This is a genomic window from Vibrio aestuarianus, assembly GCF_012395185.1.
Taxonomy (GTDB): domain Bacteria; phylum Pseudomonadota; class Gammaproteobacteria; order Enterobacterales; family Vibrionaceae; genus Vibrio; species Vibrio aestuarianus.
In genome coordinates this window covers 1-57,671 of sequence record NZ_JAAZTU010000026.1, presented here as the reverse complement: position 1 = coordinate 57,671, position 57,671 = coordinate 1, and the positions used below count along the sequence as shown (strand labels likewise).

Genomic DNA, 57,671 nt, shown 5'->3' with positions numbered 1-57,671 from the left:
AATGCGAACGAAGTAGCGACTGAAAATTAAGTAACGGACTGACTTAATCTCTAAAAGTTAAAGCGGCGATAAATGATTTACGCCGCTTTAACTATTTTTAAAGTGAAGATCAATATGAATAAAACCATGATTTCTACTGCGATTTTGAGTGCGTTAGCACTTGTGTCTTTATCGGGCTGTAGCAGTGAGCCAACTAAGAAAGCAGCATCAACTACAGCCTCGATTGCTGTTGCTGATATTACTCGTGATTATCTACTTACAAGCGATCGTCATCATGTTGTCAATGGCGATCAACTGCAGCAAGCTTCATCGGACCAAGTTGAAGAGCTTAAAAAGCAAATTGAAAATGCGCCTGATGGTACGACTATCGTTATTCCTAGTGGTAGGTATGAAAGTCTAGGCCAAGTTACTATTAAAGCGAAAAACATCACCGTTACGGCACAACAGCCAGGTACAGTATGGTTAACCGGTCTTGTACAATTTGAGCTTAAAGGTAATGACATCACTATCGATGGTCTTGTGTTCACCGAAGGTGGCCCAAATGAGAGATTTGGTGCTGTACGTATGATGGGTGATCGCAACACGCTGAAAAATTCAACCTTTTATTACTTCAACCATGATTACACTTATGAGCCCGATGCGCGTCGTTCTGAATATCCAAAATATCTATGGGTGTCGCTGTGGGGTAAAGAAGGTAAAGTCATCAACAACCGATTCGAAGGCAAGCAAAAGCGAGGCACTTTGATTGGGGTTCAAAAAGATGAACAGCCAGACCACCACTTAATTGCGAATAACATCTTCCTTGATCAAAAGCCAAATCAGTTCAATGAATTCGATATTGAACAAGCAATCCGATATAACGGCAATAGCTGGGAAGCAATTCGAATTGGTGATTCTAAAGCGTCTCAGTTTGATTCTAGCTCTCAATTTATCGATAACTTAATGATTGATATGGATGGTGAACGAGAGCTGATTTCGGTCAAATCTGGCGATAACACGATTGCAGGCAACACTATTTTTGAAAGTACCGCCTTGATTTCCCTAAGACATGGTAAAGGCAATACGGTTGAAGACAACGTTATCTTAGGTAACGGTAAACTATTAACGGGTGGTGTGCGCATTTATGATGAAGATCATGTCATCCGTAATAACTACATTGCCAATACTCGTGGTCGTGATGGCGTAATAGAAGGGAATGCGGATCTACGTGGTGGTATTGTGATTAATACTGGCATCATTGATGTAAAGAATGGTGAACGTTTAGATCAATCTGTGAAAGGGAAGGAACTGAATAAACAGTGGACGCCAAAAAATATTACGATTGAGAATAATACCTTGGTTGATACTGAATGGGGTATCATTTATGGCAATCAAACTCACCGAGTAAGCCTATTTGATAACACCGAAGTTGAGGCTATATATTCAGGTGTGAATGTATCCTTCAGTCATAATGTTGTTGATAACTCATTATCTCCTGAATTTGTCAGCGTACGCGCAACGAAAGAATACCCACTGGTTGATGCAACGTATTCGGAAGAATTTTATGTAGGAACCGTAACTTCTGCTGAACAAATTGGCCACTATTCAGTGACACTGCCGGCAACAAGCATTGAGAATGGTTTTAACTACTATCGTGGAGCTGGAGCGGATGTTAATCAGTTGAAGGTAGTTACTGCACAAACGGCTGGCCCTGATTATGTCCTGACTCATACCGTGAAGTAATTGCATAATTTCATTCATCAGAATAAGTGCTCAGAAATAGCGTAGAAAAATGCTAACGCTACCATCGAGTATTTTAAGCTAAGATGAACAGTTGTTTAGCACAATTAGCATAAAGTGGCTCTCAGAAAAAGGGCCATTTTTTTTGTGCTCAAATTGATTAAGACCAATTACAGTAAGTGATCAGAAATAGCGTAGCAAAAAAGCTTGAGAACAAGACGGAGTTTTTCGATAAGTAGTTATTCTACAATCAAAAATTCTAACGCAGTTGACGATATTTTTAACAAGCAAGGGTGATCAGTTATTGACTACGATTGCTATGAAGTCGTTGGGTTTAAGTTGGATATTAGGATGTGCTGAAATGGGTTAGCCTTGCTACTAACAATAACGGTAGCAAGGCCAGTATTAAATTACTTCTTAAGAGCAGTGAAGTAGTCGAAGATAACAGGTACATCGTTACGACCAAGGCCAGCGTCGACAGCAGCTTGTAGACTTGCAGAAGTACCTTGTGCGATCAAAGATTCAGTGCCCAGCTCTTCACATAGAGCAAGGAAGTAACCAAGATCTTTGTTGGCGTTAGCAACAGAGAAACCGAGCTTCTCTTCACCGTCAACAGCATAGAACTTACAGAACTGCATGAATGGAGAGTTAGATGGACCAGCTGACATAATATCAAATAGTTGTTGGCCATCAACGCCTGCAAGTTTTGCAACAGCGAATGCTTGAGACATAGTCGCAACCGTCGTCATACCCATGAAGTTGTTAACCAGCTTCGTCACGTGACCCGAACCTAGAGCACCTAGGTAGAATACGTTTTCACCTTGCTCGTCAAGAACAGGCTTCACTTTGTTGAACGTCTCGATGTCGCCAGCAGCCATAATATTTAGCAGGCCATCTTTAGCGTGAGCAGGAGTACGGCCAAGGGGAGCGTCGATCATGCCAGCACCTTTAGCAGCAAGATCAGCACCAATCTTCTTAGTCGAAGCTGGAATAGAAGTACCAAAATCGATCAGAGTTTTGCCTTCAGACATACCAGCTAGGATACCAGTATCACCGTAAACGACTTTTTCAACAACTTCAGACGTGGTTAAGCATAACATTACGATATCAGATTTTTCAGCAAGCTCTTTACCAGAAGTTGCTTCAGATGCGTTGCCGCGCGCTAGAACCGCTGCAACTGCATCTTTGTTTAGATCCATCACGTTAACTTCGTAACCACGGTTTTGTAGATTTTCAACCATGTTACCGCCCATAAGGCCAAGGCCGATGAAACCAATTACTGGTTTAGTCATGTTTAACTCCAAATATCTTATTGTATGATTATATGCCTTTATTGTATTCGCTCATTTGAAATTTGCAATCAAAAAAATCACCTTAAGCATCCGGACGCGAAAAAATTCTTGATAAATTGAGACATGCGTAACGCTTATGTCGGCAACTATTTGAATAGTGGGGCTTGTTGAAGTTACAGAGGTGTCGGCAATGTTTACCTTTGTGGGAATTTTCCTTCGTGATGGCGTGAGTGGCTTGTAATAGAATCTAAATGAATCAAAAATCACACAGCAGGATGGAACAGAGAAACATGATGGATTATATAATGCATAGGCTAACAATTAGGCAGCAGTTACTGATAATGATCATCTCTCTGATTGTTGTCCTTAGTGGTGTTCTGGGGTTTGGTTTATTAAAAGTTGAAAACACTAATGAAGCGACGAATGATGTTGTTGATAAATTGGTAAAAAGAGGCGCTGATGTTATCGATCATCAATTATACCCATTTGCAAATATAAGAATGGAATTCTACCGTACAATATTTTCTGACGATGCAAGAGCTCAATATGTAGAAAAACTGTCCAAATGGCATGATGCAACCACGGCAAATATTCACGCTGGTGGCAAAACTAAGAGTGCTGAGGCGGCTTTGGCTATGGTTGACGCCTATTATGAACATCATAAAAATGCAGTAACGGTTATCAATAGCGTGAATGATGGCGTGCTTAGCCAACGAGAGTTAGATGTTTTTTTAGCAAAAGGTTCAGAACTCGCGACAGCCTATAATGATTCTGTGATGAAATACATAGACTTTTTGTCTAATCAAACCAAGGCAGCCATAGTTGAAAGTGAAGTGACTATTACCAAGTCAATACTGCTGGTGGTTGAGATGGTATTAGTCGCTATGCTTATTGGTTTGATCATCTGTTATTGGTTGGCGAAAATAATTTCTAATCAGACAAAATCGGTGTGTGATGCGTTGGAGAAATTATCACATGGCGATCTTACGGTTGAATTGCCAGTAGCGAAAGGCAAAAATGAAATGGCGCTTTTGAGTGGATACTTTAACTTAACGTCATCAAGTTTTCGTACTACTTTTAGCGAAATGTCTTCAATTGCCACCAGTGTGGCATCATCTTCAACGCAATTAAGCGCTGTCATGTCACAGTCGAAAGCTAATGCCGAAGAAGAAAGTAGCCAAATGACCCAAATTGCGACGGCTATTAACCAGATGTCAATGACGGCTCAAGAAGTAAGTCATAACGCAACACAGGCTGAGCAAGGAGCGAGTATTGCTATTGAGTCTGTCTCATCTGGCCATCATGCTGTTAAAGAGTTGCAAAAGGTGTCAGATCAGATTTCGGTATCCGTGCAGAATACAGCAGTGGCATTAGAAGATCTAAAAGCATATTCACTTGATATCAATACCGTTGTTGAAGTGATTGGTAGTGTTTCTGAGCAAACTAATTTACTTGCATTGAATGCAGCGATTGAAGCTGCCAGAGCTGGCGAACAAGGCCGTGGCTTTGCCGTAGTGGCTGATGAAGTTCGAAACCTTGCAGCTAAAACGCAGCAATCAACACAGAATATTAAAGAATTAATCGAGCGTTTACAGCATAAAGCTGAAACGACTAATGCTGAAATGAATAGTAATATTGAATTAGTTGAACAATCTCGCGGTGCTGTTGTTGCAGTTACCGATGCTTTTTCTACTATTACTGATGCAGTTAATTCAATTACGGAAGTCAACACAATGGTTGCTACTGCTTCAGAAGAACAATCAGCAGTCAGTGCTGAAATCTCACACAGTATTGAAGTGGTGACTGGTGTGGTTAACCAGAACGTTGTAGGTATCTCTCAAAGCACAACAGCAACCGAAGAGTTGGCTAGGTTGGCTGAAGAGCAACAACAAAAGATATTAGCGTTTCGTATCTAATAGTCGATACGATTTGGTTGGAAATGGTGGGGGGATTTCCCCCACGTTATCCATATCATCATAAAGTTTTGAGCACGAATCTGTACTTGACGCTGCTCGTACTGATATACCGTAGAGCGTATCAATGTATAAATTCACACCATTATTAGGAATCACTTTGCAACGAATTCTCGCGCTTTTCGCCATCATAGTTGGCTTGTTATCTAACTTCGCTTATGCCGCTGATTATCTATCAGATGATGATAAGGCGTACTTAAAAAATAAGTCATCTATTACCATCGGAGCCTTGACTGATCCATGGCAGCCGTATTGGGGCGGTTTCGAGGGGGAGTTGAGTGGAATTCATCACGATTATGCCGTGGGGATTGCCCGAGAATTGGATATTCCAATCCTTTACCGTGGGTATCCGAATGTTTTTGCGCTACTGGAAGCAGCACGTAAGGGCGAAGTGGATATTGTTATCGGTTTTGGTAAGACACCAGAACGAGAAAAGGAATTCATATTCACTGAGCCGCTGTATGAAAACGTTAGAATTATTTGGTTAAAAGATGAGACCCTGATTAATAAACCGTTGCAGAGATTGACCTGGTCCTGTGTCAAAAATACATCATATTGTCAATTATTAGAAGAGTATGGATATGCGAATATTATCGCGGTTCAATCATATGAAGACTCTATCGAAATAATTCGTAACGGAGATGCTGATGCAACAATAACTAATTTAATTTCCCTCAATTACTACCTTAACAATAGTGATGTTCATGAAGGGAAAATTGTTTACGATGATTTTCTTGGTGTTCAAAAAAATAGGATTTTACTCTCTAAAAATAATGAAAAATTAAAAGAGATACTTGATAGTGTTATTGTCGCCGATAGCCATGGAGAGACATCAGAGAGTATAAACTCTGAAAATCTATATTTTTTGAATGATCAAGGAAATTTAAAATTACTAACTAAAGAAAACCACAGTCGAATAATAAAATATACTATTGAAGAAGATATGTATCCGATGTCCTATATTAATAGTCAAGGACAAATCGATGGCTATATCCATGAGTTGTTAAATTTTCTTGCCTCGAAAACCATTTTAGAATTTGAATATGTACCTGCTAATGGTAGAAATACAGCTGAAATGTTGCTAGACCATGATGTTGACCTGTTGCCAGTTCGTAATATTGAATCGATTGATTTTCGAGATTTCATCACAACTCGATCTTATACTTCAGTTGAATTTGGATTTATTGAAAGCAAAAACAAAATCAATAATGGAGTGACAGCTATTTTAGATAGAACTGGGGGCTTCTATCAAGGATTGAGTTTAAGTAACGATATAAAAAAAGTGAAAATATATGATGATCTTACTGATGTTTTAACCGATGTTGAATTGGGTGAGATAAAAAATGCTTTCATAAATAAGGATTTGATCAATAAAAAATTAATTAATAATGGTTGGTCTAATGAATACGTAGTCTTAGAGAATCCATCAAATATTGATTTAGATGTCGAAATTGGCATGATGGTCAGAAAAGATTCCAATATACTAAAAGATATGCTGGATAGAGCGTTATCAACAGTAGATGAAACCGATATCGAATTATTAAAATATAAGCATGCCAGAATTAATGTTCATTATGGGTATGATAAGCAAACGGTTGTGACCTATGGTGTGCTTACCGCAAGCCTTTTATTAGCGGTCATTTTTCTGACATTCAGTCGACTAAGTATATCATTAAAAAAAACCAAACTATCAACCGAACAGTTAAGTTGGTTAACAGGGTTGATGGACAGTATTCCAAGTATGATTTTTATTTCGGATAGCAAAGGTGAGTTGATTCTTTCCAATAAAGCTTATCGCGAAAATTTCAAGGCATGCAGTATTAATCCCAATTGTCCACAAAGAAGCACGTGTTCTTTTGCCAATCCAGAGCATATTCCTGATGAAGATAATTTTTCTAATGTTATACATGTCCCTGAAGCACAATGTAAAATGGGAGGCAAGCACTACCTTGTCACTAAAAAGCCGGTATTACACCCGAAAGGGGGGATGAATTATTACTTAACAGTATTTAATGACATAACCGAGCTAAAAGAGACCGAAATTGCACTTCGCTATTCTAATGAACAAGCTTTAGAAGCAGTAGAGGCGCGTAATAATTTCCTTGCCGTCATCAGTCATGAATTACGTACACCAATTGCAGCGATGTTAGGTTTAATGGAAATTCTATCCTCACGGCTTAAAAGTGAAGAAAGCCGCATGTTACTGACTAATGCTGTGAACTCTGCTGAACGTTTGAAGCATCATGTTAATGATATTTTGGACTTCTCGAAAATTGAGGCTAAACAGTTACAGTTAGATATTAGCCAACATGATCTGCTAGATGAGCTTTGCCCAATACTTCGAAGCTTTGAGGTCAGTGCAAAATTAAAAGGGTTAGAGTTTGTTGTAAATTGTGATCCAACCAATATCCTTTATGTTAAATTTGATGCACTACGGTTAAATCAAATCATAAATAATATTTTATCTAACGCCTTAAAGTTTACCGAACAAGGCCGCATTACCGTCGATATTCAAATTACGACAATTCATTTATCTATTGTGATCAATGATACAGGTTGTGGTATGAGTCAAGAGCATATTAATTCAATATTCGAGCCCTTCGTTCAAGCCGATAAAAGTATTACCCGGCGCTATGGTGGAACTGGTTTAGGTATGTCTATTGTTAGTAATTTAGTCTCTTTGATGGGGGGCAAAATTCTGGTGGATAGTGAACTAGGCAAAGGTAGCAGTGTTGCTGTTAATATTCCTATTGAAGGCGAAATCTTTGATGGCTCTCATCTTGTCTATAATGAACGTGTTACATCTAACATTGAACAGCAATGGCTACAACGTTGGGGGGTGCTGATCACAGAACCACTTGAGGAATATAATGCGGTTTATGTGGTTGGCGATGTCGAGAATTACTATCCAGATTTGTTAATGCAGCAGTTGGTCAAAGATCAGCCCAGTTCGAAGCCAGCGGTAAGTGGTGATAAAAGACAGAAATTGAAAGGGCATATTCTGGTTGTTGATGATGAACCCATCAACCGTCTATTGATGAAAAAGCAACTTACAGAATTGGGCGTTGACGTTACGCTAGCGGTAGATGGTGTAGAGGCGATGAATGTATTGCACCATCGTGCTTGCGATTTTGATTTGATCATCACTGACTGTCATATGCCAAATATGGATGGTTTTGAATTAACTCGCACCGTCAAAAAAGAGATGGTTGTATTTGCTGATAAGCCGATCATAGGTTGTACAGCTGAAGATTCTAGAATTGCGACGGAAAAAGCAAAAGCCGCGGGTATTGATAAGATAATCTATAAACCCTATTCGTTGTCACAGTTGTACCAAGTATTAAGTGGTTATTTAGCTGTCCAAGAAAGTGAAAATAAAGATCCGATAAACTGGTTGGACGAGTATAATGAAGAAGAGCGTCAAGAGATGGCAGAAGTTGTTGTTGATTCACTTTGTTATGATATCGAACAGTTAGAGCAAATAGATTGTGATTACAAGTCTATTGCGCATCGTGTAAAAGGGTCTGCCGGGGCCTTAAATCTGAGTGATCTTGCATTGCTGGCTCGAAAATTAGAACAAGTATCAGAACCAAAACAGGTAGAAGAAGAGAAAGTACGTTTGATTTTGGCAATGAAGAAGGTTGTAGAGCAAGCTCAAGCATGGCTGTTAGCCAGGGGAGTAGAATAGATCGATGATATTAATCGCTGAAGATGATCGTATTCAAAGTACAAAATTGAAATTCAAGCTTAAGCAACTAGGTTATGATGATGTTCTTGTTGCTAGTAACGGCTTTGAAGCACTGGAAATTTGTACTGAACATGCCATAGCTTTGGTGTTTTGTGATATTCGTATGCCAGAGATGGACGGCATAACCTTACTCTCTAAGTTGGGCGAGTACTCTAATATCAGTGTCATTATTCTCAGTGCACTAGAGGATGACGTGCTGGAACTGTGCTACAACATGTGTAGCTTAGCTTCATTTCACTTCGTTGATGTGTTAAAAAAACCATATTCTGAGGAGCAACTCCGTTCAATACTTGAAGCGTTTCAGCGTAAACGTACAGAGAAACAGTCGCAGTTCATACCGATACAGTTATCGATAGAAGATCTTGAACACGCGTTCGATGCAGATCTTTTATTCAATCATTATCAGCCACAATTTGACTTTCAAACCGGTGCAATGGTCGGTGTCGAGGCGCTGGTTAGGTATCAGCACCCGCATCATGGATTACTTGGCCCTGTACATTTTTTACCAGCGATAGAGCAATGTGGCTTAATGGATAAGCTATTTAATGTCGTCCTGGAGAAATCGATATCGGCAATAGCCAGCTTAAAATCGAATTTACGTTTATCTGTAAATATAACCCAAAGTAACTTAGAGCAATCGATCAGTGAGACGGTATTGAGGCTTTGTGCTAAGTATCAATTTGAGCCAAGTCAACTAGTTTTAGAGTTAACCGAAGGGCAAGTCTGTAACAGTACCACTACGTCGTTAGCCAACCTGGCTCGCTTACGGATGCATGGTGTAGGTTTGTCTATTGATGATTTTGGAACCGGTTATGCTTCGTTAAGTCAGCTCTCAAAACTACCTTTTACAGAGCTAAAAATTGATAAAAGTTTCGTGCAAGATTTATCGACTAATTACAAGAATCAACAGTTAACCAATATGTGTTTGTTACTGGCTCAATCTCTGGGCTTACATTGCGTTGTTGAAGGGGTCGAGAATGAAGAAGTGTGGCAATACTTACGCCATTTGAAAGTTGACACTTGTCAAGGCTATTACTCCGCAATGCCAATGCCAATCGGTGAATTGGCAGAAATGTACAGTAAAAATCATAGCCAACGTTTGAATAGGCAAAGTTTAGATGATGGTGTTCATTGCTTATTGATTGATAATCAGCATATTAGTGCTTACGCAATACAGAAATTGATACAAAAAGAACAAACTGTTAGCCGAACAACATTGACTTGTGAATTTGAACAAGCGTTGAAAACGCTAAGAGATTTGCCAATAAACTTAGTCGTGGTTGGCTACAAATCCAATGCACAACAACGAGATAGTTTAACTAAAAACATTCGCATGCATGGCTATAGTGGGAAAATCGTTTTTCTATGTGAATACTCTGATACTGAGGCAAGTGTCGAAGTGGATAACTCGAATACCAGTTGTATTTTGAAGGCGGCAACATTAGCCGAAACGGTTAAAAGTATTATTTATCAAACCGAGACTAATGATAATAATGATTACGATGACAGCTACTATCGAGAATTGCTGTCTGAGCGTGAATTAAGCGTTGCACAGTTGCTTATTCAAGGTGTGACGAACAAGCAGATTGCCAACCAACTTGATATAAGTCAAAAAACGGTGAGTACCTACAAGACACGCATACTGCAAAAATTGGGAATTAATTCCGCGATGGAATTAGTTCGCTTTATCAAAATTAATTAGTAGAAATAACTAAGTTATGTCCATGTTTTCTAAATTAAAAGTTCTTATCGCCGATGATGCTCCTATTGTTATTGCGAGCTTAAGGAGCATGTTGCTTAAACTCGGGTTTCGTGATGATAACGTTTTTCATACCAAAAGCCCTAAAGCCTGCATCTATGCTGCCTCAAGAGAATCATTTGATATTTTTATCTGTGATTATAATTTTGGCAAAGGGCTCAATGGCAAGCAGACATTCGAAGAACTAAAACACTATAAATTATTAAAGGACGATGCTGTCTTTATTTTGGTTACTGCTGAAAGTTCAGCCGCCGTTGTTCGTTCAATTGTAGAGTTGAAACCCGATGAATATATTCTTAAACCCTTCAATATTAGCCGATTAAAAGAGCGTATATCTGCTGCTATCTGCCGTAAAAGAGCACTACAACGAGTCTATAGCGCTGACCTTCAAGGAGATGCTGAACTCGGGCTACAAGCTTGTGATGATTTAGAGCCGTTTCATCCAGAATATTACTTTATTATTCAGAAATTTCGTGGTGATTTTTTGAGTAAATTAAAACGTTATGATAAAGCTAAAATCGTTTACGAAGATACACTGGAACGAAAATCATTAGATTGGGCCAAAATTGGTTTGGCTAATGCATTGAAGAATACAGGCAAAGAATATGAAGCGGCGGAAATTATCAATAGTATGCTTGCTGAAACGCCTCACAATTCGGGTGCTCGTGTAGAAGCTGCTAGCATCAGTTTATTTAATAAAGATATTCCAGATGCTATTCGACATTTGACTCTTGCTAGCAGTATTGTGCCAGGAAATTCGGAACGAGAATTAGTGATCGCCAATCTATGCTTGTCAGTTGGGGATACAGCTGCGGCATTGGAACGCTATAAGTATTATGTTGAGATCAACAAGGAAACCTATCGAAATAATTCATTTTCGCGCTTAAATTTTATTCGCATGCATTTATATGCTTTGCGTTTGGAAGAGCCAGAAAAAAAAGAAAAGCGTTTACTTGAAGTAAAATCGCTGCTTAGGGAGTTATACGATAGTGATCAGAATGGTTCATTCTTGAATCAGTTAGAACTAGTTGCTGCTCATATTGCCATGGAAGAAAATCAGTTTGCCTATGCGGTCTCTATTTTAAATAAATTATACAAAACAAAGCCGTTTCACCATTTCTATGATTATTACCACTTTACTTGGTTGTTAAATATCATGTCGTATGATTCGGAATTTACCAAAGCCATAAATTGGTGTCATGACAGCTTAGTAAAAAATGAATCTGAAATTCTTTTTGAGAGTAATATTGCATTGGCCGCTTCATTGAAGCAAGCCAATGCAGATAAGCTTCAGTGGTTAGAGGAAAAATATTTGGCACTTCAAGACGAGAAGCTAGATATTGAAACATTACTGAATTTATATATGGAAATACTCAACCGTTGTCCTACATTACGCACGGTATGCTTAAAGGTGGTGACAATTTTATCGCGTTATTGGCCACAGGGAATGGGTTTTCAACAAGTCGAGAAGATAGTAGAGCGTTGCGATAACACCATTCGTCAGTTAATGAGTGAAGAGGAACTCCAAAAAATATCTTATCAGCAGCTATACGATAGTGTATTACAACATAAAAGTATTCAACTAGATTCTTAATCCTGTCCTTCTATGCCTAAACAACTTGAAGTTGTAGGTAGGCGGCAATAAAAAGAGGGTATGAGTCATAACTCATACCCTCACTGTGGTTAATGCCATGCTAAGTTGCTTGCGTATATTTAACCTTACTTTTTAAATAATTCGCCAAAAAAGCGCCCCATGGCCAACACCAAAACCATAATGGTCATCATATCTATTGTCGTGTTGACATCATACTGAGGAGTTAGATTGAGTGCTCCCATGGTCATGATCAGTAGCAAATTTCCGCCAAACAAGCGATATAACATCAGCTTAGGTGTTGAAAAAACCTTCCAAATAACCACGATGTTAATGAAGTAAAAGGCGATTAATTGCCAAAGTTCAGTCATCATTGGCATGATAGCGATATACTGAAAACTATAAACAATACCAAATCCAACAATACTCAAGAACGCATCTTTTATTAGGATGGTAGGCATCGTGGGTAATATACTTGCGAATATGCCCAGCATCATTGGGAACATAAAGCTGCCTGGTATTGACAAATAGATCCACATGAAAATACCAGCAATATACATAGTGACACCGTGAGCGATCTTCCTTCTGTCTTCTCTCCAATGCTCAGTGAAAGAACGTGTTTTAGTGGTTGGTAGCGTGACTTCATCGCGATATGTCTGTAAAAAATCGGGCAAAACAAAATATTCTGGTGTTTGAGGATTGAACTCCTCTAGTGCAGTTAATATTTTATTAAGTAACTTAGTATCAACCTCTTTATCACTATCAATTTGCACCTGTCGTAAATAATGGTGAATGATGGCAAAATCGAGTAATCTTTTTTGCCATAACGTTTTATGAAAAGTTAATTTATAGCTACCTTTTGTGGGAATGCTCAAAAAGTTATTTAGTGATGCGATTAGTTGTCTTAAGTCTATTTGCTCGGCGTTGGAATTATGCTCTGCTGCATCGATCAATGATTTAGTATCGTTGATCATATGCTGATGCATTTTTTCAAAAAGTTCTGAGAAAGTTTGCTCTGAACTGACTGGCCAAAGTAAACGGAAGACGACGATAAAAGTGACGACTCCTAGAACGGTTTCTTGCATGCGAAGTAATGCAATGCTAAAGGTGTGTTGACTGTCAAAACCACCAATCCATGCAATAATTGAGCAGACTGAAAATGCCATTGTGAAAATATAGCCACGTCTAATATCCGTGGACATAAATAAGCACAATGCCATAAATAGGCCGTAGAAAAATATGAAAAGAAATCGATCTTGAGAAAATAGCATTACCAGCAATAAAGCATAACCGATCCCCAGTATCGTTCCTAAAATGCGGTTGTGTCCCTTCAAAACCGAGTGTGAAAAAGATTCAGTCATAGCCATTGCAAATACGGCTAGTGCTGCCCAATAAGGTTTTTCCCATTGAAACCATATGGCAAGGCTGATCGCCAATACCATGGATAGCGCGACTTTTATTGCTTCTTTAGTTGAAGAGCTAAACACGGTAGCCACCTTTTAAGTAAATCAATCTGTAATAACATTGTCTTTATTGGCATCAGCTTTTAATGGTATTAATTTTCAACGACGTAAAGTCTTAACCACCTTAATTCTTCACGATCTGAACCGAGGCAGTCATGCCTACACGCAGTTGTAAATCTTCTGGGATATTGTTTAGTTTTACTTTTACTGGTATGCGCTGAGCAAGACGGATCCACTGAAAGTTTGGATTAACATTAGGTAATAAGTTAGCCCCTGTAGTGCCATCCTGCTTAGCTATGCCGTAGCCAATGCTCTCTATTTCACCTTCAAGCGAATGATCATCACTCATCAGTAATGTCACAAAAGCCTTATTTTTCGCAGCAACGCCTTGTAAATCAGTTTCTTTAAAGAAGCCTTCGATCCAGAAGCTATTTTCATCAATGAGAGCAACAACTGGAGTGTTAGCAACAACTTGTGAGCCAACTCTTAGGTTGAAATTAGTAATGTAACCATCAGTAGGGGCATACACTTTAGTAAATTCAAGGTTGAGCTTTGCTTCTTCAACGTTTGCTTTCATTAACTCTAAGTTAGCAAGTGCTGTTTCAACCGCATTGCTTAAGTTGTTCAATGTCAACGTAGATACGGCTCCGGGTGTAAGCTGTTCGAGGTGACGTTGGCGCAGCTCTTCATTTTGGGCTTTTTTAACAAGTGCTTCAGCTTGCTTTTTTGACGCTAATGCCTTGTGATAATTAGTTTGATAAATACTTGGATCAATTTCAAACAACAAATCACCTTGCTTTACATGTGAGTTATCGTCTACTAGTAGGTGGGTAACTTGACCAGTCACTCGTGGTGTAATTGATACGATATGCGCACGAACTTGGCCATCTCGTGTCCATGGGTTTTGTGTATAAGTCTGGTATTGAGAAAACAGCACATAGCTAGCACTTAACATCAAAATAGAAGTAATAAAATAACGTTTAATCACGGTGTTTTCTCTCAAAATGTGGTGATAAATTGGCTAATGATGCCGGTAAAAATAATTACTAAGCTTAACTCTGCTAGAGCGGGATGAGCCACATACTTATGCCAACCACATTTAGCTATGACATGGCTCACTGTACTTGCTAGAACGTATGCAATTACAACCACCAATAGTAATGGGGGAAGATAAATCTCACCCCAAACAAGTTCGTGTGGTACTGCATTCATAAATCACCCGCTTCCGATGTTAATAATCAAAAAACGCACATTACCGTAAGAGCGAAGGTTATTTAAATCGTATTTGATGGATTTCATCCGTCAAGTTGCCAATTTTGATGATTTTTCTCAGTATCGATTCGAGCGAAAGTTTAAAAATTATGTTTTTTATCAGTTGTTGTGCTTTGGTTAATATGAGGAATCCATTGTTATGTTTGTGTGTTGAGTCCGCTTTATCAGTGAATTGATGTTTTTCCTTATTATTGAGTCTTTCAAAGAAAGTCTGTGTGCGCCGTTATTTTGAAGTGCACTGCTTAAAAATATTATTTAGCCCTTTATCTACCAAAATGGTTACCTTGGGGTTTTGATGGATCTCACCCGTCAAATGCGATTAATCAATACAGCATTATTAATTTACAATGTGGTTTAATGAATCTGGCTTCATGTATAGCTAGAAAAAGTATGAGGCAATATATGAAAAGCATTATCTCAATTCAATCTCATGTTGTATTTGGTCATACGGGAAATAGTTCTGCCGTATTTCCGATGCAGAGAATGGGAGTAGAGGTGTGGCCTATTCACACGGTACAATACTCCAACCATACTCATTATAAAGAAGGATGGACTGGACAACACTTTTCAGCAAATGATATCTCAACGTTAATCCAGGGTTTACATAATATTCATCAATTGGGAAATTGTTCTGCATTAATATCCGGTTATTTAGATAACTCTGCGCAGTGTGACGCCGTCACCAATGCGGTGATTGAGCTAAAAAAAGAAAACTCTCAAGCGCTGTATGTATATGAGCCATCAATGTGCGAAGCACTCAACGATTGTTCTAACACACATGAAGTAAAAGAAAAACTGATGACACAACTCATCCCTATGTCTGATGTTTTAGTGCTTAGTCAAACTGAATTAGCGTATTTAACCGAAATGCCGGTTGAAACACGAAAAGAGGCCGTGATTGCATGTCGTAAAATTGTAGATATAGGGCCTAACCTCATCCTAGTAAAACAGTTTGATGCCTTAGAAAAAAATACTTATTCGATGATGCTAGTGACCCCTAAAGCATCCTATATTTCCCAAAGACCGTATATTGAATTTGAGAAACCACTAGTTGGTTTTGGAGACTTAGTCACTGGTATATTTACGGCTGCGTTGGTGAAAGGTATGTCTGCAACAAGGGCTTTTGATCATGCTCACAATGCCGTTTATGGTGTGCTTAAAATTACTGAAGAAGCCGGCTCATGGGAGTTGGAAACAATTTTGGCACAAGATGAATTTGTTGAGCCAAGCAATGATTTTTCTGCTGTGAAAGTGGTTTAGTGATTAATGATTAACCCAGGTGAGAAATAAAAAGCTGCGATTGGTTCGCAGTTTTTTTACATAGCAATATTATCTTAGCCCATGAGCTTTACTTTCTCTCTTATGATTGATCGAGTCCTACATAGATATTGGTGAGTCCCAAATCACATAATGAAGGGTGGCGTCCTTCATATGTGATTAACCACATTACACGTTTTTATTTATTCTATTACTAAATCGAGTCACTTGCCGCCTACCTACAACTTCAAGTTATTTGGCTATAACAAAGCAGTGATAGAAATCTTTGGATAAAAACATCCATTTACAGAAGGTAACCATAATGAAAAAAACACTTATTTCGCTTTTTTTGATGTCATTGGCGGCAAATGTATCAGCACAGACTCCAGAAGTGTTGGATGTTCAAAATGTCGATCAAACCATGAGCCAATTGATGGTGGTTGAACAAGAAGGTGAATTCTTTGTGACTATTGACGAAGAAGCAAGTTTCGAAGAAATTACCTTCTCAGGTTTTGTTGTGGAAAGGTATAGCGAGATTTATATCAGTAGACATGATGCAAACGCGTTACAGCTTGAACAAAAGAAAAAATTCTATGTTTATGGTGAAAAAGATCTTGAAGCACTAAACCAAAAAATAGCATTACGTATTGACCAGGATAACCCAACGTTTTTCTCTGTTGATCTCTACCGTGACTACCATGGTGATTCTGGTGATTTCAGCTATGTTGCTCGAGTCATGGAGTATTAATAATCAATGCATTAGCCCGCTTTAATTGAGCGGGTTTTTTATGCCCCTAATTTGGTTCAATACTGGCATTTTTGGGTGTGGATGATATTGTTGTCATATGTCCAAAGCATCGTGAAGACGACAAATGAATTTCAGTTTAGAACAACTTCTTGCATTCGTTACCGTTTACGAGCAGCTCTCTTTTAGCAAAGCCGCCGTAAAGTTAAATAAACATCGCACTACAATAGGTCAGGTTATCACCAATTTGGAAGATCAACTTGCCGTTACTCTGTTTGATAGAATTGGTCGCTCTGTTGAACCAACAGAAGATGCCCACTTACTGTTTCACTACGCCAAACAGGCTTTGGAACAAGCTCGTGTGTTCGATAGAGTCGCTCTTAGCTTGTCATACGGTGGTTTAGAAAATGTGACCATCGCTTATCCAAGTATTGTTCCACATCGCATTCTTTCTGAAATTCGAAGCCAACTTGCTATTGATTTCCCTATGATGAGAGTCAATTTTTTAGTCAGAGGTAAAGAAGATATTAAGCGTGGTATAGAAACGGGAGAATATCACTTTGGTTTAGTGAATAACTACGAAAGTTCAGCAATACACAGCTTTGATTCAACGATATTGGGCAATATTGAATTTGTTCCTTTTGTTCAAACGGGTAGTGAGTTGTCAAAGGTGGGCCCAAATGAAGCCCTATCGGCATTCAAATCAACAAGGCAGTTCATTCTTAAATCGTTTGTAGAAGAAGGGATGAAAGATAAGATGGTCGTATCGGCCAATCATGAAGAAGTTGACCAATTAGCTTTGGTTATCAAAATGGTCAAAGAAGGGCTTGGATGGGCTTGGTTGCCAAAGTCACTTACCGAGTCTGAATATGTAATCAATAATATTGAGCCACTATTTGCTGATGAATTAAGGGGAGTGATGAAATTCCCTATTTCATTATGGTGCTCCCATTCTAAACAGATAGCCAAGGTCAAATTATCAATTACTCTTGCTGCACACCGCTATGTTGAACAAGTCAAGCAAGCGAATGGTTAGAACAGCACTCAGCACCTTATGCTAAAGGTGCCTTTGTGACTTAAAGCAACAGAGGTGTCTAAGTCCGCTCCCCAATCGCATCGTTTATCTATGCCGATGAGCGTGTTGCTAACTGCGACGTCGCTGTTGAGGTATATAGATGCATCAATAAATTGAGAAAGCATGATACTTATTCATGCTTTTTTATGAAGTTGAAATTCATTCTATTTTTGGCGCTGTACAACGTTTCATTGATTTATAATTTTCATCACAACTTACCATGATATGATTTTACCGTATGATAGCCTCATGGTAATGTACGTCGAAAGGGCGAGCTTAACGCTATTTCTAGGGTTTCATCCATCTAAAACGAGTTAGTGAAAGCAACTTTGTTGATTATATAAACATGCCCTTGTGTCGCTTATTAAAATAAGGAAATAAAAATGAAAGATGATATTTGGGCTGAAAAGTCTGAGTCTAGTGACATAGATCAAACTAAGCGTTCGACATTAACGAAATTAGCCGTTGGTGCGGCAACACTCCCATTTGCATCAGTTCTACATGCTGCTCCTGAAAAACTGACTGAGCAGAAGATCAAATTAATGCCTAATGAAAAAGGTCCATTTGACGTTGTTATTATTAATGGACGCGTGGTTGATCCTGAAACGGGCTTAGATTCGATTCGTAATGTGGGTATCAAAGGTAAGCGTATTGCTGCCATTTCTAAAGATGCTTTAAAAGGTACTAAAGTCATTAATGCTGAAGGTTTAGTGGTTGCTCCGGGATTCATCGATTTACACGCACATGGTCAACAACTTCCAGCTTCACGAGCTCAAGCATTTGATGGTGTTACCACGCAACTGGAAATGGAATCGGGGTTATTACCTATCTCTAAATTCTACGACGATACGGCACAAGAAGGGCGCCCAATTAACTACGGCGCATCGGTTGCTTGGACCTATGCGCGCGTCATGGCAAAAGAGCCAAAAATGCCAACAGCCGATGGTACTATTGTTTGGTTCCAAAAAGCGTTCTCATACAACAGTTGGCAAAATACTTTAGCGACAAAAGATGAGTTAACAAGCATTTTAAACGATGTTGAACAAGGCCTTAAAGAAGGTGGTTTAGGCATTGGTATTAACGCGGGATATGCGCCAGGTTATGGCCATAAAGAGTACTACGAGCTAGCGAAGCTGGCCAAGCGCTATAACATGCCTACTTATACGCATGTTCGTTACTTAAACAGTGCAGAACCAAAATCCAGCTTTGAAGCCTATCAAGAACTGATCAGCTTATCTGCGACAACCGGTGCACACATGCACATTTGTCACCTGAATAGTACCTCTGTGCAAGATATTGAAGATTGTGCTGATCTAGTTCAAGATGCGGTTAATGCAGGTTTAGCCGTGACAGCGGAAGCTTACCCTTACGGTGCTGGTTCTTCATTGATTGGCGCAGAAGTTTTCCGCGGTGATGATTGGTTAGAGCGCTGGGGGGTACCTAGTGCAAGTTACATGGAAGCTAATGGTAAACCATTAACACAAGAAAAAATTACCGAGCTTCAAGCCAATGAACCGGGCACGGTAGTAGTAATGCATTTCTTAAAACCTGATGAAAATAAATCAGATCGCCAAAAAATGGATCGTTCCGTGCTATTCCCTGGTGCAGCTATTGCTTCAGATGGTATGCCATGGATGGATCCTAAAGGGCAACTAATCGAAGGTGATGTATGGCCATTACCAAGCGACGCCATCGCTCACCCAAGATCGCTTGCTTGTTACACTCGCTTTATTAGTAAATACGTAAACGAGTACAAAGCCATTTCACTGGTTGAGGCAATGGAGCGTTGTAGCTTAAACGCTTGTCGCATTATAGAAAACAGTGTTCCACAAATGAAAAACAAAGGCCGTGTGCAAGTAGGCAAAGATGCCGATTTAGTGCTATTTAAACTTGAAGATATCAAAGTACTTGCTACCTTTGAGGCTCCTAATGCTCTTTCTGAGGGTATGCATCATGTCATTGTTAACGGTACACCTATCATTGAAAATGGTGAATTGCATTTAGATGCCAATCCGGGTGAACCCATTCGTAACCCAGTTATTGCATAATTAATTCCAAATATAATTAAGCTCGGCGAAAGTCGAGCTTTTTCAATATTTGAGTTAAAAAAGAACATAAAATAGAGAACATGCTATGAACAAAAAGCCAATTCCAGTCACAATATTAGCCGGATTTCTAGGCGCAGGGAAAACCACTCTGCTTAATCATATATTGACCAATGCTAACGGCATGCGTATGGCGGTGATCGTCAACGATTTTGGTTCGATTAATGTTGATGCTGAACTGGTAAAATCTGAAAGCGAAAATATGATCAGCCTTGAAAATGGTTGTGTGTGTTGTAATCTCGCTGAAGGCCTAGTGGTTTCTGTGATGCGCTTATTAGCACTCGAAGAGCGTCCAGACCACATTGTGGTTGAAACCTCGGGTATTTCAGAGCCAAAAGAAGTGGCGCTGAATTTTGAAGATCCTGAGTTGCAACAGCATGCCCCGCTGAATGCAATCATTACTACTATTGACGCTAAAAATGTACTGACGCTTGAAAAGCAGATGGCATCGTTGGCTGAGCAACAAATTCAAGTCGCTGATATTGTTTTGGTCAATAAAGTCGACCTTGTTGAGCCAGAAGAGCTAAAAAAAGTTAAACAATGGTGTCAAGTACAAGCACCTTTTGCCAAACTAGTAGAAATAGAGTTTGGTAAAGTTGATTTACCTATTTTATTTGAAGTACCAGAAAGACTTCAGGTTGCAACACATAATAAAGAACATGGTTGTGATCACCATGACTGCCATGATGACCATTGTGAACATATTAACCATCACTTTGAAACATTCAGTTTTGAAACGGAACAACCACTTTCACTGCAAGCCTTGTACCCTCTGTTGCAGCAGTTTTCTATCGATGCGTATCGCATGAAAGGCATCTTAAACCTTGATGATCGACCCGATCACCGCTGTATTTTCCAATGCACAGGTCAACGCGCACAAGTGACCATTGGCGAACCATGGCAAGAAGGTGAAACAAGAGCCACGCGCCTTGTTTTTATCGGTCCTAAAGGTGGATTAGATATGGATGGAATGCGCAAAAAATTAGAAGCGCTCGTGGTTTAATTAAAAGATTTATTGATACGATTATGCGAATAAATAGTAAGGAATAAACATGTCTAAATTGGAAAATGATGTGATCGAGTCTGTTAACGTTGATCAAAGTAAACGCAAAACACTGCAAAAATTAGCAGTAGGTGCGGCAGCCATTCCATTTTCTTCGGTTGTGTATGCAGAAGCGGATAAAATGGCTAAGAAACCGCTGTTAATGCCAAATGAAAAAGGCCCATTTGATGTTGTTATTATAAATGGTCGCGTGGTTGATCCAGAAACCGGTTTGGATGCCGTGAGAAATGTGGGTATTAAAGGTGACCGAATTGCGGCGGTATCAACGGACAAGCTTGAAGGCACTAAAGTTATTGATGCAACAGGTTTAGTGGTTGCTCCGGGGTTTGTTGACATTCATGCACATGGTCAGCAATTGCCTGCGGCTAGAGCACAAGCTTTTGATGGTGTGACAACCGCGCTAGAGATGGAGTCAGGCCTATTACCAATTGGCAAATTCTACGATGACACAGCGAAAGAAGGTCGACCTATTAACTATGGCGCTTCTGTTGCTTGGGCTTTTGCGCGGATAATGGCCAAAGAACCCGATTTTTTACCGGCAGATGGCACCCTTACGTGGTTCCAAAAAGCATTTGCTTTAAAAAACTGGCAAAACACTATTGCTACTGAAGATGAACTGAAAACAATCTTGGCTGATGTTGAACAAGGTCTGAAAGAGGGCGGCTTGGGCATTGGTATCAATGGTGGATATGCGCCTGGGTATGGGCATAAAGAATATTATGCTCTTGCTAAGCTTGCTAAAAGTTATGAAGTACCAACTTATACTCACGTTCGTTATGCTAACGGACAGGAGCCTAAATCGAGTTTTGAAGCATACCAAGAGCTGATCAGCTTATCTGCTACAACGGGTGCACATATGCATATTTGTCACCTCAATAGTAGCTCTGTACGTGATATTGATGATTGTGCTGATCTAGTACAAGAAGCCATTGATAAGGGTTTACCTGTCACCACTGAAGCCTACCCTTACGGTGCTGGTTCAACGGCAGTGGGCGCAGAGTTATTTGCTGGTGCAGATTGGACTAAACGCTTTGGCGTTCCAGATGCTAGCTACATGGAAGCAAATGGTAAAGCGATGACTCAGGCTAAAATCGATGAGTTACGCGAAACTAATCCTGGTGAAATTGTGGTTATTCACTTTATAAAGCCAGATGATAGCAAAGAAGATCTCCGTCTTATGAAGCGTTCAGTGTTATTCCCTGGAGCAGCTATTGCTTCAGATGCGATGCCGTGGATGGATGCTAAAGGTAAATTAATCGAAGGTGATGTTTGGCCTTTGCCTAGTGATGCATTCGCTCATCCGCGTTCAGTTGGTTGTTTTGCGCGTTTCGTTAATAAATATGTAAATGATTATAAAGCGGTTTCTTTAGTTGAAGCGATGGAGCGTACCAGTTTAAATGCTTGTCGAACTATCGAAGATGCTGTTCCACAAATGCGTAATAAAGGCCGTATTCAAGTTGGTAAAGATGCTGATGTCGTGATTTTTGATCTCAATACCTTCAAGGATACCGCTACATTTACTAAACCAAACTCACTCTCTGTGGGGATGAAGCATGTATTAGTAAATGGCCAATCAGTGATTGAGAATGAGCAACTGATTATGGATGCGCTGCCGGGTAAAGCAATCCGTCGTGAAATCAAAGCATAGTAGCGAGCTTAATGTTTAGAAATAGCGCCTAATGGCGCTATTTCTGTATTATATTGCAGCTAGAATGAAAGTTAATGCCCATCCAAAAATAATTCTGGGTAGTCGCTAAACACAGCATTAATAGTTTGTAGATGGTGCAGTTTCTTAGGGTTATTGACGGTATAGCACCATACTTGATATCCCGCCTGTTGTAGCTTTTGCACATGTTTTTTGCTGGTCCAACGGAAGTTTAAATTACAGCTAAAAGCATTAATCTCTTCTAGTAGTTGCCAGTTTTTTTTTGAAAGCCTTTCACTTAACACCCCTAATTTATAGCCAGGGCAGTGTAGCGCAAGCGTACGCATAATGTCATGGCTAAAGCTAGAAAGTAAAATGTTCTCTTTTTCCATTGGACCATGGTCAAGTTGCTGTTTTAATTGTTGAGCAACGCTGGAAACGTCGTGTTGGTCGACCTTTACTTCAATATTGAGCCCTAAATTGTGCTTGGCTGCCAATATTAATAATTCTTCAAGCGTCATAATGGGTTCGCCAGCAAAGGCTTGGTTAAACCAACTGCCAAAGTCAAACTGTTGGAGTTGTTGTAGGGTGTAGGCATCCACTCGGCCTTTGCCATTACTACAGCGGTTAATGGTGTGATCATGACATACCACCAATACATTATCTTTGGTTGGTTGTACGTCGATTTCTACCCAATCTAAACCTAAATCAATCGCAGCTTGGACGCTTACTTTGGTATTTTCAGGAAAGTGGCCAGCGACACCACGATGCCCAACGACGATTAAAGACATACTTATTCCTTATTATCTTTACTTATGTTTAGAGAAAGACGGTGCGGAACTGCCACACCTAGCAAGCGTTCTTCTACGGAGCAGTGACTCGCTAGCGCTATCATTGTGCAAAGCAATTATTGTTGTACCCTTCCTACTTGAAATTGCAGCGGTAGTCAATTGAGAACCTTACGAGTGGCTTGCACCGAATCGGCAAACGGATTCGATAAGATAACGCTAGCAGTACGCCATTGGAGCGTTCTAAATAGGATGAAATCTCTGTTAGTCTAGGCGCTAGGCTCACAAAACCCTTGTTTGGCATTTGTATCCTTGTTAATAAATCTTACGCAATCGCCTGTTTAGCCTGCATGACAGGACAAAGCCTTTTTCCGGTTTGATCAAAAATATGTAGATTGGTTTTACTAATAAACAAATGCAGTGGTTTACCGTGTTCGAGATGCATTTCTGCTGTCACTGCGATGAATGGTTGTTCACCGACAATACCGTGAACAAACTGATTTGGTCCGAGCGGCTCGACAACGGTGATGCTCATATTCAGTTCAATCGCATCATTGGATGGTACTGTGCTCGCATGTTCGGGGCGAATGCCGACCGTGATATTTTGAGCTGTCAGGCAACGATAGTCAGGTAAAAAAATACGCTGAGTACCTATATGCAAATAACCGGAATCTAGGTTTGCTGAAATAAAGTTCATCGCAGGGCTGCCCATAAAACTGGCAACAAATTGGCTTGCTGGTTGGTGATAAACTTGCGCAGGGCTTCCAACTTGCTCTATTTTGCCTTGGTTTAGCACCACGATCCTGTCTGCTAAGGTCATTGCCTCAACTTGGTCATGAGTTACATAGATACTGGTTACGCCTAATTCGCGTTGCAGTTTTTTTATTTCTAGGCGCATGTGAGCGCGTAGGGCTGCATCTAAGTTTGATAAGGGTTCATCAAACAAAAAAAGTTGTGGATCTCGCACAATGGCGCGTCCCATTGCGACACGCTGTCGTTGACCGCCAGAAAGCTTGGCCGGTTTGCGTTGAAGATAGTCTTCAATTCTGAGCGTTTTAGCGACTGTTAATATTTTTGATTCAATGGTTGTTTTATCAACATTGCGATTTTTCAAACCATAAGCCAGGTTATCGTAAACAGTCATGTGTGGATAAAGGGCGTAATTTTGAAAAACCATAGCAATATCGCGTAGAGCTGGTTTTTCATTATCGACTCGACGACCGGCTAAGTGGATCTCTCCATCAGAAATGGCCTCAAGTCCAGCTATCGAGCGTAGTATGGATGATTTGCCACACCCTGACGGGCCAACTAAGACAATAAATTCCCCCTTTTTAATACTGAGATCGACTCCTTTAACGGCTTGGTGGCCATTTTCGTAGGTTTTTACCAATTGTCTGAGTTCTAACATTTTGAACCCCGTTGAATGGTGGATAGATTGAACCGTATGCGTTGGAGATAGTTTTGTGTTCATAGTGAGATAACCAATGTGTGCTTATATTCAATGTTTGTAGGCGAAACGAATGTCATGGTGTGGCGGCAATTATTTTTCACTTTCAACCAGTCCCTTTACGAACCAGCGCTGAAAGATAACCACGACTAAAACCGGAGGTAGCATCGCTAAAATCACCATCGCAAAGACGTAGTCGTAGCGTGGTGTGCTGGTTTCATTAATGTTGTTAAGTACTTGTTTGATGCCCATAACGATAGTGTTGTAGCTCTCATCAGTCGTCATCATGATTGGCCATAAATATTGGTTCCAACCCACAACGAACATGATGATAAAAATAGCTGCCATCATGGTTTTAGATAACGGCAGCAAGATATCGATGAAAAAGCGAATTGGACCTGCGTTATCCAGTTGAGCCGCCTCAAGCAGTTCATCTGGAATGGTTTTGAAAAATTGACGAAAGAAGAAAGTCGCGGTGGCGGATGCGATTAACGGCAAGATAAGCCCAGTATAGCTATTGAGCATGCCAAGTTGAGAGACGACTTCATAAGATGGAATAATTCGCACTTCTAACGGCAGTAGTAGCGTGACAAAAATCAGCCCGAACCATGCACTGGCGTAGGGCAGCCTAAAGTAAACCAAGGCATAAGCAGCCAGCATAGAAATAATGATCTTACCGATAGAAAAACCGAGTCCCATAATCATTGAGTTAACAATCATCGTTTGGGCATTGACCTCACCATCAAAGCCAACACTCTTGTTCCATGCTTCGTTATAGATAGCACTAAAATTGTCACCAGGTAACCACTGCAAGCCTTCACTCACGATGGTATTAGGATTGTGGGTTGAACTTGCGAAGATCAACCAAATAGGAACCACCATAAACAGAGCACCAACGATAAGGATCAGGTGATCTGAAAGTCGATTACTTTTCATATTCTGCCTTTAGTAATGAACACGTTTTTCAACAAAACGGAATTGGATAAATGTCAGTATCAGAACCAATAAAAGCAGCACCACGGATTGGGCCGAACTACCACCTAGGTCGGCACCGACAAAGCCATCACGATACACCTTGTAAACCAATGAGGTAGTGTTGCCACCGGGGCCACCAGAAGTCATGGTATCTATCACGCCAAAGGTTTCGAAAAACGCATAGGTAAGGTTAATGATCAACAGAAAGAAGCCTGTGGGTGCAAGCAAAGGGAAGGTGATGGTCCAAAAGCGTTTCGAATCACTGACACAGTCAAGCATGGCCGCTTCCCTAACCGCGAGTGAGATAGATTGCAACCCTGCGAGGAAATAGACGAAGTTCACGGAAATTTGTTTCCATACCGAAACCAGAATCAGAGCGAACGTGGCGTCAACAGGATCCGTTTGGAAGCTGAACTCCCAGCCGAGATAACTGAAAAAGTCAGTGAGCACACCAATGTGTGGGTTGAATAGAAAAGCACCGATAATGCCGGCAACAGCTGGCGCAACGGCATAGACCCAAGTTAACGTAATTTTGTAAGGACTTTGCCCGTGAATGATATTGTTGGCTTTCACCGCTAGCAGTAGAGCGATGGCGAGCGATAAAAATGATACCGATATAGAGAAGAGCAGAGTAAAACCTATCGATTTAAGGTATTCGCTCGACTCGAACAGCATTTGATAATTTTCGAACCAAACGAAGGTTGAAGATAGTCCCCATGGGTCTTCTAACATGAAGGATAAATAGACCGCTTTTGCTGCCGGGTAGATAAAAAATACCGTAATAATGGCAATTTGAGGAGCCAAAAAAAGATAGGGTAGGGATGAATGACAAAATTGTTGACGACGTTCCATAGTTAGACCCAAACACATTAAACAAAATGAGAGAGCTCCTAGTGAGTCACTAAGAGCTACGGCTTAGCGAGCGGCTATTGAACGGTTCGGGCGAAACGTTTCAGTAGTTGATTACTTTCAATTTCGACGTTGTCTAAGCCTTTTTCCACACTGGTTCGGCCTGCAAAAATATTGTCAAATTCACGGTGCATAACTTGTCGAATCTGTGGGTAGTAACCAAGACGATAGCCTTTAGTCCACTCGCCAGAGGCGAGACTGAGCTGTTTGACACCCACTTCAGCATCTGGTTGTTGTTGGTAATAACCGGATTGCTTAGTCAGATCATAAGCCGCATTGGTGACTGGCACGTAGCCAGTTGTTTTATGCCAGTACATTTGTGTTTCAGGCTTGGTGAGGTAGTCAAAAAATGCGGCCACTGCTTTGTCTTGTGTTTTGTCATGACCATTGAGGGCAAACAGAGCGGCACCGCCAATAAAGGTATGCCCAGCATTTGGATTAACCGATTGCCAGTAAGGTAAATACGTTGTACCTAAATTGAAGGTAACGCGGTTGCGTAGACCGCCAAATGAGCCTGAAGAGCCCATCCACATCGCGACTTCCTGACGTTCGAATGGTGTTTGGTTGGCATCCCAGTCACTGCCATAATATTTGTAGTAACCTTTATCAGACCACTCTTTTAGTTTCTTAACATGCATTAACATGTCATCAGTATTGAACATGATTTTGCTTGGTAGCCCATCATAACCATTGTGTTTATCGGCTAGCGGTAGGTTGTGACGAGACTTAAAGTTCTCAAACATTATCCAAGGCGTTAAAGACTGAGAAAAACTGGCGTAGCCCTGAGATTTCAAATTACCAGCGATTTGCTCTAGCTGTTCGTAAGTTTGCGGGGCATCAACGCCAACCTTAGCAAGAATATCTTTGTTGTAGTAAAGCACCGGAGTTGAGCTGTTAAAGGGCATACCGACCATTTTGCCGTTGTTATCGGCATAGAAATTACGCACACCTGCTAAGTAGTCATTTGAACTGAACGAGTAACCTGACTCAAGCATAATATCTTGAACTGGTTTGGCGACACCCTTCGCCGTCATTATGGTTGCCGCACCAGCATCAAACACTTGCAGGATATTTGGTGACTGCCCGGCACGAAACGCAGCGATACCCGCAGTGAGGGTTTCTTGATAAGAGCCTTTGTAGATCGGGGTGATTTTGTAATCATTTTGAGAGTCATTAAAATCGGTTGCGATCTTATTGACGGTATCGCCAAGTTGTCCGCCCATGGCATGCCACCACGTAATTTCCGTTGCTGCAAATGTTGTTCCCGAAACGGTTGCTGATAGCAAACCCGCTAACCATAGCTTTTTCATGTCAGTTTCCTTGTGAGTTTCGAACGAGACATTAGAGGTTTCGTTTGATGCTATGGTGGTTGAGTTTTGTGACATATTCATGAGTATTCAATTTCAAAAATATGAATGATTTATGGATGCTCTGAGTTTGATCACGGAATGAATCCGCTTTGTCAGCAAGGGGAAGTGGTAGCGATAAGAAAAAGAAGAGAGTAGGGACGTGAATCAGTATCGACTGGTTCACGTCCCGTATTTTATGCTCTATCGAAATATTAACGAATAGAGCTTTGATGAACTAGCTGGTGAAGCGGTTAACCTTTAGCAGACACCGAACTATCAATTGATTTACCGACATTCAAAATCAGCACGCCGATAAAAATGGCAATGATTATCGAAACCAAACGCGTCAATTCCGCTGACATCGAGTCTGTGCCTTGATTTTTAATAATTTGATAGGTTAATACGGTAAAGTTTGTAAATAGTAATTGGTAAATGCTCAAGCGACAGTTACAGCGAATGGCATAACAAGCCAACTGGATACCGCAAAATAGAGCAACGCCTAATACAGCCCAAGTCTGTACATCAAACATAAACAGCAACATCACCGGGACCGTAAATAGTATCCCAACGGTGGTGGTAATTAACCGGTTATGGCTAAATGTTTTTTGTTCATGTTGTATTGGGGTCTTAATCATGCTGCTGATAGTAATTGCAATCAATATTGATTGAGAACTACCAGTACTGATCAATGCCGCTAATACCAAGCACATGGCCGTTGTTTTAAATAAAATCAAAGCAATATGCGCGTTGGTTTCCTCATGACTTTGTTCATCTGGTTGAATGTCTTGTTCGTCGCCAGGAAAGACCAAGAAACACAATGAAGTTACAATGATAGCAATGATAAGAGCTTCAAACATTAACCAAGGTAAAACATTGGCGGATACACCCATTTGCTTAGTCATCACCGCCATGATGATAACGACCATAATGGTTAATGTTGATAAGATATCTTTTGGGTCATGGTGGCTACGGTAGTAACTAAAAAATAGTAAAGCCCAGCAAAACAGAGCAAAGCCGGTTGGTGTGTCGACCAGTATCTCACCTAGGTTGACCACGATAAAGCTGATAAAAAACATCACCAATAGCAATTTTAGCAACAGGCTAAGCGGTGGCTTAGAGGGCATGATAGTCAGAAATATCACCACAAATATTGGTGCCAAGATTGGCATGGCTGAACCGTTAAACTGTAAGTAAAACAGTAACAATATAGGGGCGAAAACTAACCTTATAACTGGATTCGCTGCACTATGAAACATAAGTCCATACACTCACAATGCGCATCCAGATTCGCGCTAGCCATTCACCAAAGCTGCTTTGTTCAGTAAAGAAAGCAACGGTAGCTTGTGAACCATAACGAATGTTAGACGGTACTTCACCATTTTCAAAAACAATGTTAACTGGATAACGTTGAGCACTTAATGACTTGGTATCTGCGGTTAAAAAGCCGGTTGTTTGGTCGATATTATTGCTACCACCAGTACCCCAGCCAATACTGTCGACTTTGCCGAGTAAAACACGACCCGGTAAGGCATCAAGTACAATCTCAACTCGTTGACCGACACGGATGTATTCGGTGGAGTTTTCTCTTACTAACGCTGAGACCCACACTCCACGAGGATCAATGAACGTCAGCATTGGCGATCCAACGGTAGCTTTTTGACCTGCGGTAAGCTGAAGGTTGGTCACTATGCCATCGGAAGGGGCGAGAACTTGTGTTTTTTGTAAATCTAATTGTGCCTGTTCAAGCTTGGCCATGGCAGATAAAATCTGTGGGTTGTTGCTACCTTTTGGCCCTAAATTTTGTTGCGCCTGTGTTAATGAGGCTTCTGCAGCTTTCAGTGCCGCTTGGGTGCGTTCGCGCGCTTCAATCGCGTTATCGAGATCCGCTTTACTTAGCACCCCTTTTCTTGCTAATTCAGTGACACGAGCTGCCTGTTCTCTGGCATTATCACGTGCAGCTAGTGCATCAACGACTTTAGCTTGCGCCACTTCAACTGCTGCTGTACTCGCACCAATGTTTTGCCCTGCAATCGCCAAACTTGCATGAGCTGCTTTTAGGTTAATTTCATAATTTCTTGGGTCGATCTTGAATAACACATCACCTGCGCGCACAACCTGATTATTGTTCACATTAACTTCTGTGACGTTTCCTGATACTTCAGGAGCAATTCTCACTAAATAAGAGTGAACTCGCGCGGTGCTTGTCATCGGAGTAACTCGGTCAGCCCACAAGCTGTAAAACCAAATAAATAAAATTAAGCCAATAATATAAAAACTAAGTTTCCTAGATGATTTTTCCGCAGCAGACATGCTTTAAACTCTCTTCAAAATAAAGCCTGTATGATAATTGCCGAAATGTATTGCAGCAAGTAATGAATCCAATCGACAAAAATAAACCCCAAATAGTATGGGGTTCATGCTTGGTTTTGTCAGAGGGGTAAGAGAGTGTTATGAAATGTATGAGATCAGTGCTTTTTCATCAGGCAGTGCTGTCATTGCCCCTTTCTTTGTGGTTGCGAGTGCACCACATCCATTTGCCCATTTAACGGCTTCATGAATGACTGAAGTTTTATGCCATTCTTGATGGAAAGAGAGTTTACGCAGGAGACCACCAACAAAAGCATCGCCAGCACCGGTTGTATCAATAGGTGACACGGGCGTCCCAGATATCAAAGCCTGAGTTGCTGGCGTAATAACTAACGCGCCTTTCGCTCCTTGAGTAATGATAATCAATGGGATCGAAAGTGATTGAAGCGTCGTTAAACCAGCCTCAAGACTGGTGGTTTGTGTTAGAAACAATAGCTCGTCGTCAGAAAACTTAACGACATCTGCCAGCGCTACCGCTTTCATGACCACTTCGATCATCTCATCTGGTTTTGACCATACTTCATCTCTTAGATTTGGATCAAAACTAATAAAACCGCCACTTTCTTTCATTTTTTTTATAGCGCCAAGGGTAGTGCTTCGGCTTGGTTCATTTGCTAGTGCGATAGAGCAGCAGTGCAGCCATTCGCCAGCTTTAAATGAAGGAATATCTGACGTGCTTAGGAATTGATCTGCGCTCGGTTTTACCATGAAGGTAAAACTGCGTTCACCATCTTCATCTAAGTCTACAACCACCGTTGAAGTGCGTTGATTCTGATCTAATAGCAGATATTCGATATTGACGTTTTTATCGCTTAACGTTGATTGCATGAATCGACCCATTGGGTCGTTACCTACTCGACCGAAAAAAGCACTATTGCCCCCTAATCTGGCTATTGCGACAGCAACATTAGCGGGTGCACCACCAGGGCATTTTAAGTAGTGAACATCACCTTCTGGAATCAAATCAACCACTGCATCGCCTGTTACCCATACTTTGTTCATCTCTATTTCTCCAGTAAGTCTTTATTCGAATGAAGGAAGCCCACTCAATGAGTGGGCTCAGGAGCATAATTGCCTATAGGGGGAGTGGCATTATGCCGTTGCTTGGATACCTTGTTTTGCTCGCTCTCTTGCTCCGAGTACTAGCGTCAAGCCGAATGCAACCACAAAGGAAATTAACATACCAACAACGTAGTAACTGATTTTTTCAGGGTTTATGGAAATAATGCCCGGTAAACCTGCAGCGCCTAAGGCTTGGGCTTTCACGTTAAACAGTGTGATGAATGCGCTTGCACAAGCTGAACCAACGATAGCAGCAATAAACGGATAGCGAAGTTTTAAGTTGACACCAAACATAGCCGGTTCAGTAATGCCGAGTAGGGCTGTTATCCCTGAAGGGACCGCAATGCCTTTTAGTTTAATCTCTTTAGTTGTGAAGCCAACGGCTAGTGCCGCTGCGCCTTGTGCCACGTTGGACATTGCAGCGATAGGGAAGATGAACGTACCGCCAGTAACTGCAATGTCAGCTAACAGTTGCGTTTCAATGGCAATGAAACTGTGGTGCATACCGGTAATAACAAATGGTGCATAAATGAAACCGAACAATGCGCCACCAATGAAACCAGCAGAGTCATACAACCAGTTCAGGCCGTCACCGAGTAGGAAACCGATATCACGAGTGATAGGGCCAACAAGGGTGAAAGTGACAAAACCAGTAATGAAAATTGCCAGCATAGGCGTTAATAAGTTATCCAGTACTGAAGGGATAATCTTACGCAGGCCGTTTTCAACTTTAGCGAGGATAAAGGCGGAAACTAAAACCGGTAATACAGAACCTTGGTAACCGACTTTTTGAATTTCAAAGCCAAGAATATTCCACGTTGGAATGCTACCGGAGACTGATGCACCGCCAAAACCCCAACCGTTGAGCAAGTCTGGGTGGACCATTAACATACCCAGTGCTGCCCCTAGGAATGGGTTACCACCAAATTTTTTAGAAGCAGAAAAGGCTAACAAAACAGGTAAGTACACAAAAGGTGCGTTAGCAAAGGTATTAATCATGCTGGCTAAATCAGCAAGGCCCGGATTCGCATCAATGAGTGATTGGCCTTCAATAAACAAACCGGTAGCCGTCAGGACATTAAATAGACCCATCAATAAACCACCCGCAACAATCGCTGGGATGATAGGAACAAAAATGTCAGATAAGCCCTTCACTGCACGTTGGAAGACATTTTGTTTTTGCGCGCCAGCGCTGGCGACATCGTTGGTGGACATTTCAGCCAACCCAGTTAATTTAGCCATTTCTGCGTAAACTTGATTTACAATACCAGAGCCAAAAATGATCTGATATTGGCCTGCAACTTTAAACTGACCTTTAACACCATCTAAGGCGTCAATGGCTTCTTCATTGACGATTGACTCATCTTTTAGCGCTAATCTTAAGCGTGTGGCGCAATGAGCAAGTGCTTGGATATTTTCTTTTCCGCCGAGTTGCTCAAGTAATTTCTTTGCTATGACTGGATAGTTCATAACTCACCCCGATTCTTGTCTGTTCTGTTTATTGAATTAGTATGGTTTAAATATTTTAAATTTGTTTTGGGAACGTTTGCAGAATTAATTCTTGTGCAATAATTTGGGAACGTCAAAAGATAACCATTGATTATGTGAATTTGATCGCTAAAAGATAGGTCGCGAATTCTATAAACAGCGTTAAAATCACATTATGTGGTCGATTGTCATTGCATGTATTGCAAACAATCCCAATGCTGAATAAATAAGGTTCTATATGTCGAGTTTGCACGATGTTGCTAAGTTAGCTGGTGTTTCAAAATCAACCGTTTCTCGCGTTATTAATGATGAGTATGGGGTTAAAGAAGCGACTAAAATCAAAGTGTTAAAGGCTGTTTCCGAGTGTGGTTATGTGGTTAATCAGGTGGCTAAAGATCTGAAATCCCAAAAGACCAATTTGATTGGAGTGATTGTACCGCGTGTTTCATCCCATGCGACTGCGCAAGGGGTAGACGGACTCAGCAAAATTTTTGAACAAGCGGGAAAGCACGTTTTACTCGCTAATACACATCAAGAGCATGAGAAGGAATTAGAATACATCCAAATCTTCAACCAAAAACGGGTGGAAGGCATTGTGCTGTATGCCACACATCTTGATTTATCGCTTGTGAATGCTATTAAGCAATCAAATGTACCCGTGGTACTTGTGGGGCAAGATGGTTCACTTCACGACATTCCCAGTATTGTTCATGACGATTTTCGGGTGGGGTATGAAGCAGGTCATCGATTGATTAATAAAGGCTGCAAACAGATAGGTTTTATTGGTGTTCAACGTGATGATGTCGCGGTTGATGTGCTGCGTTCACAAGGTCTAGAGCAAGCATTGACTCTACACAATTTAGAATTATTGTTTCACTTACGTGGTGATTTTTCTATTGAGTCTGGATACTTACAAAGCAAAACACTAATGGAGCAATATCCGCAGTTAGATGGACTGTTTTGTGCGACAGACCGGATTGCGGTCGGGGCTATTAAAGCATTACTAGAGTGTGGTATTGACGTCGGGAAACAGGTCAAGGTGCTTGGGGTAGGTAATGATGAGCTTGCCTTTGTCAGCAACCCAAGCTTGTCGACATTTAACTATGCTTTTGATAAGGCAGGTGAAAATGCAGCGAAAATGTTACTTGAACGCATTGTTGGGCAAGGGAAAGAAATGAGTAAAGTCGTTTTGACTTTCCAAAGTATTGAGCGTGATACATGCTGAATGATGCTGGTTTTTTATCCGTAATTGCTGAGTCTCACCTCTCATAATCGATAACTAGTTTTCCGTAATACTTGCAATAGTGAGCATTGTTTTATATTTTGCAATCGTTCCCATTTTATTGAGTGTAAGCAGATGTCATTTGAAGAAATTGTGAGTTTAGTGGGTGGTCAGGCCAATATTAAACGAGTTTTAGCACCAGAGAGTCAGGTTGTTATTTCAGTACATGATCATTCATTGGTTGGTGAATTGCCAAATGGTGCTGAGTTGATTGAAGTGTTAGGTGAGTGGCAGTTGTCTCTGCCAAGAACCAGCACCTTCCTTGACAAGCAGTTGGGTGAAATCGGTAAAGTGATCGCATCGCAACAACGACTTGATGCGGCTGAGCGACTCGTGAAAACGGAATGTCCATTTCGTCCTATTTGGCACGTCGCACCTCCACAAGGACTTTTAAATGACCCGAATGGCTTTATTTATCATCAAGGGCAATATCATCTTTTCTATCAGTGGTATCCGCACGCTTGTGCACATAAAGACAAATACTGGGTGCATTTAACCAGCGGTGACCTTATCAATTGGCAGTGGCGCTCGATCGCTCTCACACCATCAGACTGGTACGATAGCCACGGTGTCTATTCTGGGCATGCAGTCAGTCATGGTGATGAACTGATGCTGTTTTACACTGGAAATGTTCGACTCGGAGAGCAGCGTGATCGGCAAACGATGCAATGTATGGCGGTATCGAAAGATGGACTGCACTTTGAGAAATATGGTCCCGTTATTCGCGAATTACCGGAAGGTGTTACAGAACATTTTCGAGATCCTAAAGTGATTCGTCATGATGATAAATGGTTGATGTTGATCGGTGCACAAACGACCGATTTGCAGGGTCGTGTTGCGGTTTATCATTCTGATAATCTGAAGGATTGGCAGTATGATGGATTGGCCGGCGATGATATCGCTCCAATGGGCTATATGTGGGAATGCCCCGATATGTTTGAACTTGATGGGCAACACTATTTTGTGTTTGGTCCGCAAGGTGTGGAGTCATCTAACCCTCATCACACGGCTGTGCACCGAAATCGTATTGCTAAAGTAATGTGGGATGATAAAGGTCTACCTCGTTTTTCTGAGTTGCAAGAACTCGATTCAGGCTTTGATTTTTATGCACCGCAAAGTATGCAAACTGAAGACGGTCGCCGAGTCATGTGTGGCTGGATGGGTTTGCCGGATGATGTTGATCACCCAAGTTGTGATAACGGTTGGATACATCAATATACAGCGATTCGTGAATTGAGTATCGAGCAAGGCCAATTAGTTCAGCGTCCGCTTCGTGAATTAGCACAGTTGCGAGGGAATTCGATAAAAATTGAGCTAGGCAATGAGCCCGTTGATCTCAAAACAAAAAGTTTTGAAATACAAACGACGCTGCCATGGGGAGCAACCTTGCGTTTATTTGAGTTAGGTGAGCAATATGTTGATATCACCTTAGATGCTGAAATGAAAGTTTTACGCTTAGATCGTTCTAATACATTGATTCGACATGGTGATGTTATTCGTGAACTTGAGTTAGATAGCGAACAAGTCGCTTTGCATATTTTATCTGACAGTTCATCTGTCGAAGTTTTTATCAATGACGGTCAAGCGGTAATGACGGGAAGAGTATTTACTGAACAAAATGCAACCCAATGCCGTTTGATTAATGCAAAAGCTGAGGTTGAATTTGCTGAAATGAAAGCAGCGGATGCAGCGCTTTATCCTTTGTAAGTTAGTAGTAATATGGTCACCATATTGGTGACCATAAATAATGGTGAGCAGTAAGTCGTTTAAAGAAATATGGGACGACAAATGCTCTCATTGGTACGATGCCTACCGCTATTAATTTGAACCGCGTTGCTGTGCTTTGCGTGCCAATTTCTCCGCACGCTTTTGCTCGATAAGTTGCGCCGCATCGCCGCCGATATGATCTTCACCGCGCTGTTTGGCTAGTTGTACCTGCTTTTCGCGCTCACGAAAACGTGCCAGCTGCTCCTCAGTATGGGTACCCACACATTTAGCACAACTTACCCCTTGCTCGAAGTGAACGCTCTGTTTGTCTTCTTCAGTAATCGGTAAACGGCAGGCATTACATACTTGGTAATCACTTTCTTTTAAAGCGTGACCAACCGCCACTCGGCCATCAAAGACATAGCAGTCACCTTGCCATAAACTCTCTTCTTCAGGCACTTCTTCAAGGTATTTCAAAATGCCGCCTTCAAGGTGATAAACTTCCTCAAACCCTTGTTCTTTCAAGTAAGCTGTTGATTTTTCACAACGAATCCCACCAGTGCAGAACATGGCTACTTTTTTGTGTTTTTCTGGTGCTAAGTTTTGTTTTACGTATTCAGGGAATTCTCTGAACGTATCTGTGTGTGGGTTTTGTGCGTTTTTAAATGTGCCGATTTGGATTTCGTAATCATTACGAGTATCGACAACCAACACCTCAGGGTCGGAAATGAGAGCATTCCAGTTTTCTGGTTTGACATAAGTACCGACTACATGACGAGGATCTATGCCTTCCACGCCCATCGTCACAATCTCTTTTTTCAACTTAACTTTAGTACGGTTAAATGGCGGCTCTGATGCTAGGGACTCTTTGTAAACGGTATTCTTCAGGCTGGGTTCCGCGTCGAGCCAAGCCAGTAGCGCATCGATCCCTTTACGTGACGATGAAACAGTACCGTTAATACCTTCACTGGCAAGCAGAAGTGTGCCTCGAATTTGGTTTTCTTCCATCAGCTCAAGAAGCGGTATTTGCAGCTCTTGGTAGTGGTTGAGTTCAACAAACTTATAGAGTGCACAAACGACATATTGGCTCATGGGTTACCTTTTATAAAAACGATATAGAGAATTTGGGCGCATTATAGCTAAGGGATGCGCCGACAAATACCGACAGTTTCTAAGGACAATACAACGGTTTCTCGAAAGGAGAGTCCAAATGATAGGGATATAGCATTCAGGCCACTCTTAGGCGGGATAAACCATAGGGAAATCCAGAGTTGGATGCGAGGCAACCAATGAGTGGTAGCCATACACTTGTTGAATTCGAGTTGAAGTTAATGCTTGCCGCGGTGGAGCATCGCAAACCAATTTTCCTTTATGTAGCATTACTATGCGGTCAGCGTATTGAGCGGCAAGGTTGAGATCATGTAACACAACTACAACGGCACAGTTTTCCTCGGTCGCTAATGTTCGCGCAATATTGAGCGTATTGTGTTGATGAGCAAGGTCTAAGGCGGATGTTGGCTCATCAAGCATCAGGATCTTTTTATCGTCTGAGTGGTGCAATTGCGTAAGCACACGCGCTAGGTGTAAACGCTGTTTTTCTCCACCAGATAAGGCAGGGTAAAGGGTTTCTGCTCGTTCAACAATATCGGTTTTTTGCATGTAATGCAGTGCGATATTATGGGTTTGCTGTTGGCTCAAGCAAAGGGGAAGTGCACCTAATTCGACCACTTCTTGCGCTAGAAATGGAAAATTAAGCGTACTTTGTTGCGGGAGTATCGCCAAATGTTTGGCTAAATTATTTGGCTGCCACGAATGTTGCTCAAGCCCAAAATAGTGTAGCTCAGCCTGCGATTTTATTTCACCACTTAAGACTTTTAGTAGTGTACTTTTACCAGCGCCGTTAGGTCCAAGTAAAGCCGTTACTTGCCCTGAATATATATTGATATCTAGGTCATCCAGCAAGGTGCGTTTAGTAAATTTCACGGTGATATTTCTGGCTTGAATAGCTGGTCTGTTACTCAAAATACTTTTCCTTTTTGTTTAAAAAGAAGGTAAAGGAAGAAAGGAGCGCCCACCAAAGCAGTGACAATCCCCACAGGCAGTTCGGCTGGTGCAACGACAATTCGTGCAAACATGTCGGCAATTGTGAGCAATAGTGCACCGAGTAGAGCTGAGATAGGAATTAAACTACGATGATCTGGGCCGACGAGCATGCGCCCTAGGTGTGGGATCACGAGGCCAATAAAACCAATCATACCCACCGCACTGACGGTAACACCGACACCGACAGCGCTAAGCAAGATCATCGTTCGTTTTAATTTTTGCACTGGAATACCAAGGTGATGAGCTTCTGCTTCACCGAGTAAAAGTGCATTTAATGCCATCGCTTGACGAGAGAAGAAAATCAACAGCAGCAATAAAGTGAACATGCAAAGAGCAATACTTTGCCAAGTAGCTCCTGCAAGAGAGCCCATCGACCACAATGATAGATCACGCAGCATTTGGTCATCCGCGACGTAGTTTAAGTAGCCAATTCCAGCGCCTGATAACGCGCTAATGGCAACGCCAGCAAGCAGCATAATAGTCACAGAGGTGCCAAATGTGCTGGTACCTAATCGATAAACCAGCACAGTCGTTATGGCACCACCGAAAAAAGCAAAGACTGGCACGGTTAAGGCGCTTATCCACGGAGCTGAAAATAAGGGAAGGTTCGCCAATAATACAATGGCGACAGCTGCGCCTAATGCTGAGCCTGCGGAAACGCCAATAATGCCAGGTTCTGCGAGAGGATTCCGAAATAGCCCCTGCATTACCGTTCCACAAAGCGCCAGAATGGCACCGACTAATAAGCACAATAAAGTTCGAGGAAAACGAATTTCGTGAATCACTAAATTGATATGACCCGCAATATTATTTGATTGCCATACAAGACTGCTCAAGCTATCACTGATACTGATATTCATTGGGCCAACCGTGATTGAATATAAAGCAACAATGCTGACGAGCATTAGTAGCCCAATGAACACGGTATTACAGGGAATATGACGTAACAAAATAGGCCCCTTATGGATACAACAACGCATTAAGGCGCTTTGCTTCGGCTAGACTTTTAAAACCAAGGCCGCCGACTAATGCATGCCCATCAATGGTAATGATCTGTCTGTTTTTCCCCGCAGGAGTAGCGGCAAGCATCGGTAATGATTTTAAAATGGCATCAGCTCCGCCCATTTTTTGGTAGCTTCGCCCACTGACTAAAATGATATCAGGTTGCATTTCAATCATCGCTTCCATAGAGAGTGGTTTGTAAGAGCTCAGCTGGCTTGCGGCAGGGTTGATAGCGCCAGCTAGTTGAATAATGCTATTGGGCGTTGTATCACGACCGGCAACATTGGTTGCTCGACCTTCATGAAGTAAAAGAAAAAGTACTTTCTTTTGTGCGCTAGCAATAGGTTTGTTATCTACGAGCTGTCTAATTTGTTGATTAACCGATTTTTTAAGTGGCTCCGCTTGTGGTTGGCTATTTGTTAAGGTTGCGATTTTGTCAATCCTGTCCAATAACCCCTGAGGGGATGACTCATTATTGACGATTTCAACCTTGATGCCAGCCGCTTTTAATTGCTGAAGCGTCGTGTCTGGTCCCATTTCATCAGAACCTAGCAGTAATGTTGGCGATAACGCCAACAAGCCTTCAGCCGACATTTGTCGGTGGTAACCAATTTTAGGTACAGCAAGCGATGGCGGAATTTCACTCGTTACATCAACAGCAACGAGCTGATCTTCAGTGCCAAGGGCTAACAAAACCTCCGTCACTGCACTACCTGCACTAATGATGCGTTGTTGTGCATGCAACCAAGGGGAAAATAGCAATATCAGTGCGGCAAATAGCCAACGAAAAGGCGTGTTATGTGTCATGTATTTTACTCAATGTTAAACAAATAATTTACTTGGGCTCTTCGGTTAATAATTGTGTGGCAGCTATACCGTTTTCTTGAAGGAAGGCGAGTAGTTTGACCAAGTGCTGTACTTCTGCTGCTTTGTCTGCGCCAATAATGATTGGTCGTTTGCTGTTGTTACTTTCTTCAAGTAGCGCCTGCGTGAAATTATTCCAGTCAATATAATGCTTGCCCTCTAGCGCCCAGTACGGGTCACTCGCGAGAAGATTTACTGTGATGGACTGTTTATCTACCGCGCTTGTCATATTCGAATCAGTGGTTGGTAGCGATACGTCCAAAGACTCAAATTTAACGGCTGCTGTGAGTAGCAAAAACACCATTACAATAAAGATAATGTCCAACAGAGGAGTTAAGTCTGGCATTAGTGATGGGGCTGGCGATGGGTGCGCTTTAATCATCGTGTGTTCGCCGCTGCATATTGTGGTTGCGATTTAGCGTCAGCCGCGCACGTTGATTTGGCCGAAAAAGTCTGTTGGAAAGAGACACCTTCGAGCCATAAATTCACATAGTTGAGGGTATGTTCAAGTTTTGCCATCACTCGGTCAGCCCAAAGCCCCAGTAATTGAGCAGAAGTGATTGCTGGTAGGGCTATCATCAAGCCTACTGCCGTTGTGCGCATGGCCAAACCTAAGCCGTCGGCGAGATCGTTAGGCGTAATGCTGCCAGAAGAAGCCGCGACTCCTTTAAACATCTCAATTAAACCGAGAACAGTACCCAGCAGTCCAAGTAATGGGCTAATAGCGCCAATTAATGACAACATGCGCAAACCGGAATGCAATTGATGGCGTTTTTCCTGTAACCAGATGCCTGCGGCGTCTTCACGCAAGCTTTTTGGAAAATCATGATGCGCAAGCAGCATTGCTACTCCCTTATAAAGAAGAGGACGCTTGTTAGAAAGTTGACCTGCCAGTGTTTCTATTTGTGTTGCGCTGGTAGGTGATATGGTTTTCAGAGCAGCTCCGATAGCACGTTTGCCAACGCCAACACTGAGCAATACTTGAAATAGGCGCTCGGTGATAATCATGATGGTGATGACAGAGCATAGAAATAAAGGCCATGCCATTAAACCAAGTTGTTGCTCTAGTTGAGTAAGTACTTCCATTATCCTTCCAATTTAAAACGAACAGGGACTTGAACGCGGTGAGCCATTTTTTGGTCGCTAACCACGTGGGGTGAAAACTTCCACTGCTTAATGGCATTGAGTGCCGAGTTGTCAAGAAGTGTTGTTCCGGATGATGAGATCAACACCTGTTTAATTTGATTACCGTTTGCATCTAACCAGATTTCATACACAGCAACGCCTTCAATACCACGTTTACGAGCCAATCTTGGGTATTGCGGTGGTACAGGACGAGAAACAAAAGTGGGCTGCTCGACTAAAGGCGGTTGGCTACTAGCACCGCTACGACTTGGAGCCGGAGGCGGTATTTTGACTGAGTTATCATCCGTTTTAGTCTTTGCCAGTTTAGTGGGTGTTTCAGCATTGGTGACTGGCTTGTTTATGTCCTTCTTTACCGGCTCTTGTTTAGAAGTCTTGGTCGTTTTCACTATGGGTTTCGGCTTAGCCTGCGGCTGTGGCACGACGCTTTTTTTAGGGTTCGCCTTGTGAGTCTTCTTCGGTGCTGTTGGTTGCTTTGCTACTTGCTGCGCTATCGCTTCTTGTTTGGCGCTCACCTGTGGTTTAGGTTGCGTAACGAAATTAATAGACACCGACGTTGATTGGCTCCCTACTGGCATCGCGAATACTTTTGCTTCTTTATCTGCCAGTAGTACTACGGCGTGAATAGCAATTGAGACGCTGCCAGTGACAAGATATCTAGAAATATTCACGTTCTTTTCCTAAAGCAAAAGTGGCTGGATGCGAGAATTATTACCTATTATTTAAATAAGATCAATTATCAATTGCATTATCATTTGCATCAAATTATGCTTTTATAAGAATTTAATATTAAAGGCTGTGAACGTATGCCACACCTGGTTTTTTTGTGAATACCATGCTTAATTTAAATAAATATAATGAATCTATTTTAGGGGCAAAAACGGACGATCCACTCCGTTTTTCGTTCAGTGATAAACAGTCGGCTCATGCTGGTGGATCATCCGTACCGGTTGCGATTGATCTGCAATCTCACATTTGGCAAACATTAATGACGCAGCCAGTGGCTGGTCCTAAAAAACGTTGTTTGTATATCCACGTTCCTTTTTGTCGCGTACGTTGCACGTTCTGTAACTTCTTTCAGAATGCCTCGAGCCGAAGCTTAGTCGATGATTACTTTAAAGCCTTAATGGTGGAGCTAGAGCAGAAATCCAAACTACCTTGGGCCCAATCGGGCATTTTCCATGCAGTGTACATCGGTGGAGGAACGCCAACAGATCTCTCCGCGACGCAAATACAGCGCTTGGGTGAGGCGATTCGACGTTTTTATCCTCTTGCTCGTGACTGTGAAATTACGTTAGAAGGACGGATTAATCGTTTTAGTGATGAAATGTTTGATAAAGCCTTAGAAGGTGGATTTAACCGTTTTTCTTTCGGCATTCAGAGTTTTAATACTACAGTTAGACGAAGTGCAAAGCGGCTAGATGACCGCGATGTAGTGTTTGAGCGCATTGCTTCGTTAAGCCATGCAGAACAAGCTCCGATCGTGATTGATCTATTGTATGGTCTTCCCTATCAGACATTTGATGTCTTTGAACAAGATTTGAAAGACGTTATATCTACAGGTGCACATGGCATCGATCTTTATCAACTGATCGTTGCAGGAAGTGCACCAATGCTGAATTTGGTTGAAAAGGGCAGAATCCCACCACCAGCGACTACGCCAGACAAAGCCAGCATGTATGAGCTTGGTGTTAACTTTTTTGATAAGCACCATTTTAAATCGCTCAGTGTGAATCATTGGGCGAAAGATAACCGTGAAAGAAGTCAGTACAACAGTTTAGCCAAAACCTTTGCTGAAGTTCTTCCTGTGGGATGCGGAGCTGGTGGCAATATTGGTGGCTATAGTGTTATGCAACAGCGGAGTCTTAAGGCATACATGGATGCAATGAATCAAAATAAATTGCCCATCGCCATGATGATGAAACAGCATTCACTTGAGCCTACTTTTGCTGCCATTAAATCTGGTTTTGATCGCGGTGTGCTTGCTCGTAGCGCTTTACCTGACTTTATGGGGATGAACTGTTTTGATTATTTGCAGCCGCTTTTCAAGCATTGGCAGCGGTTGGGTCTTGTTAAGCTAGAAGATGAATATCTTGTCTCGACCTTAGCCGGAGGTTTTTGGGCGGTGAACTTGGCTCAGGCATGTATAAAAGTTTTACACAATGAATTTAACGAACATCTAGATTCAAAACAGATAGCAAATTGGAAATGAACATGGAATTACTGACACAAAAAGTAGCGGCTCTATTAGAGCAACAACCAACACTTTTGCCAGCTGCGATGGCGGTAGAACTGAACGTCACTGAATTTGATGTAGTCAAATCACTACCCAGAGAAATGGTAGCTATTGCTCCTGGCAGCCAAGCGCAAAGCATACTAGAACAACTTACTGATTGGGGAAAGGTAACGACCATTATGCACTCGTTCGGTTCCATCTTTGAAGTGAAAGCGCCTTTCCCTAAAGGAAAATTGGCACGTGGTTATTACAACTTAATGGGTAAAAATGGTGAATTACACGGTCACTTAAAATTGGATGTGATCAGCCACATTGCATTGGTAAGCAAGCCATTTATGGGACGAGAAAGTCATTACTTTGGTTTTTTTAGTGAGCAAGGTGACAACATTTTTAAGGTTTACCTAGGTCGAAATGAAAAGCGTGAGCTGCTCACCGAACAGGTAGAACGTTTTAACGCATTGCAGCAAGACATTGAGTCACAATATAACTAATACAATCATAATACACCCTGAGCTTATTTAGGCTCAGAGGAGGAGAGAAAATGGATCCGCAGATCAAACAACAACGATTGCAAGGTCGTTTAGAGCCTGAGATACAAGCGTTCCGTCAGGAGCGTCGTACGCTGCAATTAGCAACGGTCGATGGGGAAGGTCGTCCTAATGTCAGCTACGCCCCTTTTGTGCAAAACCAAGAAGGCTACTTTATTTTGATTTCTCATATTGCTCGTCATGCGCGCAATCTAGAGATTAACCCACATGTCTCGCTGATGATGATCGAAGATGAAAGTACATCTAAACAGATTTATGCGCGTCAAAGGCTCACTTTTGATGCTGTTGCGAGTGTCGTACCGAGAGAATCGACCTTATGGCAACAAATAATTGGTCAAATGCAGCAACGATTTGGTGAAATCATTGATGGTTTAAGCCAGTTACAAGATTTTAGTTTGTTCCAACTAAAAGTAGATCAAGGTTTATATGTGAAAGGCTTCGGACAAGCGTATCAGGTGTTGGGTGATGACATGGTTGATTTTGTGCACTTACAAGAAGGGCATAAGAAAATATCTAACGTTTAATTTGCGTTAATAAAAAGCATTATCAAGGGCTAGTCATCTAGCCCTTTTTCGATCTTGTGGTTTTTAGGTTAGCTAATCTGTAGCAATGGATACAAAAACGCCAGCGATTAGCTGGCTGAGTTATATTACTGATTATCTGAACAAACGAGAGAGATGTTAGAATTGATACTCTACATTGATACTCCAGTTGCGACCTGGCTGAGCTTTGATGTCTTTGCTGAAGGTTTCACCAGTGGCGTCTCTGCCGCTCAAGTCATCGTATAACCAATATTTCTTGTCGAAGATATTAAATAAACCAGCACGTAATGTTAAATCTTGAATTGGTTGGTAGTAAGCCGTTAAATCAACAAGTGTGTATCCAGCTACATCGGTGTTTGTTTCCGACTGCCAATCCGTTTTGCTTGCAACCATTTTTACATTCAACATTGTGCCATATTGGTGTCGATTGATTCCTAGGCCTACATTCGCGGTCAATGGCGCTACTGAATCTAAGGCATCACCTGTCTTCTTATCTTCACCATCGGCATACGCAACGGCCAGACGTGAATACATCCCTTGTGGTGCGTTGAACGCTTTATCCAAATAGAGTTTAGCGCTGAATTCTGCACCATAAATGGTGACTTCATCCAAGTTTTCTTTAGTGAAAACGTCTTTGCCATTTTGTTCGCCACCTTTAGTTTGCGTGATGAAGTCTTTGTAATCATTGTAAAAAGTGCTAAATTCAAAATTCGCAAACTCATTTTGTCCACGCAAACCTAACTCGTAAGCTAAGCTTTTTTCTGCTTTGAGATCTGGGTTTGCTTCAATGATGGCACCTTGATTATAGAAATAATACAAGTCATACACGGTGGGTGCTTTGAAGCCTTGGCTGATTTGACCAAAAATCGATAGGTTTGGGTTTAAGTGATAAACCGAGCCTAATTGACCGGTAAAGGCATCATCTTTATTTTTTTCGTAAGATGTGGTGTATCCTTCATCGACACTTGGTGTCGCTTCAAATGAGTCATAACGTATACCTGCGGTTAAAACTAAACGTTCTTGCATCAGGTATGCTTGGTCTTGGAGGAATAGACCCCATTGAATGACGGTGGCGTCAGGAAGGCCAGTACTGCCAGGTGCTGAAGTGCCATAATTCAATTTATAGTCGGTGTTATCTAGATTGAAATCATTGTTGAGAAGGCTCAACCCATAAGTAAATTCATGGGCATTGCTATCAATTTCAACGATTTTAGAAAGCTGAGTGTCGAATTGAATCGATTGATCAGAAGCTTCGCGTTCACGTCGACGCTTACCATTCATTGATGTGGTATCGTAATTTTTAGATAATGAACTTGAGTCTTGATAGCTTAATGACCAATGTAATGAGTCGGCGAATAGAGAACTCATGAACCACTGGTGCTCGACACTAACTCTAAGTCGTTCGGAAGTATCTTCATTGTAGTTATCAGAATAGGTGAAACCCGGCATGATGCTGTAACCGTTGTAGTTCAGCTCATCTTCATCGTACTGCTTATTATAATATTCAACGGTTAAACCTAAACGGTGATCATCGTTGGCTTGGTAAAAGGCTTTAGCTAGGAGGTTACCAAGTTGTGAATCAGCAGGGTTTTGTGCACCACGGTCTGGTCCTTCTATATCGGCCCCTGAACTATGAGTTTCTGTTTCATGACCGTTTGCATAGGTGGCCATAAGTAGAGTTTCGAGTTTCTCTTGGCGCATTGCCCAAGTTAAGGTTGTTTTAAACTGCTCATTGGCTGAACTATAACCAGAACGGATACCAAAACGGTTTTCATTCCCTTCAGTCACCAATATATCGTCAGGGTTTTTGGTACGTAATAATACAACACCGCCCAAGGCATCAGAACCATACAGGGTAGAAGATGGCCCTTTGTTCACTTCAATGGCTTGTAGAGTGTCCATTTCAATGGCATTAGAGTATTTACGCTGTTCTGTTGCGCCAGGGTTATAAGGTGTCGGCTGTTGTACACCATCGATCATCATTTTTACGCGGCTACCTTCAACACCCCGAATATTGAAGCTAGAAATACCGAAGCGGCCATCGCCTAAAGCATCAACACCTGGTGTATAGCTAAGTGCTTGCTGTAAGTCATTGCTCATAGTCGACTCAAGTTTCTTAGCTGAAATCGTTTCGATTGACGATGAAACATCTTTCTTACTTTGTTCTGTTCGGGTCGCTGATACCACAACCTCATCAAATTGGTGCAGATTATCTGCAAAAGAACTCGGTGAAAGTGCAACAAGTATAGAAGCTGACAAGAGTGTTTTGGTGTACATCTGAATTATTACCTTATTCATCAATAACAAATTTATTGTGGATGAATAATATTGGATCTAAATGGTAATTACTATCATTTGTATTTATATTTGTTCGGGTGTGAATTAGCGACTTTATGATTTTGATATAATAATTAATAAGTTATTTTCTTTTATGGGTTGATGAGAATGAAAACTGAAGGCTATTTGTGTGATATTTATCACGTTTTATTTTCTATTTAACTTTATACGGAGGGGTAGGTTAAGGTCGATGAGTGCTGTTGTTTTATCTACAGCATACTTGAAATTGCAACAGCGTTTGCAGCGCTCGTTCAACCAATCAGATTGCTTATCTATGTTTATGGGGATTCACTTGCATACCGCCTACCCGCAACTTCAAGTGGTTTGGGTATAGTCACCTTAAACCTGCTATTTGACTTTCTGATCTTATCTTTTTCTGTTGTTTGACAAGAGTTGTTATATTATAACAATTCTCACTTGTGATCTTTTGATTGAAAATTGGGGTATCAATCCCCATAGTTAGTGAACAGTGGGTAGGTCGAATGAAAATCAATTCAATATTGCAACAAGCAACAATTCAAGTGAGTGTAGATATGGCGGAAGTACGAGCCAGAGTAGATTTTAAAGTCGGTGTCAAAAGTAATATCGATGCGGAAATCCTCTCGTTTAGAGGACTAAAAACGGATAAAGAGCATGTTGCGGTTATTTTCAGAACAGCTGACGTTACCCAAGAAACGCCACTAGTCCGTATGCATTCTGAGTGTTTGACTGGCGATGTGTTCCATTCATCACGTTGTGATTGTGGTGAACAACTAGAAGAAACCATCAATAAAATGGGCGAAGCTGGCGGCATTATTCTTTATTTGCGTCAAGAAGGCCGGGGCATTGGCCTTTACAATAAAATTGATGCCTATCGCTTACAAAGTGAAGGTATGAATACATACGAAGCGAATAACCATTTGGGTTTCGGTGATGACCTTCGTGATTTCACTGAAGCCGCACAGATGTTAAAAGCACTGAATGTGACGAAAATTCGTTTAGTGACGAATAACCCGAAGAAAATTAAAGAACTCAAAGAACACGGCATAGAGATTGTTGAAGTCGTGAACACTGCTGCCCATATCAAATCTGGCAACGAGAGTTATCTTAAAGCGAAAGTGTCTCATGGTAAGCACCATTTAAAACTATAACTGAGCATTATGATTAAACGACAAAAACCTCACATTGTTGAGGTTTTTGTCGTTTATGCCTTGCAAAAAAAATGTAAATTTGTATTATCGGCAATCAAAGTGCAAATGATAATAATTAGCACTACTAATAATTAATTTTGCTCAACAAGGACGCTTTCATGAAAGTTAACACACTTCTGTCTCAATCTATTGCTGTCTCACTTGCTATGGCAAGTAGTGCATCTTTTGCAGCTGCCGTAACAAAAGAGCAGGTGGTTGAACATTATGCCAATATTGCCCATGCAGTTTTTGCCGATTCTCTTACGACAGCTCAATCATTAGAAAAATCTATTGATCAATTCCTCGCTGCGCCTTCTGCGGCAAAATTAGATGATGTCAAACAAGCATGGATTGTATCTCGCGTGCCTTACCAGCAGTCTGAAGTTTTTCGTTTTGGTAATTCTGTAGTTGATGACTGGGAAGGACAATTGAATGCTTGGCCGTTAGACGAAGGGTTAATCGATTACGTTGCAGCCGACTATCAATATGAGTTGGGTAATGAAGGAGCGAGCGCAAACATTATCGCTAATCAAACCTTAAAAATTGGCGCTAACACAATTGACGTCTCGACCATCACACCAGAATTGATTGCTAGCTTAAACGAAGTCGGTGGTTCAGAGGCAAACGTAGCTTCAGGTTACCACGCAATTGAATTCTTGCTGTGGGGACAAGACTTAAATGGCACTAATGTAGGGGCGGGCGCTCGTGCTTATACAGATTTTGTTGTAGGTAATGAGTGTACTAATGACCACTGTGATCGTCGTGGTCAGTACCTAAAGGCAGCGGCTCAATTGTTGGTTCAAGATTTAGAATGGATGGAAAAACAGTGGTCAGCGGATGAAAAAGCCAACTACCGTCAGCAATTACTCAATGAATCATCAGACAATGGTTTGCGAAAAATGATGTTCGGTATGGGATCGCTGTCACTTGGTGAACTGGCGGGTGAGCGGATGAAAGTCGCGTTGGAAGCGAACTCGACAGAAGATGAGCATGACTGTTTTTCGGACAACACACATAACTCTCACTATTATAACGAGCAAGGTATTTATAACGTTTATACGGGTATTTACAAACGTCATGACGGTACGTTGTTAACGGGTGCAAGTATTCACGACCTTGTTGCTCAAAAAGACGCTCAAGCGGCCAAAGAGATTCAAAAGCAATTTGATAGCGCCCGAGCTGAAGTGGGCAAGCTAGTCACTTCGGCTGAGAAAAATGACCAACATTTTGACCAACTGATTGCAACTGATAACCCACAGGGTAACGCCGTTGTAAATGGCGCGATCATGGCGCTCGTGGCGCAAACTGCCTCCATTGAACGAGCCGCGTTAGTGATTGGTATCGATAACCTCAACCCTGATACAGCCGACCACGAATTTTAACAATAAATAGCAGCAAATAAGGGCTCAGATGAGCCCTTTTCCTCTTTTACACTGAAACGATAATTATTGAGAATGACGGAATGAAATTAGTTTTCACAGCCGCACTATTGAGTTTACTTGCATTGCCAGGCTTAGCCGACGAAGTGAAATCTGGTGGCGAGACCAGTACGACCAAAACTGGGCCGAATGCCTATTCATTACCAGCGGCGAATTTGCCAATGAGTAAGCGCCTTGATTTTAGCGTCGGTAACAGCTTTTTTCGTAATCCTTGGGTTCCTGCGCCTTCTTCTACCGATGCCAGAGATGGCCTAGGGCCGTTGTTTAACACCAATGGCTGCCAGAATTGCCATATTAAAGATGGACGAGGTCATCCTCCAGAGAAAAACGATACTCATGCGGTTTCAATGTTGGTGCGTTTGAGTATTCCTGCGGTCACGGAGCAACATAAAGCCATTTATGAAAAAGAAGGCGTGATCCCAGAGCCTATCTATGGCGGGCAGTTACAGGATTTTGCGCTTCCAGACCAAAAAGCAGAAGGAAAAATAGACATCAAGTACCAAGAATTTGCGGTAACTTTTGTCGATGGCACTCATGTGATGCTACGTAAGCCAAATTTAAAAATTACCGAGCTAGCGTATGGTGAGATGCACCCTGATACTCAGTTTTCTGCACGTGTTGCTCCACCAATGATTGGTTTGGGTTTATTGGAAAGTATTGCCGACGAGACGTTACTGGCAATGGCCGACCCTGATGACATCGATGGCGATGGTATTTCGGGCAAAGTAAACCGTGTATGGGATGTGGAAAAACAACGTTTCGCATTAGGGCGTTTTGGCTGGAAAGCGGGTCAACCAACGCTAATGCAGCAAAATGCTGCCGCGTTTAATGGCGATCTTGGGCTAACCAGTCGCTTATTTCCCAAAGAAAATTGCACCGATACACAGACACTGTGCCAATCATTACCCAACGGTGGAGATCCAGAGGTTAGTGATAATATTCTTGATTTTGTTGAATTCTATTCTCAACATTTAGCCGTTCCTGTGCGACGTAATGTGGATGATCCTCAGGTAAAAATGGGTCAGTCCCTGTTTAAGCAAGCTGGCTGTGAAAGCTGCCATCGAACGAGCATGAAAACAGCCAAAGTGGTCGATCGCCCCACGTTGTCCAACCAAAAAATCGCGCCTTATAGCGACTTGCTACTACACGACATGGGGGAAGGGTTAGCAGATAACCGTCCAGAAGCTCTAGCAAATGGTCAAGAGTGGCGAACCCCACCTTTATGGGGAATTGGCTATACCCAAGAAGTAAGTAGCCATACTTATTTTCTGCATGATGGTCGTGCGCGTAACTTGATGGAAGCTATCTTATGGCATGGCGGCGAAGCACAAAGCGCGCAACAGCAAGTATTGAAACTCAATGTGGCTGAGCGTGAAGCGTTAATTGCCTTTTTGAACTCTTTGTAGGGGAAGCCATGAAAATTTCAATCGCATTTTCAGCGTTGAGCATGTTGCTGTTAACCGCTTGCCAATCTTCACAACTAGAAACCGTCAATGCTATGCAATCAACGCAACACATAAGTCAAGGCGTTTATCGAATTGAGTTTGCTGCCGCTCAGCATTTCGCGCAGCAAGCTGAGCAATTAGTGTTGGGATTTGAGCAGTATTGTCGGTCACCTAACACCGGTTTGGATGGAGTAAAGAACCAGTGGCAACAAACGACGCTAGCTTGGATGGCTCTTCAAGGGCAAGAACGTGGCCCAGCAAAAGCGTTAGAACAGAGTTGGAATGTTCAATTTTGGCCAGATAAAAAAGATACCACGGGGCGCAAAATGAACCTCTTGGTCAAATCAGGTACCTTATGGACAGAGCAAGATATTGCTTCGCAAAGCGTTACCGTGCAAGGAATTGGTGCTATTGAATGGTTACTTTACGATGAATATTCACCTTTATTGAACGCCACCAACTCATCAGAAAATATCCATCAGGTTTGTGAGGCTGCACAAGCGATTAGCCAAAATTTAGCAACCAAAGCACAATTTATCGCCACGCAATGGAATGTTAATCCGTGGACAGCGTTAGATGCCATGGCGTGGGAAGCGGAATACATTGCTCTACTATCAAATCAACTCGATTACAGTATGAAAAAGCTCAGTCGTCCGTTAGCCAATATTGGACAACCGCGTCCTTATTTCGCTGAGTCATGGCGAGCAAAGGTGTCGATGAACAACCTGAAAGCCAATGTTGAAGCAATGCAGAGGTTATATTTAGCTGATGGAGGGTTGAATTTTTTACTGCGAGATAAAGGGTTGAATGACCTTGCTGACCGCGTGCAGAACCACTTTGCCTTGATGCTGTTAACCTGGCCAGCCGAGCCAAGTTTGTTTGATTTATTACAAAATAAAGAAGGGTACCGAAAGGTGCTTTCTCAATACAATAAGTTTGAGCAACTCAATTATTTGCTGCACGATGAAGTCGCAGTGGAATTAGGTATCACAATAGGATTTAACGCAACTGATGGTGACTGATCAAACAAGGAGAACCCTTTTAAAAGCGGCATTGTTTGGCGCTGCCGCACCTGTGTTACCTTTTGGATGTGCTACGATTCAACAAAATTCCCCCGCTTTAATTGGCTGCGCCATTCATAACAGGGCTCAATTTCAGGCGGTAGTAGCCGATTCCAAAGGGCAAGCGATTCGAACCTTGCCTTTACCTGCTCGTGGTCATGGTGTTGCGATTCACCGTCAATTACCACACGCTGTTGCATTTGCTCGCCGTCCAGGTGAGTTTTTTATGGCGTTTAACTATCAAACTGGCGAAGTAATTAAATTGCAACCAGCTATGCGTACAAGGTTTTTTTATGGGCATGGGGTTTATTCCAATGATGGTGCGTGGTTGTATGCCACTGAGGGCGAAAGATCAACCAGTCGTGGCATTATCGGTGTGTATGATGTTCACCACCAATACCAAAAAGTCGCCGAGTTTAGCGGGTTTGGTATTGGTCCTCATGAAGTCATCGTCATGCCCGATAACCGGTTAGCGATTGGGGTGGGAGGCGTTCATACTGATGGCCGAACCCCGCTTAATATAGAGAGTATGATGCCGAGTTTGACCTACCTTTCAGAACAAGGTCATATTGTTGAGCAGCGTACTTTGAGTGACCGACATCTGAGTATTCGCCACCTCGCGCATGATGGCGGGCAAACCGTTCTATGTGGGCAACAATATCGGGGGCAAGTAGATGAATTCCCTTCGCTGCTAGCGATGCATACTCAAGGCGGTGAATTATTGCCTCTGCAAGCAGAACCAGAACAGTGGGCAAGGTTTAATCACTATATCGCTAGTATTGCCGCGACGGAACAATGGATTTTAGCGACTTCGCCCCGAGGTAACTGTTATGGGATTTGGTCAAAGGATAGCTTGGAGTTAGTCGAATTATCTTCTTTGCCAGATGCTTCTGGCGTTGTTGTCAATAATGATCAATTCCAAATCAGTTCAGGGGCTGGGTTAGTGGTTAAGTGCCGTTATCCCGAGTCTGAGGTACGTGTTCATTGTAATGTTCTTTGGGACAACCACTGGTCTGCTGTGATTTAATTAGTTGAATATTTAAATCACAACACTTCGCGCAAGACGCGTTCTTTTGCCATACTAAATTCAATGCAGGATGAGTTGGATGTTTCAGTATGATAAAAGGCACCGCATTGGCGTTATTATTAATAGTTAGCAGCTTTTCGCTTTCTGCTATGGAAAGGTTTGAGCAATTAGGTTGGATAAAACCGGGCAGCGAACTTGAATCATTGATTCAATATCCACATTTGTTAGAACGCGTCTATCAAGAGAATAACGATCAGTTAATTTGGTTTGATAATCAGGTCATTAATCAATTCGAATATCAACTTGATGTGATCCGACGTGCGGGCTTTAGCCCGCTGTTTATCCGTCAATTAAATCAAATGCAGGCTTATCGTGAACGTAATTCGATGTTTGAATATGATCTGCTTGCGACCGATACTCTGCTTCTGTATCTGAGTTACGCAGAGCAGGCACCTAAAATTGGAATGGCATGGTTCTTTGAATCGAAGCTTAATCAACTATTAGCACCACCCAGTCAAGATGCATTATTTGCTTTGCATGTGGCGGTTGAAGTGCAAGGTATCATTGATCTACTCAATCTCTATACGCCCAAAAACCCAACTTATGACCAATTGCTGCATGCTTATGATTTCCTGCTGAGTACGGAAAAGGCCGAGGTTTCTTTATACCAGCAGCGAGGGTTAAAAAAACTGGGTGATAAGTTATCACACCGATTCGCGCTCATTGAGCGTTTGTCGCTGGTCAATATTGATGTGACCTCTGTCCGTGACAATGTCACTTGGTATGACAATAGTTTAGTTAAGCCAGTTAAAGAATTTCAGACCATGCATGGTTTACAAGCTGACGGTATTATTGGCCCTGAAACGATAAAATGGCTTAATTTCTCTCTGTCTGATCGTCTATCGATGCTTGCCCTCAATGCTGAGCGGATGCGTCTGTGGCCAGAAGCGAATGACACACTGATCGTTGTCAATGTTCCTAGTTTTGATATGCGTTATTGGCATTTGGGCCAAGAAGTCTTCCAATCAAAGGTGGTGGTAGGGCGTTCTTCGCGTAAGACTCCTTTAATGATCACTAAACTGGACTCATTAATTTTGAATCCAACTTGGAATGTGCCCTATAAGATCATGGTTGAAGATATTTTGCCGATGGTCAAAAAGGACAGTAGTTATCTAGCTCGCCATAATATAGATATTGTCAGTAGTTGGCGTTCCGAGGAACTGATTGATCCAAATAGTATCAATTGGTCGACAGTTAACCCAGCAGCTTTCCCTTACCGTATGCGGCAGCAAGCGGGGCAAAGTAATGCTTTGGGTCTGTATAAATTCAATACACCGAATCGGCGTGCCATTTATTTGCATGACACACCGAGTAAGTCTTTGTTTAATAACCCTTCGAGGGCGTTCAGTTCTGGCTGCGTAAGGGTGCAAAATGCAGATAAGTTCGCATCGATGCTTTTGGAAACACAAGGTATCAGTGAAAAGCAGTTAGTGGATAAAGACGGGTTAACTAATGCGGCGATTCCACTTAAAAAACGTATTCCCGTCCATATTATCTATCAAACGGTGTGGTATGAAGGTGGTGAGCTGCACTACCGTGATGACATTTACCATTATGATACTTTCAGTTACCGTAATGGCTGAGTAGACCATTAACTGCCACCTGGTTCTAAAATTTGAATACTAGTGAGGAAATTTACCAAAAAATGACTTAGGCAGGTTTTCTTTTTTGTTCAATAACTAAGCAGTTTTTGTGTTAGGTTTGTTCGTTTCTAGCACAGTTTATGCATTTGATCTTCACAATAGAGTTCGGTAGTGTTCGAGCCCGTTGATAATAAAACCTATTGTGAAGGTAAATGTGGTGATGGTTTCTCGCCGAGATTTTATAAAATTAGCCGGTAGTGGATTAGTGATTACAGCTTGTGCACCGAAAATGGTATTGGCTTCTTATCCAGATGCTTCGCGTGTTTTGGCGATGAATAATTTACACACAGGTGAAACGCTTGAAACGTGTTACTTTAACGGCGTGAAATATGTCCATTCTGAACTGCAACGACTGAACCACATTTGCCGTGATTTCCGTCGTAACGAAGTTCACCCGATGGACAAGAATCTGTTTGATCAAATCTCCCAAATTCAAAACTTAATCGGAACGCAAACTGAAGTGCAGATCATTTCGGGTTATCGTTCTCCTGCAACCAATGAGATGCTGCGTGGCAACTCTTCTGGTGTGGCGAAGAAAAGTTATCATATGCTGGGTCAGGCTATCGATTTTCGTTTAGATGGTGTTCAACTTAGTCAAGTTCGTGAAGCGGCTATTGAGCTTGGAGCTGGTGGTGTTGGCTATTATCCAAGCAGTGACTTTGTTCATATCGACACAGGCCCCGTGCGTCACTGGTCGTGAAGGCTTGTCAGTGACTTGTCAAATTACAATCTCAATGTCATAGTTCGAGCAATTTCGGATTCGAATAAGGTTTTCCTATGTCATTAAAGTATCAAGTGGTTCCTGTCACGTCATTTTCTCAAAACTGCTCCATTGTTTGGTGTGATGAAACGATGGAAGGTGTAGTGGTTGATCCCGGTGGTGATGTAAAACAGCTCGCGATGTTAATTAAAGAACTGGGCGTGAAAGTGGTGAACTTGGTATTGACGCATGGTCATTTAGATCATGTTGGTGGTACCGAACCACTGGCGGCAGAGTTAGGCGGCATTGAAATTATTGGCCCGCATAAAGCTGATAATTTTTGGTTGCAAGGACTAGAAGGGCAAAGCCAGATGTTTGGTTTTCCTTTGACTGAGGCGTTTGAGCCCCACCAATGGTTAGCTGATGGCGATGAAGTTAAATTTGGTCATCAAGTTCTGCAAGTATTACATACACCAGGCCATACTCCTGGCCATGTGGTTTTGTTTAGCCAAGAAGCTAAGTTAGCTTTTGTCGGCGATGTGCTATTTAACGGCAGTATTGGCCGTACTGATTTTCCACAAGGTGATTTTAATACCCTTATCGACTCTATTAAGACGAAATTATGGCCTTTAGGCAATGATGTCACTTTTGTGCCTGGTCACGGTCCACAATCGACATTCGGCCGAGAGCGAGCAAGTAATCCGTTTGTCGCTGATGAGATGCCTTTATATTAACGTGGCTAGCTATCACATGGCCTAATTGTTTTGACGTCTACTCTGGCTCGGCTGCTGCAAGGTAACGCCGAGCTAATCCCACAAAGCTTTCTGCATCTCGCTCAAGATCTTGTACTGAAATAAAAATATCATAATCAAAATATTGTCGCTGATAACGCATGCGATTAGCGAGCATAGCCAATAATCCTTGATAACTTTTACCACCACTTGCGGTAAATATGGCTGAATCAAGTACCATCTCTTCAAAGCGAGTTTCCTGTCCTTTTTGCTTTGCACCTAAGTAGAGTAGGGACCTTTGACTGAGTAAAATCTCGCTCGCAATCCTTGGGCAAATACTATCGAGGTAGGGCTCATAATCTTTTAACTTAATACCTATCCACGGTAGTGATTGATGCCAACCTTGGTTGTCATAGCTACAAATTCCAATATGCTGAACATTGTGCCATTTTACTACCCAGCCACCTTTAAATAAGTGTTGTTGAAAATGTGTAGGAGTAAGGGTGTAGCTCACTTTTCCTTTTAAAATCAAAAAATAAACCATAGCAACAAGGCTGATTAGCAATATGATGAATAATAGAGCGTGTGTCAGACTGGGAGCGTATACCAACAAGAAAATGGCAATAATAACGCAGATATAGTTACACCATTTGACGTAGGGTGATTGCAGGTGAAACTGAGTGTTGGTGAGATGAAGCGTTTGCATGTATTTGCTGATGACCTCGTAATGTTTGTCGATTTATCTACCTTTTTACGTGTTTGTTGCGGTAGCGATCTTAACTAAACTCCTGTTGTCTCTAATTGTTTAAATAGTAGTCACTTGTCGGTTTATGGCGCGTTTTTGCTGTTCAATCTGTGCAATACCCTACAAATCACAGCAGAATTTTGGTATAAAACGCGCTTCAAATTTTGACCACTGCGATGAATGCAGTGAAATGGAGAAATACTCGATGAGACTTGCTCATAAGCGTAACGTGCAGGCAAAGCTGCAAAAACGCATTAAGGCGACTGTTGCAAAACTAGCAGCGCCTAAAACAGCAAAGCCTGTAACCGCCCAACCAATTGTTCAAACTGCGGCTAAGCCAGCGGCAAAGAAAGCAGCAGTTGATGTAGCGTTAACTCCAAAGCAGCAACAAGTGCTAGACATCGTAGCTAGCAATGCTGAAGGCATTAATCCTAAGTCTATCGGCCTTATGGCAGGCCAAGAGGATACAAAAGCAGCTTCTTGGGCAACCGGTGCATTAAAGAAACTGCTTGAAGAAAACCTAGTCGCTAAAGAGCAACTGGCAGGTAACAAAGTTATCTACAAAGCGATTTAAATTTCTTTTCGCTCTGATTTGGTTTGGCCTCGGTTTTCCGAGGCTTTTTCGTTTATCAATCATCTCCTTACTCTCTTATACCTGTCTCTTTTACTCATCTGACTCTTCCGACGACAAGTCGATTGTCAAACTCGGCGTCTTCTGTAGCATTACGAAAAAACAAAACGTACAACCACACGAACCAGCCATGAACACAACATATCATCAACACTGACACATTG

At 41.7% G+C, this 57,671-nt stretch carries 49 protein-coding genes (1 of these 49 running past the window's edge); 27 read left to right on the top strand and 22 right to left on the bottom strand.

Annotation, left to right across the window (positions count from 1 at the left end; translation table 11 throughout):
- Window positions 1-30 carry the final stretch of a sodium:solute symporter family transporter gene (locus HGG78_RS13095; protein ID WP_172533158.1) on the top strand. The gene continues 1,749 nt to the left of window position 1, outside the view, so the window shows 30 of its 1,779 coding nt (coding positions 1,750-1,779); the start codon falls outside the window, past its left edge; it ends in the stop codon at window positions 28-30.
- 84 nt (window positions 31-114) lie between these two features.
- Window positions 115-1,722, top strand: a complete 1,608-nt coding sequence (locus HGG78_RS13090; RefSeq protein WP_172533157.1) for a polysaccharide lyase 6 family protein — start codon at window positions 115-117, stop codon at window positions 1,720-1,722.
- A 407-nt stretch (window positions 1,723-2,129) separates the two neighbouring features.
- Here HGG78_RS13090 and HGG78_RS13085 read toward each other — a convergent pair whose 3' ends face one another.
- The gene (locus tag HGG78_RS13085; RefSeq protein ID WP_172533156.1) at window positions 2,130-3,011 is read right to left on the bottom strand and encodes an NAD(P)-dependent oxidoreductase; all 882 of its coding nucleotides are present in this window, start codon (window positions 3,009-3,011) and stop codon (window positions 2,130-2,132) included.
- Window positions 3,012-3,316: 305 nt separating this feature from the next.
- On the opposite strand from HGG78_RS13085, the gene HGG78_RS13080 reads away from it, so the two are divergent.
- The 4 genes from HGG78_RS13080 (at window position 3,317) to HGG78_RS13065 (ending at window position 12,085) form a co-directional block, all read left to right on the top strand.
- On the top strand, window positions 3,317-4,927 hold the full coding sequence (locus tag HGG78_RS13080) for a methyl-accepting chemotaxis protein (RefSeq protein WP_172533155.1): 1,611 nt from the start codon (window positions 3,317-3,319) through the stop codon (window positions 4,925-4,927).
- 124 nt (window positions 4,928-5,051) lie between these two features.
- On the top strand, window positions 5,052-8,672 hold the full coding sequence (locus HGG78_RS13075) for a hybrid sensor histidine kinase/response regulator (protein ID WP_172533154.1): 3,621 nt from the start codon (window positions 5,052-5,054) through the stop codon (window positions 8,670-8,672).
- A 4-nt stretch (window positions 8,673-8,676) separates the two neighbouring features.
- Complete coding sequence (locus tag HGG78_RS13070) at window positions 8,677-10,434, top strand: EAL domain-containing protein (RefSeq protein WP_172533153.1); 1,758 nt, start codon at window positions 8,677-8,679, stop codon at window positions 10,432-10,434.
- 16 nt (window positions 10,435-10,450) lie between these two features.
- A complete protein-coding gene (locus HGG78_RS13065) occupies window positions 10,451-12,085 on the top strand; it encodes a response regulator (RefSeq protein WP_172533152.1) in 1,635 nt (544 codons plus the stop codon).
- A 125-nt stretch (window positions 12,086-12,210) separates the two neighbouring features.
- On the opposite strand, the gene HGG78_RS13060 is transcribed toward HGG78_RS13065, so the two are convergent.
- The 3 genes from HGG78_RS13060 to HGG78_RS13050 form a co-directional block, all read right to left on the bottom strand.
- Window positions 12,211-13,569 (bottom strand): FUSC family protein, encoded by a 1,359-nt coding sequence (locus tag HGG78_RS13060; protein ID WP_172533151.1) that lies wholly within the window; start codon window positions 13,567-13,569, stop codon window positions 12,211-12,213.
- Window positions 13,570-13,669: 100 nt separating this feature from the next.
- Window positions 13,670-14,533, bottom strand: a complete 864-nt coding sequence (locus HGG78_RS13055; protein WP_172533150.1) for an efflux RND transporter periplasmic adaptor subunit — start codon at window positions 14,531-14,533, stop codon at window positions 13,670-13,672.
- A gap of 11 nt (window positions 14,534-14,544) precedes the next feature.
- A complete protein-coding gene (locus tag HGG78_RS13050) occupies window positions 14,545-14,757 on the bottom strand; it encodes a DUF1656 domain-containing protein (protein ID WP_053312355.1) in 213 nt (70 codons plus the stop codon).
- Window positions 14,758-15,219: 462 nt separating this feature from the next.
- Between HGG78_RS13050 and pdxY the strand changes: the two genes are divergently transcribed.
- From pdxY to HGG78_RS13020, 6 genes are all read left to right on the top strand, one after another.
- Window positions 15,220-16,077 carry a pyridoxal kinase PdxY gene (gene pdxY / locus HGG78_RS13045; RefSeq protein ID WP_172533168.1) on the top strand — a complete coding sequence of 286 codons (858 nt, stop codon included), beginning with the start codon at window positions 15,220-15,222 and terminating at the stop codon, window positions 16,075-16,077.
- A 319-nt stretch (window positions 16,078-16,396) separates the two neighbouring features.
- Entirely contained in the window at window positions 16,397-16,822 is a 426-nt protein-coding gene (locus HGG78_RS13040) for a hypothetical protein (RefSeq protein ID WP_172533149.1), read from the top strand.
- A 124-nt stretch (window positions 16,823-16,946) separates the two neighbouring features.
- Window positions 16,947-17,855 carry a LysR family transcriptional regulator gene (locus HGG78_RS13035; RefSeq protein WP_172533148.1) on the top strand — a complete coding sequence of 303 codons (909 nt, stop codon included), beginning with the start codon at window positions 16,947-16,949 and terminating at the stop codon, window positions 17,853-17,855.
- Between the two features lie 422 nt (window positions 17,856-18,277).
- Window positions 18,278-19,942 (top strand): amidohydrolase family protein, encoded by a 1,665-nt coding sequence (locus HGG78_RS13030; protein WP_172533147.1) that lies wholly within the window; start codon window positions 18,278-18,280, stop codon window positions 19,940-19,942.
- 85 nt (window positions 19,943-20,027) lie between these two features.
- Window positions 20,028-21,002, top strand: a complete 975-nt coding sequence (locus HGG78_RS13025) for a CobW family GTP-binding protein (RefSeq protein ID WP_172533146.1) — start codon at window positions 20,028-20,030, stop codon at window positions 21,000-21,002.
- Window positions 21,003-21,051: 49 nt separating this feature from the next.
- A complete protein-coding gene (locus HGG78_RS13020) occupies window positions 21,052-22,710 on the top strand; it encodes an amidohydrolase family protein (RefSeq protein WP_172533145.1) in 1,659 nt (552 codons plus the stop codon).
- A 71-nt stretch (window positions 22,711-22,781) separates the two neighbouring features.
- Here HGG78_RS13020 and HGG78_RS13015 read toward each other — a convergent pair whose 3' ends face one another.
- From HGG78_RS13015 to HGG78_RS12975, 9 genes are all read right to left on the bottom strand, one after another.
- Entirely contained in the window at window positions 22,782-23,498 is a 717-nt protein-coding gene (locus HGG78_RS13015; protein ID WP_172533144.1) for a glycerophosphodiester phosphodiesterase family protein, read from the bottom strand.
- A 322-nt stretch (window positions 23,499-23,820) separates the two neighbouring features.
- The gene (gene ugpC, locus HGG78_RS13010; protein WP_172533167.1) at window positions 23,821-24,903 is read right to left on the bottom strand and encodes a sn-glycerol-3-phosphate ABC transporter ATP-binding protein UgpC; all 1,083 of its coding nucleotides are present in this window, start codon (window positions 24,901-24,903) and stop codon (window positions 23,821-23,823) included.
- Between the two features lie 132 nt (window positions 24,904-25,035).
- Window positions 25,036-25,878 carry a sn-glycerol-3-phosphate ABC transporter permease UgpE gene (gene ugpE / locus HGG78_RS13005; RefSeq protein ID WP_172533143.1) on the bottom strand — a complete coding sequence of 281 codons (843 nt, stop codon included), beginning with the start codon at window positions 25,876-25,878 and terminating at the stop codon, window positions 25,036-25,038.
- Window positions 25,879-25,887: 9 nt separating this feature from the next.
- Window positions 25,888-26,769, bottom strand: a complete 882-nt coding sequence (locus HGG78_RS13000) for an ABC transporter permease subunit (RefSeq protein WP_172533142.1) — start codon at window positions 26,767-26,769, stop codon at window positions 25,888-25,890.
- A 74-nt stretch (window positions 26,770-26,843) separates the two neighbouring features.
- Window positions 26,844-28,136 (bottom strand): extracellular solute-binding protein, encoded by a 1,293-nt coding sequence (locus tag HGG78_RS12995; protein ID WP_172533141.1) that lies wholly within the window; start codon window positions 28,134-28,136, stop codon window positions 26,844-26,846.
- Between the two features lie 290 nt (window positions 28,137-28,426).
- On the bottom strand, window positions 28,427-29,431 hold the full coding sequence (locus tag HGG78_RS12990; protein WP_172533140.1) for a DUF2955 domain-containing protein: 1,005 nt from the start codon (window positions 29,429-29,431) through the stop codon (window positions 28,427-28,429).
- The gene (locus tag HGG78_RS12985; protein WP_172533139.1) at window positions 29,421-30,485 is read right to left on the bottom strand and encodes an HlyD family secretion protein; all 1,065 of its coding nucleotides are present in this window, start codon (window positions 30,483-30,485) and stop codon (window positions 29,421-29,423) included. Before HGG78_RS12985 ends, HGG78_RS12990 begins: the two co-directional genes overlap by 11 nt.
- A 138-nt stretch (window positions 30,486-30,623) precedes the next feature.
- A complete protein-coding gene (locus HGG78_RS12980; protein ID WP_172533138.1) occupies window positions 30,624-31,544 on the bottom strand; it encodes an aminoimidazole riboside kinase in 921 nt (306 codons plus the stop codon).
- Window positions 31,545-31,634: 90 nt separating this feature from the next.
- Complete coding sequence (locus HGG78_RS12975; RefSeq protein WP_172533137.1) at window positions 31,635-33,074, bottom strand: sucrose-specific PTS transporter subunit IIBC; 1,440 nt, start codon at window positions 33,072-33,074, stop codon at window positions 31,635-31,637.
- A 256-nt stretch (window positions 33,075-33,330) separates the two neighbouring features.
- Here HGG78_RS12975 and HGG78_RS12970 point away from each other — a divergent pair, with 256 nt between their 5' ends.
- Both HGG78_RS12970 and HGG78_RS12965 read left to right on the top strand, forming a co-directional pair.
- On the top strand, window positions 33,331-34,317 hold the full coding sequence (locus HGG78_RS12970; protein WP_172533136.1) for a LacI family DNA-binding transcriptional regulator: 987 nt from the start codon (window positions 33,331-33,333) through the stop codon (window positions 34,315-34,317).
- 132 nt (window positions 34,318-34,449) lie between these two features.
- Window positions 34,450-36,081: a glycoside hydrolase family 32 protein gene (locus HGG78_RS12965; RefSeq protein ID WP_172533135.1), complete on the top strand. Its 1,632-nt coding sequence runs from the start codon at window positions 34,450-34,452 to the stop codon at window positions 36,079-36,081.
- Between the two features lie 111 nt (window positions 36,082-36,192).
- On the opposite strand, the gene trhO is transcribed toward HGG78_RS12965, so the two are convergent.
- From trhO to HGG78_RS12930, 7 genes are all read right to left on the bottom strand, one after another.
- A complete protein-coding gene (gene trhO / locus HGG78_RS12960; RefSeq protein WP_172533134.1) occupies window positions 36,193-37,173 on the bottom strand; it encodes an oxygen-dependent tRNA uridine(34) hydroxylase TrhO in 981 nt (326 codons plus the stop codon).
- 147 nt (window positions 37,174-37,320) lie between these two features.
- Window positions 37,321-38,103 (bottom strand): heme ABC transporter ATP-binding protein, encoded by a 783-nt coding sequence (locus HGG78_RS12955; protein ID WP_172533133.1) that lies wholly within the window; start codon window positions 38,101-38,103, stop codon window positions 37,321-37,323.
- A complete protein-coding gene (locus tag HGG78_RS12950) occupies window positions 38,100-39,134 on the bottom strand; it encodes a FecCD family ABC transporter permease (protein WP_422108886.1) in 1,035 nt (344 codons plus the stop codon). The genes HGG78_RS12955 and HGG78_RS12950 overlap by 4 nt, the downstream gene beginning before the upstream one ends.
- 10 nt (window positions 39,135-39,144) lie before the next feature.
- The gene (locus tag HGG78_RS12945) at window positions 39,145-39,993 is read right to left on the bottom strand and encodes a heme/hemin ABC transporter substrate-binding protein (RefSeq protein WP_172533131.1); all 849 of its coding nucleotides are present in this window, start codon (window positions 39,991-39,993) and stop codon (window positions 39,145-39,147) included.
- A 28-nt stretch (window positions 39,994-40,021) separates the two neighbouring features.
- Complete coding sequence (locus tag HGG78_RS12940; protein WP_172533130.1) at window positions 40,022-40,432, bottom strand: ExbD/TolR family protein; 411 nt, start codon at window positions 40,430-40,432, stop codon at window positions 40,022-40,024.
- Window positions 40,429-41,136 carry a MotA/TolQ/ExbB proton channel family protein gene (locus HGG78_RS12935; RefSeq protein ID WP_172533129.1) on the bottom strand — a complete coding sequence of 236 codons (708 nt, stop codon included), beginning with the start codon at window positions 41,134-41,136 and terminating at the stop codon, window positions 40,429-40,431. The genes HGG78_RS12940 and HGG78_RS12935 overlap by 4 nt, the downstream gene beginning before the upstream one ends.
- Window positions 41,136-41,864 carry a TonB family protein gene (locus HGG78_RS12930; protein ID WP_172533128.1) on the bottom strand — a complete coding sequence of 243 codons (729 nt, stop codon included), beginning with the start codon at window positions 41,862-41,864 and terminating at the stop codon, window positions 41,136-41,138. Before HGG78_RS12930 ends, HGG78_RS12935 begins: the two co-directional genes overlap by 1 nt.
- Window positions 41,865-42,028: 164 nt before the next feature.
- Between HGG78_RS12930 and hutW the strand changes: the two genes are divergently transcribed.
- Genes hutW through hutZ form a run of 3 tightly spaced genes read left to right on the top strand, consistent with a single transcriptional unit; the run spans window position 42,029 to window position 44,501 of the window.
- Window positions 42,029-43,405, top strand: a complete 1,377-nt coding sequence (gene hutW, locus HGG78_RS12925) for a heme anaerobic degradation radical SAM methyltransferase ChuW/HutW (protein WP_172533127.1) — start codon at window positions 42,029-42,031, stop codon at window positions 43,403-43,405.
- A gap of 2 nt (window positions 43,406-43,407) precedes the next feature.
- Window positions 43,408-43,920, top strand: coding sequence for a heme utilization cystosolic carrier protein HutX (gene hutX, locus HGG78_RS12920; protein WP_172533126.1), 513 nt, complete (start codon window positions 43,408-43,410; stop codon window positions 43,918-43,920).
- A gap of 50 nt (window positions 43,921-43,970) precedes the next feature.
- The gene (hutZ, locus tag HGG78_RS12915) at window positions 43,971-44,501 is read left to right on the top strand and encodes a heme utilization protein HutZ (protein WP_172533125.1); all 531 of its coding nucleotides are present in this window, start codon (window positions 43,971-43,973) and stop codon (window positions 44,499-44,501) included.
- A gap of 156 nt (window positions 44,502-44,657) precedes the next feature.
- Here hutZ and HGG78_RS12910 read toward each other — a convergent pair whose 3' ends face one another.
- Entirely contained in the window at window positions 44,658-46,796 is a 2,139-nt protein-coding gene (locus HGG78_RS12910; RefSeq protein ID WP_172533124.1) for a TonB-dependent hemoglobin/transferrin/lactoferrin family receptor, read from the bottom strand.
- 250 nt (window positions 46,797-47,046) lie between these two features.
- Between HGG78_RS12910 and HGG78_RS12905 the strand changes: the two genes are divergently transcribed.
- From HGG78_RS12905 to HGG78_RS12865, 9 genes are all read left to right on the top strand, one after another.
- Window positions 47,047-47,190 (top strand): hypothetical protein, encoded by a 144-nt coding sequence (locus HGG78_RS12905; RefSeq protein ID WP_172533123.1) that lies wholly within the window; start codon window positions 47,047-47,049, stop codon window positions 47,188-47,190.
- 148 nt (window positions 47,191-47,338) lie between these two features.
- A complete protein-coding gene (locus HGG78_RS12900; RefSeq protein WP_053312328.1) occupies window positions 47,339-47,986 on the top strand; it encodes a GTP cyclohydrolase II in 648 nt (215 codons plus the stop codon).
- 158 nt (window positions 47,987-48,144) lie between these two features.
- Window positions 48,145-49,407 (top strand): imelysin family protein, encoded by a 1,263-nt coding sequence (locus HGG78_RS12895; RefSeq protein ID WP_172533122.1) that lies wholly within the window; start codon window positions 48,145-48,147, stop codon window positions 49,405-49,407.
- Window positions 49,408-49,487: 80 nt separating this feature from the next.
- The gene (locus HGG78_RS12890; RefSeq protein WP_172533121.1) at window positions 49,488-50,870 is read left to right on the top strand and encodes a di-heme oxidoreductase family protein; all 1,383 of its coding nucleotides are present in this window, start codon (window positions 49,488-49,490) and stop codon (window positions 50,868-50,870) included.
- 8 nt (window positions 50,871-50,878) lie between these two features.
- A complete protein-coding gene (locus tag HGG78_RS12885) occupies window positions 50,879-51,931 on the top strand; it encodes an imelysin family protein (RefSeq protein WP_172533120.1) in 1,053 nt (350 codons plus the stop codon).
- Entirely contained in the window at window positions 51,921-52,997 is a 1,077-nt protein-coding gene (locus HGG78_RS12880; RefSeq protein ID WP_172533119.1) for a DUF1513 domain-containing protein, read from the top strand. The genes HGG78_RS12885 and HGG78_RS12880 overlap by 11 nt, the downstream gene beginning before the upstream one ends.
- 89 nt (window positions 52,998-53,086) lie before the next feature.
- Window positions 53,087-54,640, top strand: a complete 1,554-nt coding sequence (locus HGG78_RS12875) for a L,D-transpeptidase family protein (RefSeq protein WP_172533118.1) — start codon at window positions 53,087-53,089, stop codon at window positions 54,638-54,640.
- 217 nt (window positions 54,641-54,857) lie between these two features.
- Entirely contained in the window at window positions 54,858-55,400 is a 543-nt protein-coding gene (mepK, locus tag HGG78_RS12870; RefSeq protein WP_172533166.1) for a peptidoglycan L,D-endopeptidase MepK, read from the top strand.
- A 77-nt stretch (window positions 55,401-55,477) separates the two neighbouring features.
- Entirely contained in the window at window positions 55,478-56,134 is a 657-nt protein-coding gene (locus HGG78_RS12865) for an MBL fold metallo-hydrolase (RefSeq protein WP_172533117.1), read from the top strand.
- Window positions 56,135-56,171: 37 nt separating this feature from the next.
- On the opposite strand, the gene HGG78_RS12860 is transcribed toward HGG78_RS12865, so the two are convergent.
- The gene (locus tag HGG78_RS12860; RefSeq protein ID WP_172533116.1) at window positions 56,172-56,837 is read right to left on the bottom strand and encodes a DUF2982 domain-containing protein; all 666 of its coding nucleotides are present in this window, start codon (window positions 56,835-56,837) and stop codon (window positions 56,172-56,174) included.
- 244 nt (window positions 56,838-57,081) lie between these two features.
- Here HGG78_RS12860 and HGG78_RS12855 point away from each other — a divergent pair, with 244 nt between their 5' ends.
- On the top strand, window positions 57,082-57,450 hold the full coding sequence (locus HGG78_RS12855) for a MarR family transcriptional regulator (protein ID WP_172533115.1): 369 nt from the start codon (window positions 57,082-57,084) through the stop codon (window positions 57,448-57,450).
- Window positions 57,451-57,671: the final 221 nt, after the last annotated feature.

Coding starts and splice junctions, on each gene's coding strand:
- HGG78_RS12995 (WP_172533141.1), bottom strand. CDS start 28,136: ATGAAAAAGCTATGGTTAGCGGGTTTGCTATCAGCAACCGTTTCGGGA.
- HGG78_RS12990 (WP_172533140.1), bottom strand. CDS start 29,431: ATGTTTCATAGTGCAGCGAATCCAGTTATAAGGTTAGTTTTCGCCCCT.
- HGG78_RS13040 (WP_172533149.1), top strand. CDS start 16,397: ATGAAAAAAACACTTATTTCGCTTTTTTTGATGTCATTGGCGGCAAAT.
- ugpE (WP_172533143.1), bottom strand. CDS start 25,878: ATGAAAAGTAATCGACTTTCAGATCACCTGATCCTTATCGTTGGTGCT.
- HGG78_RS12880 (WP_172533119.1), top strand. CDS start 51,921: ATGGTGACTGATCAAACAAGGAGAACCCTTTTAAAAGCGGCATTGTTT.
- HGG78_RS13015 (WP_172533144.1), bottom strand. CDS start 23,498: ATGTCTTTAATCGTCGTTGGGCATCGTGGTGTCGCTGGCCACTTTCCT.
- HGG78_RS12975 (WP_172533137.1), bottom strand. CDS start 33,074: ATGAACTATCCAGTCATAGCAAAGAAATTACTTGAGCAACTCGGCGGA.
- HGG78_RS12965 (WP_172533135.1), top strand. CDS start 34,450: ATGTCATTTGAAGAAATTGTGAGTTTAGTGGGTGGTCAGGCCAATATT.
- HGG78_RS12885 (WP_172533120.1), top strand. CDS start 50,879: ATGAAAATTTCAATCGCATTTTCAGCGTTGAGCATGTTGCTGTTAACC.
- trhO (WP_172533134.1), bottom strand. CDS start 37,173: ATGAGCCAATATGTCGTTTGTGCACTCTATAAGTTTGTTGAACTCAAC.
- hutX (WP_172533126.1), top strand. CDS start 43,408: ATGGAATTACTGACACAAAAAGTAGCGGCTCTATTAGAGCAACAACCA.
- HGG78_RS12860 (WP_172533116.1), bottom strand. CDS start 56,837: ATGCAAACGCTTCATCTCACCAACACTCAGTTTCACCTGCAATCACCC.
- hutZ (WP_172533125.1), top strand. CDS start 43,971: ATGGATCCGCAGATCAAACAACAACGATTGCAAGGTCGTTTAGAGCCT.
- HGG78_RS12855 (WP_172533115.1), top strand. CDS start 57,082: ATGAGACTTGCTCATAAGCGTAACGTGCAGGCAAAGCTGCAAAAACGC.
- HGG78_RS13000 (WP_172533142.1), bottom strand. CDS start 26,769: ATGGAACGTCGTCAACAATTTTGTCATTCATCCCTACCCTATCTTTTT.
- pdxY (WP_172533168.1), top strand. CDS start 15,220: ATGAAAAGCATTATCTCAATTCAATCTCATGTTGTATTTGGTCATACG.
- HGG78_RS13085 (WP_172533156.1), bottom strand. CDS start 3,011: ATGACTAAACCAGTAATTGGTTTCATCGGCCTTGGCCTTATGGGCGGT.
- HGG78_RS13070 (WP_172533153.1), top strand. CDS start 8,677: ATGATATTAATCGCTGAAGATGATCGTATTCAAAGTACAAAATTGAAA.
- HGG78_RS12875 (WP_172533118.1), top strand. CDS start 53,087: ATGATAAAAGGCACCGCATTGGCGTTATTATTAATAGTTAGCAGCTTT.
- HGG78_RS13075 (WP_172533154.1), top strand. CDS start 5,052: ATGTATAAATTCACACCATTATTAGGAATCACTTTGCAACGAATTCTC.
- HGG78_RS13020 (WP_172533145.1), top strand. CDS start 21,052: ATGTCTAAATTGGAAAATGATGTGATCGAGTCTGTTAACGTTGATCAA.
- HGG78_RS13030 (WP_172533147.1), top strand. CDS start 18,278: ATGAAAGATGATATTTGGGCTGAAAAGTCTGAGTCTAGTGACATAGAT.
- HGG78_RS12970 (WP_172533136.1), top strand. CDS start 33,331: ATGTCGAGTTTGCACGATGTTGCTAAGTTAGCTGGTGTTTCAAAATCA.
- HGG78_RS12935 (WP_172533129.1), bottom strand. CDS start 41,136: ATGGAAGTACTTACTCAACTAGAGCAACAACTTGGTTTAATGGCATGG.
- HGG78_RS12905 (WP_172533123.1), top strand. CDS start 47,047: ATGAGTGCTGTTGTTTTATCTACAGCATACTTGAAATTGCAACAGCGT.
- hutW (WP_172533127.1), top strand. CDS start 42,029: ATGCTTAATTTAAATAAATATAATGAATCTATTTTAGGGGCAAAAACG.
- HGG78_RS12980 (WP_172533138.1), bottom strand. CDS start 31,544: ATGAACAAAGTATGGGTAACAGGCGATGCAGTGGTTGATTTGATTCCA.
- HGG78_RS12910 (WP_172533124.1), bottom strand. CDS start 46,796: ATGTACACCAAAACACTCTTGTCAGCTTCTATACTTGTTGCACTTTCA.
- HGG78_RS13025 (WP_172533146.1), top strand. CDS start 20,028: ATGAACAAAAAGCCAATTCCAGTCACAATATTAGCCGGATTTCTAGGC.
- ugpC (WP_172533167.1), bottom strand. CDS start 24,903: ATGTTAGAACTCAGACAATTGGTAAAAACCTACGAAAATGGCCACCAA.
- HGG78_RS13090 (WP_172533157.1), top strand. CDS start 115: ATGAATAAAACCATGATTTCTACTGCGATTTTGAGTGCGTTAGCACTT.
- HGG78_RS12900 (WP_053312328.1), top strand. CDS start 47,339: ATGAAAATCAATTCAATATTGCAACAAGCAACAATTCAAGTGAGTGTA.
- HGG78_RS12865 (WP_172533117.1), top strand. CDS start 55,478: ATGTCATTAAAGTATCAAGTGGTTCCTGTCACGTCATTTTCTCAAAAC.
- HGG78_RS12940 (WP_172533130.1), bottom strand. CDS start 40,432: ATGATTAAAGCGCACCCATCGCCAGCCCCATCACTAATGCCAGACTTA.
- HGG78_RS13065 (WP_172533152.1), top strand. CDS start 10,451: ATGTCCATGTTTTCTAAATTAAAAGTTCTTATCGCCGATGATGCTCCT.
- HGG78_RS12945 (WP_172533131.1), bottom strand. CDS start 39,993: ATGACACATAACACGCCTTTTCGTTGGCTATTTGCCGCACTGATATTG.
- HGG78_RS12985 (WP_172533139.1), bottom strand. CDS start 30,485: ATGTCTGCTGCGGAAAAATCATCTAGGAAACTTAGTTTTTATATTATT.
- HGG78_RS12895 (WP_172533122.1), top strand. CDS start 48,145: ATGAAAGTTAACACACTTCTGTCTCAATCTATTGCTGTCTCACTTGCT.
- HGG78_RS13080 (WP_172533155.1), top strand. CDS start 3,317: ATGCATAGGCTAACAATTAGGCAGCAGTTACTGATAATGATCATCTCT.
- HGG78_RS13050 (WP_053312355.1), bottom strand. CDS start 14,757: ATGAATGCAGTACCACACGAACTTGTTTGGGGTGAGATTTATCTTCCC.
- HGG78_RS13035 (WP_172533148.1), top strand. CDS start 16,947: ATGAATTTCAGTTTAGAACAACTTCTTGCATTCGTTACCGTTTACGAG.
- HGG78_RS12890 (WP_172533121.1), top strand. CDS start 49,488: ATGAAATTAGTTTTCACAGCCGCACTATTGAGTTTACTTGCATTGCCA.